This is a genomic window from Streptomyces sp. NPDC001549 (assembly GCF_042894025.1).
Lineage (GTDB): Bacteria > Actinomycetota > Actinomycetes > Streptomycetales > Streptomycetaceae > Streptomyces > Streptomyces kutzneri.
The window spans coordinates 281215-337230 of sequence record NZ_JBIAVJ010000001.1 but is presented as its reverse complement, the minus strand read 5'-3'; the positions used below and the strand labels follow the sequence as shown (position 1 = coordinate 337230).

At 72.5% G+C, this 56016-nt stretch carries 54 protein-coding genes and 1 riboswitch (2 of these 55 cut by a window edge); of the genes, 32 read left to right on the top strand and 22 right to left on the bottom strand.

Features of this window, described 5'->3' with window-relative positions; all coding sequences use genetic code 11:
- Positions 1 to 709: the 3' portion of an aminotransferase class V-fold PLP-dependent enzyme gene (locus ACFY04_RS01610; RefSeq protein WP_389113693.1), read on the top strand. It extends 701 nt beyond the left edge of the window; only the last 709 of its 1410 coding nucleotides appear in the window; the start codon falls outside the window, past its left edge; its stop codon occupies positions 707 to 709.
- Positions 710 to 1515: 806 nt separating this feature from the next.
- On the opposite strand, the gene ACFY04_RS01605 is transcribed toward ACFY04_RS01610, so the two are convergent.
- Both ACFY04_RS01605 and ACFY04_RS01600 read right to left on the bottom strand, forming a co-directional pair.
- Positions 1516 to 1797, bottom strand: a complete 282-nt coding sequence (locus ACFY04_RS01605) for an Lrp/AsnC family transcriptional regulator (protein WP_030013053.1) — start codon at positions 1795 to 1797, stop codon at positions 1516 to 1518.
- Positions 1794 to 2528 (bottom strand): rhomboid family intramembrane serine protease, encoded by a 735-nt coding sequence (locus tag ACFY04_RS01600; RefSeq protein ID WP_389113692.1) that lies wholly within the window; start codon positions 2526 to 2528, stop codon positions 1794 to 1796. The genes ACFY04_RS01605 and ACFY04_RS01600 overlap by 4 nt, the downstream gene beginning before the upstream one ends.
- A 124-nt stretch (positions 2529 to 2652) precedes the next feature.
- Here ACFY04_RS01600 and ACFY04_RS01595 point away from each other — a divergent pair, with 124 nt between their 5' ends.
- From ACFY04_RS01595 to ACFY04_RS01565, 7 genes are all read left to right on the top strand, one after another.
- Complete coding sequence (locus ACFY04_RS01595) at positions 2653 to 2892, top strand: hypothetical protein (RefSeq protein ID WP_008738811.1); 240 nt, start codon at positions 2653 to 2655, stop codon at positions 2890 to 2892.
- A 40-nt stretch (positions 2893 to 2932) separates the two neighbouring features.
- On the top strand, positions 2933 to 4297 hold the full coding sequence (locus ACFY04_RS01590) for an NYN domain-containing protein (RefSeq protein ID WP_301374747.1): 1365 nt from the start codon (positions 2933 to 2935) through the stop codon (positions 4295 to 4297).
- Positions 4298 to 4550: 253 nt separating this feature from the next.
- Positions 4551 to 5579, top strand: a complete 1029-nt coding sequence (locus ACFY04_RS01585) for an NlpC/P60 family protein (protein ID WP_389113911.1) — start codon at positions 4551 to 4553, stop codon at positions 5577 to 5579.
- 245 nt (positions 5580 to 5824) lie between these two features.
- A complete protein-coding gene (locus ACFY04_RS01580) occupies positions 5825 to 6880 on the top strand; it encodes an NlpC/P60 family protein (protein ID WP_389113691.1) in 1056 nt (351 codons plus the stop codon).
- A 25-nt stretch (positions 6881 to 6905) separates the two neighbouring features.
- Positions 6906 to 8021: a hypothetical protein gene (locus tag ACFY04_RS01575; protein WP_389113690.1), complete on the top strand. Its 1116-nt coding sequence runs from the start codon at positions 6906 to 6908 to the stop codon at positions 8019 to 8021.
- 23 nt (positions 8022 to 8044) lie between these two features.
- The gene (locus ACFY04_RS01570; RefSeq protein WP_389113689.1) at positions 8045 to 9187 is read left to right on the top strand and encodes a glycosyltransferase family 4 protein; all 1143 of its coding nucleotides are present in this window, start codon (positions 8045 to 8047) and stop codon (positions 9185 to 9187) included.
- 145 nt (positions 9188 to 9332) lie between these two features.
- Complete coding sequence (locus ACFY04_RS01565; RefSeq protein ID WP_389113688.1) at positions 9333 to 10946, top strand: GMC oxidoreductase; 1614 nt, start codon at positions 9333 to 9335, stop codon at positions 10944 to 10946.
- A 38-nt stretch (positions 10947 to 10984) separates the two neighbouring features.
- Here ACFY04_RS01565 and ACFY04_RS01560 read toward each other — a convergent pair whose 3' ends face one another.
- Positions 10985 to 12781 (bottom strand): AMP-dependent synthetase/ligase, encoded by a 1797-nt coding sequence (locus ACFY04_RS01560; protein ID WP_389113687.1) that lies wholly within the window; start codon positions 12779 to 12781, stop codon positions 10985 to 10987.
- A gap of 256 nt (positions 12782 to 13037) precedes the next feature.
- Here ACFY04_RS01560 and ACFY04_RS01555 point away from each other — a divergent pair, with 256 nt between their 5' ends.
- The 6 genes from ACFY04_RS01555 to ACFY04_RS01530 all read left to right on the top strand — a co-directional run bounded on the left by ACFY04_RS01555 (position 13038) and on the right by ACFY04_RS01530 (position 18055).
- On the top strand, positions 13038 to 13877 hold the full coding sequence (locus ACFY04_RS01555) for a metallophosphoesterase (protein ID WP_389113910.1): 840 nt from the start codon (positions 13038 to 13040) through the stop codon (positions 13875 to 13877).
- 164 nt (positions 13878 to 14041) lie between these two features.
- Positions 14042 to 14482: an SRPBCC family protein gene (locus tag ACFY04_RS01550; RefSeq protein ID WP_189963587.1), complete on the top strand. Its 441-nt coding sequence runs from the start codon at positions 14042 to 14044 to the stop codon at positions 14480 to 14482.
- Positions 14483 to 14520: 38 nt separating this feature from the next.
- Positions 14521 to 15678, top strand: a complete 1158-nt coding sequence (locus ACFY04_RS01545; RefSeq protein ID WP_389113686.1) for an ArsA family ATPase — start codon at positions 14521 to 14523, stop codon at positions 15676 to 15678.
- 78 nt (positions 15679 to 15756) lie between these two features.
- Positions 15757 to 16221: a DUF5304 domain-containing protein gene (locus tag ACFY04_RS01540; RefSeq protein ID WP_389113685.1), complete on the top strand. Its 465-nt coding sequence runs from the start codon at positions 15757 to 15759 to the stop codon at positions 16219 to 16221.
- A gap of 61 nt (positions 16222 to 16282) precedes the next feature.
- Positions 16283 to 17224 carry an ROK family glucokinase gene (locus tag ACFY04_RS01535; protein ID WP_030773585.1) on the top strand — a complete coding sequence of 314 codons (942 nt, stop codon included), beginning with the start codon at positions 16283 to 16285 and terminating at the stop codon, positions 17222 to 17224.
- An 81-nt stretch (positions 17225 to 17305) separates the two neighbouring features.
- Positions 17306 to 18055 (top strand): endonuclease/exonuclease/phosphatase family protein, encoded by a 750-nt coding sequence (locus ACFY04_RS01530; RefSeq protein ID WP_389113684.1) that lies wholly within the window; start codon positions 17306 to 17308, stop codon positions 18053 to 18055.
- A gap of 153 nt (positions 18056 to 18208) precedes the next feature.
- On the opposite strand, the gene ACFY04_RS01525 is transcribed toward ACFY04_RS01530, so the two are convergent.
- Positions 18209 to 18802 (bottom strand): hypothetical protein, encoded by a 594-nt coding sequence (locus tag ACFY04_RS01525; protein WP_389113683.1) that lies wholly within the window; start codon positions 18800 to 18802, stop codon positions 18209 to 18211.
- Positions 18795 to 19574, bottom strand: coding sequence for an alpha/beta hydrolase (locus ACFY04_RS01520; RefSeq protein ID WP_389113682.1), 780 nt, complete (start codon positions 19572 to 19574; stop codon positions 18795 to 18797). Before ACFY04_RS01520 ends, ACFY04_RS01525 begins: the two co-directional genes overlap by 8 nt.
- Before the next feature lie 170 nt (positions 19575 to 19744).
- On the opposite strand from ACFY04_RS01520, the gene ACFY04_RS01515 reads away from it, so the two are divergent.
- The 6 genes from ACFY04_RS01515 to ACFY04_RS01490 all read left to right on the top strand — a co-directional run bounded on the left by ACFY04_RS01515 (position 19745) and on the right by ACFY04_RS01490 (position 25088).
- Entirely contained in the window at positions 19745 to 20485 is a 741-nt protein-coding gene (locus tag ACFY04_RS01515) for a lysophospholipid acyltransferase family protein (RefSeq protein WP_389113909.1), read from the top strand.
- Between the two features lie 38 nt (positions 20486 to 20523).
- Positions 20524 to 21741 carry a MacS family sensor histidine kinase gene (gene macS / locus ACFY04_RS01510; RefSeq protein WP_389113681.1) on the top strand — a complete coding sequence of 406 codons (1218 nt, stop codon included), beginning with the start codon at positions 20524 to 20526 and terminating at the stop codon, positions 21739 to 21741.
- Positions 21738 to 22445, top strand: a complete 708-nt coding sequence (locus ACFY04_RS01505) for a response regulator transcription factor (RefSeq protein ID WP_030010354.1) — start codon at positions 21738 to 21740, stop codon at positions 22443 to 22445. The genes macS and ACFY04_RS01505 overlap by 4 nt, the downstream gene beginning before the upstream one ends.
- A gap of 166 nt (positions 22446 to 22611) precedes the next feature.
- Entirely contained in the window at positions 22612 to 23640 is a 1029-nt protein-coding gene (locus tag ACFY04_RS01500) for a 6-phosphofructokinase (protein ID WP_314254758.1), read from the top strand.
- Positions 23641 to 23706: 66 nt separating this feature from the next.
- Positions 23707 to 24702, top strand: a complete 996-nt coding sequence (locus ACFY04_RS01495; RefSeq protein ID WP_389113680.1) for a 2-hydroxyacid dehydrogenase — start codon at positions 23707 to 23709, stop codon at positions 24700 to 24702.
- Positions 24703 to 24794: 92 nt separating this feature from the next.
- The gene (locus ACFY04_RS01490) at positions 24795 to 25088 is read left to right on the top strand and encodes a hypothetical protein (RefSeq protein WP_389113679.1); all 294 of its coding nucleotides are present in this window, start codon (positions 24795 to 24797) and stop codon (positions 25086 to 25088) included.
- 39 nt (positions 25089 to 25127) lie between these two features.
- Here ACFY04_RS01490 and ACFY04_RS01485 read toward each other — a convergent pair whose 3' ends face one another.
- Complete coding sequence (locus tag ACFY04_RS01485) at positions 25128 to 27044, bottom strand: anthranilate synthase family protein (protein WP_389113678.1); 1917 nt, start codon at positions 27042 to 27044, stop codon at positions 25128 to 25130.
- Between the two features lie 340 nt (positions 27045 to 27384).
- On the opposite strand from ACFY04_RS01485, the gene ACFY04_RS01480 reads away from it, so the two are divergent.
- Together ACFY04_RS01480 and ACFY04_RS01475 are read left to right on the top strand one after the other, a co-directional pair.
- The gene (locus ACFY04_RS01480) at positions 27385 to 28740 is read left to right on the top strand and encodes a class II 3-deoxy-7-phosphoheptulonate synthase (RefSeq protein ID WP_373038796.1); all 1356 of its coding nucleotides are present in this window, start codon (positions 27385 to 27387) and stop codon (positions 28738 to 28740) included.
- Positions 28741 to 28913: 173 nt separating this feature from the next.
- On the top strand, positions 28914 to 29180 hold the full coding sequence (locus tag ACFY04_RS01475; RefSeq protein WP_389113677.1) for a bacterioferritin-associated ferredoxin: 267 nt from the start codon (positions 28914 to 28916) through the stop codon (positions 29178 to 29180).
- A 6-nt stretch (positions 29181 to 29186) separates the two neighbouring features.
- Here ACFY04_RS01475 and bfr read toward each other — a convergent pair whose 3' ends face one another.
- On the bottom strand, positions 29187 to 29663 hold the full coding sequence (gene bfr, locus ACFY04_RS01470; protein ID WP_314248774.1) for a bacterioferritin: 477 nt from the start codon (positions 29661 to 29663) through the stop codon (positions 29187 to 29189).
- A gap of 173 nt (positions 29664 to 29836) precedes the next feature.
- Here bfr and ACFY04_RS01465 point away from each other — a divergent pair, with 173 nt between their 5' ends.
- The gene (locus tag ACFY04_RS01465; RefSeq protein WP_030010526.1) at positions 29837 to 30469 is read left to right on the top strand and encodes a sulfite oxidase-like oxidoreductase; all 633 of its coding nucleotides are present in this window, start codon (positions 29837 to 29839) and stop codon (positions 30467 to 30469) included.
- A gap of 30 nt (positions 30470 to 30499) precedes the next feature.
- Here ACFY04_RS01465 and ACFY04_RS01460 read toward each other — a convergent pair whose 3' ends face one another.
- From ACFY04_RS01460 to thiO, 6 genes are all read right to left on the bottom strand, one after another.
- The gene (locus tag ACFY04_RS01460) at positions 30500 to 31057 is read right to left on the bottom strand and encodes a DUF4396 domain-containing protein (protein ID WP_389113676.1); all 558 of its coding nucleotides are present in this window, start codon (positions 31055 to 31057) and stop codon (positions 30500 to 30502) included.
- A 91-nt stretch (positions 31058 to 31148) separates the two neighbouring features.
- Positions 31149 to 32006, bottom strand: a complete 858-nt coding sequence (locus tag ACFY04_RS01455) for a deoxyribonuclease IV (protein ID WP_351156243.1) — start codon at positions 32004 to 32006, stop codon at positions 31149 to 31151.
- 9 nt (positions 32007 to 32015) lie between these two features.
- Entirely contained in the window at positions 32016 to 33932 is a 1917-nt protein-coding gene (gene pknB, locus ACFY04_RS01450; RefSeq protein WP_389113675.1) for a Stk1 family PASTA domain-containing Ser/Thr kinase, read from the bottom strand.
- Between the two features lie 318 nt (positions 33933 to 34250).
- On the bottom strand, positions 34251 to 35045 hold the full coding sequence (locus ACFY04_RS01445) for a thiazole synthase (RefSeq protein WP_389113674.1): 795 nt from the start codon (positions 35043 to 35045) through the stop codon (positions 34251 to 34253).
- 5 nt (positions 35046 to 35050) lie between these two features.
- Complete coding sequence (thiS, locus tag ACFY04_RS01440) at positions 35051 to 35251, bottom strand: sulfur carrier protein ThiS (RefSeq protein WP_189963556.1); 201 nt, start codon at positions 35249 to 35251, stop codon at positions 35051 to 35053.
- Positions 35248 to 36426, bottom strand: coding sequence for a glycine oxidase ThiO (gene thiO / locus ACFY04_RS01435; protein WP_389113673.1), 1179 nt, complete (start codon positions 36424 to 36426; stop codon positions 35248 to 35250). The genes thiS and thiO overlap by 4 nt, the downstream gene beginning before the upstream one ends.
- A riboswitch (TPP riboswitch) is annotated at positions 36424 to 36535 on the bottom strand. Its footprint overlaps the gene before it by 3 nt.
- 81 nt (positions 36536 to 36616) lie before the next feature.
- Between thiO and ACFY04_RS01430 the strand changes: the two genes are divergently transcribed.
- The 5 genes from ACFY04_RS01430 to ACFY04_RS01410 all read left to right on the top strand — a co-directional run bounded on the left by ACFY04_RS01430 (position 36617) and on the right by ACFY04_RS01410 (position 41096).
- Complete coding sequence (locus ACFY04_RS01430) at positions 36617 to 37837, top strand: NAD(P)/FAD-dependent oxidoreductase (RefSeq protein WP_389113672.1); 1221 nt, start codon at positions 36617 to 36619, stop codon at positions 37835 to 37837.
- Positions 37838 to 38032: 195 nt separating this feature from the next.
- Positions 38033 to 38398, top strand: coding sequence for an Rv2175c family DNA-binding protein (locus ACFY04_RS01425; RefSeq protein WP_030724382.1), 366 nt, complete (start codon positions 38033 to 38035; stop codon positions 38396 to 38398).
- A gap of 85 nt (positions 38399 to 38483) precedes the next feature.
- On the top strand, positions 38484 to 39119 hold the full coding sequence (thiE, locus tag ACFY04_RS01420; RefSeq protein WP_389113671.1) for a thiamine phosphate synthase: 636 nt from the start codon (positions 38484 to 38486) through the stop codon (positions 39117 to 39119).
- A gap of 142 nt (positions 39120 to 39261) precedes the next feature.
- Entirely contained in the window at positions 39262 to 40176 is a 915-nt protein-coding gene (metF, locus tag ACFY04_RS01415; protein WP_389113670.1) for a methylenetetrahydrofolate reductase [NAD(P)H], read from the top strand.
- Between the two features lie 50 nt (positions 40177 to 40226).
- A complete protein-coding gene (locus ACFY04_RS01410) occupies positions 40227 to 41096 on the top strand; it encodes a hypothetical protein (RefSeq protein ID WP_389113669.1) in 870 nt (289 codons plus the stop codon).
- A gap of 4 nt (positions 41097 to 41100) precedes the next feature.
- Here ACFY04_RS01410 and ACFY04_RS01405 read toward each other — a convergent pair whose 3' ends face one another.
- The 5 genes from ACFY04_RS01405 to ACFY04_RS01385 all read right to left on the bottom strand — a co-directional run bounded on the left by ACFY04_RS01405 (position 41101) and on the right by ACFY04_RS01385 (position 45298).
- Positions 41101 to 42519 (bottom strand): phytoene desaturase family protein, encoded by a 1419-nt coding sequence (locus tag ACFY04_RS01405; protein WP_389113668.1) that lies wholly within the window; start codon positions 42517 to 42519, stop codon positions 41101 to 41103.
- Between the two features lie 49 nt (positions 42520 to 42568).
- On the bottom strand, positions 42569 to 43195 hold the full coding sequence (locus ACFY04_RS01400; protein ID WP_389113667.1) for a DUF4126 domain-containing protein: 627 nt from the start codon (positions 43193 to 43195) through the stop codon (positions 42569 to 42571).
- An 82-nt stretch (positions 43196 to 43277) separates the two neighbouring features.
- A complete protein-coding gene (locus ACFY04_RS01395) occupies positions 43278 to 43679 on the bottom strand; it encodes a DUF3040 domain-containing protein (RefSeq protein ID WP_301371672.1) in 402 nt (133 codons plus the stop codon).
- Positions 43680 to 43971: 292 nt separating this feature from the next.
- Positions 43972 to 44730 (bottom strand): methyltransferase, encoded by a 759-nt coding sequence (locus tag ACFY04_RS01390; RefSeq protein WP_189736241.1) that lies wholly within the window; start codon positions 44728 to 44730, stop codon positions 43972 to 43974.
- A 73-nt stretch (positions 44731 to 44803) separates the two neighbouring features.
- Positions 44804 to 45298 carry an SAV_6107 family HEPN domain-containing protein gene (locus ACFY04_RS01385; protein ID WP_389113666.1) on the bottom strand — a complete coding sequence of 165 codons (495 nt, stop codon included), beginning with the start codon at positions 45296 to 45298 and terminating at the stop codon, positions 44804 to 44806.
- Positions 45299 to 45472: 174 nt separating this feature from the next.
- On the opposite strand from ACFY04_RS01385, the gene ACFY04_RS01380 reads away from it, so the two are divergent.
- Genes ACFY04_RS01380 through ACFY04_RS01370 form a run of 3 tightly spaced genes read left to right on the top strand, consistent with a single transcriptional unit; the run spans position 45473 to position 49081 of the window.
- A complete protein-coding gene (locus ACFY04_RS01380; RefSeq protein ID WP_389113665.1) occupies positions 45473 to 46351 on the top strand; it encodes an ATP-binding cassette domain-containing protein in 879 nt (292 codons plus the stop codon).
- A complete protein-coding gene (locus tag ACFY04_RS01375) occupies positions 46323 to 48419 on the top strand; it encodes a YhgE/Pip family protein (protein WP_389113664.1) in 2097 nt (698 codons plus the stop codon). Before ACFY04_RS01380 ends, ACFY04_RS01375 begins: the two co-directional genes overlap by 29 nt.
- Before the next feature lie 29 nt (positions 48420 to 48448).
- Positions 48449 to 49081, top strand: a complete 633-nt coding sequence (locus ACFY04_RS01370) for a TetR/AcrR family transcriptional regulator (protein WP_237404093.1) — start codon at positions 48449 to 48451, stop codon at positions 49079 to 49081.
- A gap of 446 nt (positions 49082 to 49527) precedes the next feature.
- On the opposite strand, the gene ACFY04_RS01365 is transcribed toward ACFY04_RS01370, so the two are convergent.
- The 4 genes from ACFY04_RS01365 to ACFY04_RS01350 all read right to left on the bottom strand — a co-directional run bounded on the left by ACFY04_RS01365 (position 49528) and on the right by ACFY04_RS01350 (position 55077).
- Positions 49528 to 51942: a transglutaminaseTgpA domain-containing protein gene (locus ACFY04_RS01365; protein ID WP_389113663.1), complete on the bottom strand. Its 2415-nt coding sequence runs from the start codon at positions 51940 to 51942 to the stop codon at positions 49528 to 49530.
- Positions 51939 to 53315, bottom strand: coding sequence for a DUF58 domain-containing protein (locus ACFY04_RS01360; RefSeq protein ID WP_389113662.1), 1377 nt, complete (start codon positions 53313 to 53315; stop codon positions 51939 to 51941). Before ACFY04_RS01360 ends, ACFY04_RS01365 begins: the two co-directional genes overlap by 4 nt.
- Positions 53315 to 54325 carry an AAA family ATPase gene (locus ACFY04_RS01355; RefSeq protein WP_389113661.1) on the bottom strand — a complete coding sequence of 337 codons (1011 nt, stop codon included), beginning with the start codon at positions 54323 to 54325 and terminating at the stop codon, positions 53315 to 53317. The genes ACFY04_RS01360 and ACFY04_RS01355 overlap by 1 nt, the downstream gene beginning before the upstream one ends.
- Before the next feature lie 137 nt (positions 54326 to 54462).
- Complete coding sequence (locus tag ACFY04_RS01350; RefSeq protein ID WP_389113660.1) at positions 54463 to 55077, bottom strand: beta-class carbonic anhydrase; 615 nt, start codon at positions 55075 to 55077, stop codon at positions 54463 to 54465.
- Between the two features lie 363 nt (positions 55078 to 55440).
- Here ACFY04_RS01350 and rsmH point away from each other — a divergent pair, with 363 nt between their 5' ends.
- Positions 55441 to 56016, top strand: the 5' portion of a protein-coding gene (gene rsmH, locus ACFY04_RS01345; RefSeq protein ID WP_053702208.1) for a 16S rRNA (cytosine(1402)-N(4))-methyltransferase RsmH. 354 nt of this gene lie beyond the right edge of the window; the window shows 576 of its 930 coding nt (coding positions 1-576); its start codon is at positions 55441 to 55443; its stop codon lies beyond the right edge, outside the window.

Below are 56016 nucleotides of genomic sequence, written 5' to 3'. Positions count from 1 at the left end.
CTCCGGGCACAAGCTGTACGCGCCCTTCGGCTCGGGCGTGCTCGCCGGACGCGCGGACTGGCTGCAGGAAGCGCAGCCGTACCTGGCCGGCGGCGGGGCCTCCCGCAAGGTGGCCCGGCGCGAGGACGGCGGCGTGGACGTCGAGTGGCACACCACCGCGGCCCGCCACGAGGCCGGCTCCCCGAACGTCATCGGCGTCTACTCCATCGCCTCGGCCTGCAAGGCCCTGACCGAGGCCGGCTTCGAGAACCTCGTCGCCCGCGAGCAGCACCTCATCGCGAAGGTCCGGAGCGGCCTGGCGGAGGTCCCGGCGGTCCGGATCCTCTCCCTCTTCGGGGACGACGCCCCGCGGGTCGGCGTCATCTCCTTCGTGGTGGACGGCTGGAACAGCTCCCACTTCGCCGCCGCGCTGTCCGCCGAGTACGGGATCGGCGTCCGCGACGGCCTGTTCTGCGCCCACCCGCTGGTCCGCACCCTGCTGGGCAGCGAGCCGCAGGCCCAGGGCGAATGCGGAGCCCCCGAGGCGGCGCCGGGGGAGCGCTCGCTGAACGCGATCCGCGTCAGCTTCGGCGCGGGCACCCCGGACGAGCACGTGGAGCGGTTCGTCCGCGCGGTGCGGGAACTCGTCGCGGACGGCGCGAAGTGGCAGTACCGCACGGAGGAGGGCCGCTGCGTGTCGGCCGTGTCCTTGCAGGGTGCTCGGCGGTAATCGGCGCGCGGGGCTTGGCAGCCGGCTCGGCGGTGTGGATTCCTCCTGCCGAGGCGGGCCGCCTCAATCGCCGGCGGGGCCGGTGCCCCTGCGGGTTGCCCTGCGGGTTGCCCTGCGGGCGGCTCGGGGGTGTACGGCGGGTCCGGATCCACGCCGGGCGCTGCCCGGACCCGCGCCTCAATCGCCGGCGGGGCTTGGTGGTGTGGCTTCCCTGCCGAGGCGGGTCGCCTCAATCGCCGGCGGGGCTTGGTGGTGTGGGTCGGTGCCCCGCACGAGGGTCTCCTCGGCTCGCGCCAGGCGGCCGTGGTTCTGCCAGACGGCCTGGGTTGCGCGCTCGTCCTGCGGGGACCCTCCTGCGTGTCCCCGCCCCACGGCAGGGCTTCGACAGACCGGCTCCCATCCCCCGTGGGCTTCGACAGCCTGAGGGGTGGGGGGCGGGGTGGGGTGTCCCCGCAGGACGAGCGCGCGACCACCGGGTACAGCCGAGACATGCCCGCACGCGCCGAGCCGAGGAGACACCCCGCCCCGGCACCCCGCCCCGCCCCCTTGCCGACAGGCCCGCCACTTCCAGCCCCGCCACCACCGAGGCGCGGGCCCGCATCTTCAGCCCCGCCGGCGTTTGAGGCGCGGGTCCGGGCAGAGCCCGGCGTGGATCCGGCCGAGCCGCACACCGCCAAGCCGCCCGCAGGGCAACGGCGCGGGTCCGGGCAGCGCCCGGGATACGGCGCGGCCGAGCCGCACACCGCCGAGCCGCCCGCAGGGCGACGGGCAGAGCCCGGGCCGTACCGCAGACCGCGCCGGAGGCGTTACGCGTCGAGACCGATCGCGAACGCCGCTTCCAGGTCGTGCTGCGAGTACGTGCGGAAGGCCACGTGGGTGTCCGTCGCCTCGACGCCCGGGATCTTGCTGATGCGGCCGGGGATGATGTCGGCCAGGTTCTCGTGACGGGCCACGCGGACCAGCGCGATCAGGTCGTACGTCCCCGTGACGGAGTAGACCTCGCTGACGTTTTCGAGGGCGGCGATGGACTCGGCGATCTCGGGGATCCGGTCCACGCTGGTCTTGATGAGCACGATCGCGGTGATCACGGCTGGCTGTCTCCCTCGGTGGCCGTCGCTGGTCGCCTCACTCTAGTCGTACCCCGATAGCGGGCCCACGCGTAGAGGAACCCGAGCGAGAAGCCCACCAGATGGGCCAGATAGGCGACCCCCGGCCCGCTGCCGGCCCGCTGCGCCGCCACCCACTGGAGGGCGAACCAGAACAGCAGCACCATCCACGCGGGGAACCGCAGCGGCAGGAAGAAGAGGAACGGGAACAGGCTCGTCACCCTCGCGCGCGGGAGCAGGAAGAGGAAGGCGCCCAGCACGGCCGAGATGGCTCCGGAGGCCCCGATCAGTGTCTGCGGGGAGCCCGCGTTGGCCGCCGCGTACGCCGCCATCGCCAGGTACCCCGTACAGAGGTAGAAGACGAGGAACGCCGGACGGCCCATCCGTTCCTCCGCCATTGCGCCGAAAACGTACAGAAAGAGCATGTTCCCGAGCAGATGCAGCCAGCTGCCGTGGACGAACAGCGCGGTCAGCGGGGTCAGCCAGGCGCGGGGGCTGCCCGTGAAGAGCTCGTCGGGGACCACGCCCCAGCGCCGGAAGTAGGCCGTCCCGGCGGACAGCAGCTCTTCCCCCGTCCCGTAGGCCGGGTTGAGTCCCGAGGCCGGGCCGAGTACGAACACCACGGCGCAGCCCGCGATCAGCGCATGGGTGACCACCGGTCCCCGGGCGGCCTCGCGAACGGTCCGCCACCTTACGATCATGTGACAGAGCATGACGCAAGGGGACCCACCTGAAGCGGTGGCAGGCCGTAGGGTTACGAGCTGCGGTCCGCAGGACGACGCATACGGCGGCGCGGACGGCTTTAATTGAATCAGCTACGAAGGAGAGAGCGGCCTGATGACGGTTCCCCTGCCGACCGACACCACCCGGTGGCGCTGCACCCTGTGCGGCAATCTCACGCGCTTCGACGTGACGCGTTCGTCGAAGGTCGTGGAGTACGTCCACCTGGACCTCGCCGGGGAGCCCAAGGTCGAGGAGCGCGAGGTGGTCAATGAGACTATCGAGTCGGTCCGCTGCCGCTGGTGCAACGCGGTGGACCAGATCGAGCTCGTGGACAGGCCGGGCGCGGACTCCTGACGGAGGCGCACCCACAGGAAGATCACGGTAGGGGTGACGGATTGTGGAGCCAGCAAGCGGCGCTGAGCCGGCCGATGCGGCCGGCGACGCCGCCGAGGCGCTCGACCACCCGCTGCCGGAAGGCGTGCGGCGCCGGGTCGTCGCGCTCGTCTCGGACGCCTTCGGCGGACTGACGGTCGCGGACCTCCCGGCGCAGCTGCGCCAGTACGCCCGGTTCACCCCGACCCGGCGCGCCAAGTTCGCCGGCAACGCCATGGCCGCGGCGGTCGAGACCGACGCCGTGTTCCGGAGCCGGGTCGCCGAGAAGCTGCGTGAGGCGCAGGCCGACCTGGCCGCCGCGCTGGAGGCCGGCGCGCCCCCGGCCGCCGCGGATCCGCTGGACGTGGCGGCCGCCGCCTTCATCCTGCGGCCGGCCGGCTGGGTCAAGCTGGTGGCCGCCGCGGGCGAGGAGGCGCAGCGCGCCGATGCCGAGCGGGTCGGCGAGGAGACCCGGCGCGAGCTGGAGCGGCTGCGCGAGGAGCTGGCCCACGCACGGGAGCTGCAGCGCGCGGGCGGGGAGCAGGTCCGGGTCGAACTGGACGCGGCCCGCAAGGAAGCGGAATCGCTTCAGCGCAAGCTGCGCAGCGCCCTCAGCGACGTCAAGCGGGGTGACGCGGCCCTGCGCAAGGTGAATGCGGAGATCGACGGGATCCGCGGTGACGCGGCCGCCCGGGTGGCCGCCGCCGAGAGCGAGACCCGGCGGCTCAAGGCCCGTCTCGCGGAGGTGGAGACGGCGCTGGAGACCTCGCGCCGCGCCACCCGCGAGGGGCGCAGCATCGAGGACATGCGGCTGCGGCTGCTGCTGGACACCGTGCTGGACGCGGCCCAGGGGCTCCGCCGGGAGCTGGCCCTGCCGCCCGTCTCGACGCGTCCGGCCGACACCGTGGACGCGGTGGAGCCGGGCCGGATGACGCCGAAGGACATCGCGGCCCGGGCCCTCTCGGAGACCGATCCGGCGTTGCTGGACCAGTTGTTGGCACTGCCTCAGGCCCATCTGGTGGTCGACGGGTACAACGTGACCAAGACGGGCTATCCGACGATGCCGCTGGAGAAGCAGCGGCTGCGGCTGCTGGGCGGGCTGTCGATGCTGGCCGCGCAGACGGGCGCGGAGATGACCTGTGTCTTCGACGGGGCGGAACTGGCGGCCCCGGTGCTGCTCGCGCCGCCGCGCGGGGTGCGGGTGCTGTTCTCCAAGGCCGGAGTGACGGCGGACGAGCTGATCCGCCAGTTGGTGCGTGCGGAACCGCCCGGCCGGCCGGTGGTCGTGGTCTCCACGGACCGGGAGGTCGCCGATGGGGTGGCCAAGGCGGGTGCCCGGCCCGTGACGTCCGCTTTGCTTCTGAAGCGGCTTTCGCGCGTTTCATAACTCCTTGCCGCAATGCCCGAATTGGTGGGACTCGCGGGGGACGCACCGTCAAGTGACTTGCACAGAGCGTGCACTGTAGGTAAAGAACGTGGTCGGAGGGCGAGTTTTTTCCCGGCAGGATTTGAACTGATCACAGATGGGTCACTAGGGTCTGCTCAAACCTTCGTGCGGTAGATCACTCATTCGGGGTGGCGGCGAAGGTGCTGCCGAGTTGCGTTCTTCGGTGGCTCCCAGGAAGAAGGAGCTCGCCTTCGTGGCGTCCCACCGTCGACCCAAGCAGCCGAACCGCGCTCGTGTGACCGTGCTCACCTCGGTCGCGGCCGCAGCCGTCGCCCTCACCGCGCAGAGCGCCTCCGCCGCGCCGGCGAAGCCGAGCAAGGACGAGGTCAAGAGCCAGGTCGACGCGCTCTACGAAGAGGCGGAGCAGGCCACCGAGAAGTTCAACGGGGCCAAGGAGCGCCAGGACAAGCTGGAGAAGGAGATAGGCCAGCTGCAGGACCAGGTCGCGCGCGGCCAGGGCGAGCTCAACGACCTTCGCAGCACGCTCGGTTCGATGGCCAGCGCCCAGTACCGCAGCGGCGGCATCGACCCGTCCCTCGCGCTCCTCCTCTCCGAGGACCCCGACAGCTACCTCGACAAGGCCTCCTCCCTGGAGCACCTGAGCGCCAAGCAGGTCGAGGGAGTCCAGCGGATCCAGGACAAGCAGCGCACCCTCGCGCAGCAACGCCAGGAGGCCGCCGGCAAGCTCGCCGACCTCGACGCCACCCGCAAGGAGCTCGGCGAGAAGAAGAAGGTCTCCACCGAGAAGCTCGCCGCGGCCCAGGCCCTCCTCAACACCCTGACCGCGCAGGAGCGCGCGGCGATCAAGGACGAGGACACGCGCGCCAGCCGCGCCGACAGCCAGCGCGTCGACCTCGGCAACGTCAAGGCCTCCGGCCGCGCCGGAGCCGCCCTCGAAGCCGCCAAGACGAAGCTGGGCTTCACCTACCAGTCCGGCGGCACCGGTCCCACGGTCTACGACTGCTCCGGGCTGACGCAGTGGGCCTACAAGCAGGCCGGCGTCACCATCAGCCGCACCACCTTCACCCAGGTGAACGACGGCACCCGCATCAGCCGCAGCCAGCTCCAGCCCGGTGACCTGGTCTTCTTCTACGACGACCTGCACCACGTCGGCCTCTACGCCGGCAACAACATGACGCTGCACGCCTCGAACCCGCGCAGCGGCATCAAGTACGAGTCCATGGACAACATGCCGTTCCAGTTCGGCGTCCGGGTCGGCTGATCCGCTCCGCCCCGCGGTCCGGGGCGCGCCGTACACCGCCCATCCGGGCGAATTCGAGGGCTTCCCTCTGACCTCACGCCCCGCCGGTGACCTGCGTCTCCTGCGGGGCGTCGGCATGTGCGCCCGCCGACGGCCGTTGGCCGGTGCGTGGCCGCGCCGCTACTGTCTGCCAGCGCGGAACCCGGCACACGGCCGTCCACGGGGGGCGGACCCGGGCCCCGCACAGCGGAAGGGAGCGGTTTCACGTGGCGTCCCATCGCCGGGCCGGGCTCGGCAGCCTCGACCGGAACACGACGGTCACCGTCCTCACCGCCGCCGCGGCCACCGCCGCGGTCGCCATGACGGGCGTACCCGCGAACGCGGCCCCCGGCCTCCCGTACGAACCCGGCGGCGGGGCGAGAACCGGCATCAGCGCCCAGGTCGACCGCCTCTTCGAAGAGGCCGAGCAGGCCACCGAGCGCTTCAACGAGGCCGGCGAGAAGGCCGACCGGCTCCGCATCGAGGTCAACCGGGCCCAGGACGCGGTGGCCCGCGGCCAGGAGCGCATCAACACCATGCGGGGCGTCCTCGGCACCTTCGCCGGGGCCCAGTACCGCGGCGGCGGCATCGCCCCCGCCGTCGGGCTGATGCTGGCGGAGAACCCCGACGCCTACCTGGAGCGGGCCGCCGCGCTCGACCGGCTGGCCGGCCGCCAGGCCCGGCAGCTCGACGAACTCCGCGAGGAGCAGCGCGAACTCGGCCAGGAGCGCCAGGAGGCCTCCCGCAAACTCGCCGAACTCGACGCCCTGCGCTCCGACGTGGCCCGGCACAAGCGCTCCGTCACCGCGAAGCTCGCGGCCGCCCGGCGCCTGCTCAACGCCATGCCCTCCGGGGAGCGGGCCGACTACGAACGCGCATCGCGCTCCGGAGGCCGCCCCGAGGGACTGCCCGAGCTGTCCTCCCTCGGCCCCTCCTCCGGACGCGCCGCGACCGCCGTGATGGCGGCCCGGGCAGCGGTCGGCCGGCCGTACGTGTGGGGCTCCACCGGCCCCTCCGGCTTCGACTGCTCCGGGCTGATGGTCTGGTCGTACCGGCAGGCCGGGGTCTCGCTGCCGCGCACCTCCCAGGCCCAGCGGCACGCCGGCCGGCAGGTGCCGCTCTCGCAGGCCCGCCCCGGCGACCTGGTGACGTACCGCTCGGACGCCAGCCACGTCGGCATGTACGTCGGCAACGGCCAGGTGGTGCACGCCCCGTACCCCGGGGCCCGGGTCCGCTACGACCCCGTCGGGATGATGCCCGTCTCCTCGGTGACCCGCCCCTGACCGCACCCGTGCGTACGATCGTCGGATGTCCCCCGTCCGCCGGTCCCTCGTACGCGTGCTGCCGCTCCTGCTGAGCGCGCTGCTCGCCGGGTGCGGCGCGCCGGCCCCGCGGGACGGCGCCGAGCGGGACATCCGGGAGGCCGTCGCCGACTGGTCGCGGACGCCGCCCGCGCAGCTCGCCGGGATCCCGCTGGAGGGATGGGCGTACGAGGTCTCCGCGGTCCGGCGGGAGGGCGCCGGGGCCACCGCCCGGGCGGAGCTGCGCTACCGGCTGAGCGGCTACGACGCGGCCGCGGCCGGGTCTGCGCGCGAGGTGCGCCTGACCCGGGACGGCGGGCGGTGGCACGTCACCGGGGACCGGGCCGCGCCGGGTGCGCTGCCGCAGCTGTGGGACCAGGGCCCGGTGGCGGTGGTCCGCGGGGCGCACGCGCTGGTGCTGGGCGTCGGACAGGACGCCGGGACGCTGTCCGCGATCGCGGCGGAGGCCGACCGGGCGGTGCCCGCGGCGAGCGCCGCCTGGCCGGGCCCCTGGGCGGGCCGGGCCGTGGTGCTGGTTCCCGGATCCCTGGAGCGGATGGCGGAGCTGCTGGGCCGCCCGGCCGCCGAGTACCGGGGCATGGGGGCCGTCACGACGGGCCGGGTGGGCGCGGCCCCCGCCCCCGGCGACCGGGTCGTCGTGAACCCGCAGGGGTGGGCGGAGCTCAGCCCGGCGGGCCGCGGGGTCATCCTGACCCACGAGGTCACCCATGTGGCCACCCGGGCGGCGACCACCGCCACCACACCGCTGTGGCTCTCCGAGGGCTTCGCGGACTGGGCCGCCTACCGCGGCACCCCGGCCACCCCGGCGCAGGCCGCCCCGGCGCTGGCCAGGGCCGTACGGCGGGGCGAGGTGCCGGGCGGGCTGCCCCGGTCGGAGGACTTCGCCTTCGGCGGCGACCCGGAGGCACTGGCCCGGGCGTACGAGGGCGCCTGGCTGGCCTGCCGGCTGATCGCGGGGAGATGGGGCGAGGCGGCGCTCGTGGACCTGTACGGGAGGGCGGGGCGCGGGCCGTGGCCGGTGGCGGTGCGCGAGGCCCTCGGAGTGGACCCTGACGCATTGACGAAGGACTGGCAGGAGGCCCTGCGGGCGGAGTTCCGCTGAGGGCGTCCGGTACGTTGGCAGCGATGCACAAGACGCTGATCGTGACCAACGACTTCCCGCCGCGACCGGGCGGCATCCAGGCCTTCCTGCACAACATGGCACTACGGCTGGATCCCGACCGGATCGTCGTCTACGCCTCCACCTGGAAGCACAGCGCGGAGGGCCGCGAGGCCACCGAGGCCTTCGACGCGGAGCAGCCGTTCCAGGTCGTCCGCGACCGTACGACGATGCTGCTGCCGACCCCGCGCGTGACGCGGCGGGCGGTGGGCCTGCTGCGCGAACACGGCTGCGAGTCCGTGTGGTTCGGGGCGGCGGCCCCGCTCGGGCTGATGGGCCCCGCGCTGCGGCGGGCGGGGGCGCGGCGGATCGTGGCGACCACCCACGGGCACGAGGCGGGCTGGGCCCAGCTGCCGGCGGCGCGGCAGTTGCTGCGCCGGATCGGCGAGGGCACCGACACGCTGACCTACCTGGGGGAGTACACGCGCTCGCGGATCGCCTCGGCGGTGACGGACCGGGCGGCGGCCCGGATGGTGCAGCTCCCGCCGGGGGTGGACGAGAAGACCTTCCACCCGGGCTCGGGCGGGGCGGAGGTCCGGGCCCGGCTCGGGCTGACGGACCGGCCGGTGGTCGTCTGCGTCTCGCGGCTGGTGCCGCGCAAGGGGCAGGACACGCTGATCGAGGCGATGCCGCGGATCCTGGCGGTGGTCCCGGACGCGGTACTGCTGATCGTGGGCGGGGGGCCCTACGAGGCGGACCTGCGGGAGCTGGCCGTCTCCACCGGGGTCTCGGACTCCGTCGTCTTCACCGGAGCCGTCCCGTGGTCGGAGCTCGCGGCCCACTACGGCGCGGGTGACGTCTTCGCCATGCCGTGCCGGACCCGCCGGGGCGGGCTGGACGTGGAGGGGCTCGGCATCGTCTACCTGGAGGCCTCGGCCACGGGCCTGCCGGTGATCGCGGGCGACTCGGGCGGGGCGCCGGACGCGGTGCTGGACGGTGAGACGGGCTGGGTCGTGCGGGGCGGATCCCCGGAGGAGGCGGCGGACCGGATCGTCACCCTGCTGAAGGATCCGGAACTGCGGGTGCGGATGGGCGCCGCCGGCCGAGCGTGGGTCGAGGACCGCTGGCGCTGGGACCTCCTGGCGGAACGCCTGCGCGAGCTGCTGTAGCTCTGCGGCCGCGCCACCGCTGCCGGGGCGGAGTCCCGACAGCGGAGCCGCCGGCGACGGACTGCCCAGCCACATCTGACTGTTCCTCAGATGTCTGTCAATACCGCGTCTGGGCGGACGGCCGGATTCCGCCCATGATGCGGCCATGACATCCAACCTGACGCGCCGTCAACTACTGGGACTCGGCGCCCTCTCGACCGCCGCCGCGCTCGGCTTCACCCGGATCGGGGCGGCCTCCGCCGCGGCCGTGGAGCCCGCCGCCGCCCGGTACGCCCCCGCCATCGTCGTCGGCTCCGGCTACGGATCCGCCGTCGCCGCCCTGCGGCTCGGCCAGGCGGGCGTGCGTACCGTCGTGCTGGAGATGGGTCGGCTCTGGGACACCCCCGGGGCCGACGGCAAGGTCTTCCCCTCCACCTCCGCGCCCGACCAGCGCTCCATGTGGTTCCGCAACCGCACCGAGGCCCCGCTCGCCCAGTTCCTCTGGCTCGACGTGGTCAACCGCGACATCAGCCCCTACCCTGGCGTTCTCGACCGCGTGAACTACGGCGACATGTCCGTGTACGTCGGCCGCGGGGTCGGCGGCGGATCGCTCGTCAACGGCGGCATGGCCCCGACACCCCGGCGCTCGTACTTCTCCGAGGTGCTGCCCCAGGTCGACGCCGACGAGATGTACGGCACCTACTACGCCCGCGCCCGCGCCATGCTCGGGGTGAACGACATCGACCCGGCCTGGTTTGAATCCACTGAGTGGTACCGCTTCGCCCGGATCTCCCGCAAGCACGCCCAGAACACCGGCCTGAAGACCGTCTTCGTCCCCAACGTCTACGACTTCGCGTACATGAAGCGCGAGGCCGCCGGCACCGCCCCCCGCTCGGCCCTGGCCGGCGAGGTCATCTACGGCAACAACCACGGCAAGAAGAGCGTCGACAAGACCTACCTCGCCGCCGCCATCGGCACCGGCAACGTCACCATCGAGACCATGCAGCGCGTGGTCGGCGTACGGCCCGACCCGGCCGGGGGATACGTCCTGACCGTACGGACCAGCGACGTCACCGGACGGGTCACCCAGGTCCGCGAACTCGGCTGCAAACAGCTCTTCCTCGGCGCCGGGAGCCTGGGGACCACCGAGATCCTGCTGCGGGCCCGCGAGACCGGGACGCTGCCCGCGCTCAGCGACAAGGTCGGACTCGGCTGGGGCCCCAACGGCAACGTCATGACCGCCCGCGCCAACCACCTGTGGGACACGGTCGGCTGCAACCAGGCCACCATGCCCGCGATGGGCATCGACGACTGGGACAACGCCTCGAACCCGGTCTTCGCCGAGATCGCCCCGCTCCCCATGGGCATCGAGCACTGGATCTCGATGTACCTGGCCATCACCAAGAACCGGGAGCGCGGGCACTTCACCTACGACGCCGCCACCGACTCGGCCCGGCTCAACTGGCGGCGGGACCAGAACACGCCCTCGGTCAACGCGGCGAAGAACCTCTTCGACCGCATCAACTGGCGGAACTTCACGATGTACCGGTACGACCTCTTCGGCGACAACAGGGCCTTCGCCGACAACTTCACCTACCACCCGCTCGGCGGCTGCGTCCTCGGGGACGCGACCGACGTGTACGGGCGGGCCAAGGGCTACCAGGGGCTGTACGTGGTCGACAGCTCCCTGATCCCCGGATCGCTCGGCGTGAACCCGTTCGTGACCATCACCGCCCTCGCGGAACGGAACATGGCCCGGATCCTCGCCGACCCCCGCTAACAGCGGCCTCCGGCCGCGGGCCCCGCTAGAGCGGCGGACTAGCCGCGGTAGAGCGCCTCGATCTCGTCCGCGAAGTCCTTGGCCACCACATTGCGCTTCAGCTTCAGCGACGGCGTGATGTGACCCGACTCCTCCGTGAACTGGGAGGGAAGAATGCGGAATTTCCGCACCGATTCCGCCTTGGAAACCGCCGCGTTGCCGTCATCCACGGCCTTCTGGACGGCGGCGATCAGCTCCGCGTCCTCGCGCAGCTCCGCCGCCGTCACACCGGCCGGCTTGCCGTTCTCCGCGGCCCACCGGACGAGGAACTCCTCGTCGATGGTGACCAGCGCCGCCACGAAGGGCCGCGCGTCGCCCACCACCATGCACTCCGCGACCAGCGCGTGCGCACGGATCCGGTCCTCGATGACGGCCGGCGCGACGTTCTTGCCGCCCGCCGTGACGATGAGTTCCTTCTTGCGGCCGGTGATCGCGAGGTAGCCGTCCTCGTCGAGGGTGCCGACGTCGCCGGTGTGGAACCAGCCGTCGGTCAGCGCCTCGGCGGTCGCCGTCTCGTTCTTCCAGTACTCCTTGAAGATGTGCTCGCCGTGCAGCAGCACCTCGCCGTCGTCCGCGATGCGCACCACGGAACCGGGCAGCGGCTGGCCGACCGTACCGATCTTCGTCTTGTCCCACGGGTTGAAGGCCGTGGCCGCACAGGACTCGGTGAGGCCGTAGCCCTCCAGCACCGTGAAGCCGATGCCGCGGAAGAAGTGGCCGAGCCGCTCGCCCAGCGGGGCACCGCCGGAGATCGCGTACTCGCCGCGCCCGCCGAGGACCGTGTGCAGCTTGCTGTAGACCAGCTTGGAGAACAGCTTGTGCTTCAGGCGCAGCCCGAAGGACGGGCCGCCCGGAAGGTCCAGCGCGCGGCTGTAGGCGATCGCCGTGTCCGCCGCGGCGTCGAAGATCTTGCCCTTGCCGTCGGCCTGGGCCTTGGCGCGGGCCGAGTTGTAGACCTTCTCGAAGACGCGCGGGACACCGAGGATCAGCGTGGGCCGGAAGGACTGGAGCTCGTCCGTCAGGTTCTTGATGTCCGGTACGCAGCCCAGGCGGATCGGCGCCAGCACGGCCGCCACCTCCACCAGGCGCCCGAAGACGTGCGCGGCCGGGAGGAAGAGCAGGACCGAGCAGTCGCCGGTGCGGAAGAGCGGGCTGAGGCGCTCCACCACGTTGCCGCACTCGGCGAAGAAGTTGCGGTGGGTCAGCACACAGCCCTTGGGGCGGCCGGTGGTACCCGAGGTGTAGACGATCGTGGCCGCGTCGTCGGCGTTGGCGAGGCTGCTGCGCTCCTCGACCTCGGCGTCGGAGATCTCCGCGCCGGCGGTCTTCAGCGCCTCCAGCGCGCCCTGCTCGATCTCCCAGACCTCGCGCAGCTCCGGCAGCCGGTCGCGCAGCGAGGCCACGGCCGCGCTGTGCGCCGGGCTCTCCGTGATGACCGCGACGGCGCCGGAGTCACCGAGGATCCACTGGACCTGCTCGGGAGAGCTGGTCTCGTACACGGGGACGGTGACGCCGCCCGCGCTCCAGATCGCGAAGTCGAACAGCACCCACTCGTAGCGGGTGCGGGAAATGAGGGCGACCCGGTCGCCGGGCCGGATGCCGGTCGCGATGAGGCCCTTGGCCGCGGCCCGGACCTCGGCGAGGAACTCGGTCGCGGTCACGTCCTGCCACCGGCCGTCGACCTTGCGGCTCATGACGGCGGTGTCTGGATGCTGAGCGGCGTTGCGGCGGATGAGATCCGTCAGGTTCCCGTCCGACGGGACCTCGTACAGGGCCGGAAGGCTGAACTCGCGCAAGACTGCTGCTCCTCTGGGCGCCATCGCCACCATGTGGACCGACCGGACGTTACCCACCGGTAGTGGGTTCCCGATAGGGGGAACCGGCCAGATGTTCCGTGCGTCACATTCTGCACTTACCCTGCCCCGCCGCTCACGTGCCGACAGTAGTCGACCCCACCCAGGACTCGGAAGTAACCGCAGGTCCGGCCGCCTCTCTCACCCCCTCTACCCGCCGCCACCAGGCAGCTCTAGGGTTGGCCGCATGGCTGGCAGCATGCGGGGACAGCAGTTCGGTACGAGCGGATCAGGCCGTGGATCAGGCCGTGGATCAGGCCGTGGGGCGGGGCGCACCCGGGTCCACGTCGTGAGCGACGTGCACGGCAACACCGAGGCCCTCGCCCGTGCGGGCGAGGGCGCAGACGCCCTCATCTGCCTCGGTGACCTCGTGCTCTTCCTCGACTACGCCGACCACTCGCGCGGGATCTTCCCCGACCTGTTCGGCGTCGAGAACGCCGACCGGATCGTCGAGCTGCGCACCGCGCGCCGCTTCGAGGAGGCCCACGCCTTCGGGCGGCAGCTCTGGGCCGGCCTGGACCGCGACACGCTCATCGAGGGCGCCGTACGCCGCCAGTACGCACAGATGTTCGCCGCCTTCCCCACCCCCACGTACGCCACCTACGGAAACGTCGACGTCCCGGGCCTGTGGCCCGAGTACGCCGACCGGCACGGCCTCACCGTGCTCGACGGCCAGCGCGTGGAGATCGGCGGCCGCGTCTTCGGCTTCGTCGGCGGCGGACTGCCCTCCCCGATGCGCACCCCCTACGAGGTGGACCCGGAGGAGTACGCCGCCAAGGTCGAGGCCCTCGGCGAGGTGGACGTCCTCTGCTCGCACATCCCGCCGGAAGTGCCCGAGCTCTGCTACGACACCGTTGCCCGCCGCTTCGAACGGGGCAGTGAGGCCCTGCTCGCCGCGATCCGCCGCACCCGCCCCCGCTACGCCCTCTTCGGACACGTCCACCAGCCCCTGGCCCGGCGGATGCGCATCGGGAACACCGAGTGCGTGAACGTGGGCCACTTCGCGGCCACCGGCCGGCCCTGGGTTCTGGAATGGTAGAGATCGAGCCGCTTCACGGCGGGCTCCCGCAGGGTGCGGGAGGCGCTGGAGTGGCGACGTCCACACGCGCGGTAGCCTTCACGCGGCGGCCCCCGGGCCGCACACATCCTCGAACTCCCCCAGCTGCCGCTGGGAGGTACCCCCAGCCCGGAGGAGCGACCGCGATGGCGGAACACACCAGCTCAAGCATCACGATCGAGGCTGCGCCCACCGACGTGATGGCCGTGATCGCCGACTTCGCCCGTTACCCCGAGTGGACCGGCGAGGTGAAGGAGGCCGAGGTGCTGGCCACCGACGCCGAAGGGCGCGCCGAGAAGGTCCGCCTGCTGCTCGACGCGGGCGCGATCAAGGACGACCACACCCTCGCCTACACCTGGAAGGGCACCGACGAGGTCAGCTGGACCCTGGACAAGTCCCAGATGCTGCGCCAGCTGGACGGCTCCTACCGGCTGACGCCGGTCGACGGCGGCAAGCGCACCGAGGTCACCTACCAGCTGACCGTCGACGTCAAGATCCCCATGCTCGGCATGATCAAGCGCAAGGCCGAGAAGGTCATCATCGACCGGGCGCTCGCGGGCCTGAAGAAGCGCGTCGAAACCGTCTGATCCCGCTTCCCGCTTCCCGCACACCGGAGCACCCGCACATGCACACCTTGCTGATCACCGGCCCCGGCGGGGCCGGGCGGACCACCGTGGCGGCGGCCACCGCCCTCGCCGCGGCCCGCCACGGGCGGCGGGTGCTGCTGCTCTCCGGCGACATCGGCGACCCGCTCACCGCCCTGGTCGGCGACCCGGCCGCACCCGGGCTGCGGGTGGCCCGGGTGGACTCCGGCGAGGAGTTCCGCGAAGAGCTCGTCTCCCTCCAGCAGCGCGGATCCGCCCTGCTCGGCATGGTCGGGGCCCGGCCGCTGGGCGCCGAGGAGATCACCGAACTGCCCGGCGCCGAGCAGTTCGCCCTGCTCCGCGCCCTGCGGCGGGCCGCCGCCGCGCCCGGCACCGACCTCGTCGTCGTCGACATGCCGCCGCTCCACCAGACCGTGGCCACCCTCGCCCTCCCCGCCCAGCTGCGCCGCTACCTCGCCCGGCTGCTGCCCGCCGAGCGGCAGGCCGCCCGCGCCCTGCGCCCCGTACTGGCCCAGCTGGCCGGCGTACCCATGCCCGCGCAGTGGCTCTACGAGACCGCCGCCCGCTGGGACGAGGAGCTGGCCGCCGTACAGGCCGTCGTAGAGGCCGACACCACCGAGCTGCGGCTGGTCGCAGAACCCGGCCCGGCCGCCGCCGACGCGCTGCGCCTCGGCCGGCTCGGACTCGCCCTCCAGCAGCTGCCCGTCTCCGCCGTCGTCGCCAACCGCACCGTGCCGGCGGAATCCGCCGACCCGTGGCTCGCCGGGCTCGCCGCCCAGCAGCAGAAGTACGCCGCCGAGTGGGCCGGGGAGCTCCCGGTGGTCGCCCTCGCCCACCTCGGCCGCGACCCGCGCGGCCCGCAGGACCTGGAGCGGCTCGCCGACGCCGACGGGCTCGTACCCGAGGCGCCCGCACCCCGCCGGGGCTGGGCCGTCGAGGACCGGCTCGCCGAGGACGGGGTGCTCGTCTGGGTGGTACCGCTGCCCGGCGCCCACAAGAGCGACCTCGACCTCGTCCGCCGCGGCGACGAACTGCTGCTCACCGCCGGCCCCCACCGCAGGATCGTTCCGCTCCCCGCGGCGCTGCGCCGCTGCACCGTCTCCGGCGCCGCCCTCGCCGACGGGGAGCTCCGCATCCGATTCACCCCCGACCCGGGACTGTGGCCCCGCACGCAATGAACCGCTTACCCCCGTTCGGGTACCGTCGAAGGTAGTCCGTACCGCACGTCCAGCAGCCGCCGCAGGAGAGAGTCCGCCATGAGCGAGGCCACCGACCGCCCCACCGACGACGACGCCTGGGCCAGGGCCTGTGCCGAGGACCTCGCCGCCGAGAAGGAGCGCCTGCGCGGACAGGAGGAGGCCGCGGCCGGCGGCACCGGCACCGCCGCCGAGGAGCTGTTCAAGCTCTTCGAAGCCGTCGCCGACAAGGTCTCCGGGCTGAACAACCCGCTGTTCGGCGTGGCCGCGCAGGGTGCGGTGCGCCAGATCGTCGACCAGGCCAAGACCGCCGCCAAGCCCGTCATCGAGCGCAACCCGGACGTCTTCGACCACCTCGCGGCCGCCGGCTCCGAACTGCTCGCCGCCTACCGTTCGGCCGTCGAGGGCCACGAGCGCCGCTGGACGCGGGGCGAACCCCCGGCCCCCCGGCAGGCCTCCCACGACCGCGACCCCCGGGACGGCGGCCCCGACGACGGCCCCTCCGAGCGGATCGATCTCGACTGATCCCCCGGAAGCCTCGGGTACCGTTGGCCGTGGCGGGGTTTGACCGGAAACCGAGGGACTAATGGGACTCACCATCGGCGTCGACATCGGCGGCACGAAGATCGCGGCCGGCGTGGTCGACGAAGAGGGCACGATCCTTGAGACGTACAAGGTGCCCACCCCGCCGACCGCGGACGGAGTGACGGAGGCCATCTGCGCCGCCGTCTCCGAGGTCAGCAGCAACCACACCATCGAGGCCGTCGGCATCGGCGCCGCCGGATACGTGGACGACAAGCGCGCGACCGTACTCTTCGCGCCCAACATCAACTGGCGGCACGAGCCGCTGAAGGACAAGGTCGAGCAGCGCATCGGCCTGCCCGTCGTCGTCGAGAACGACGCGAACTGCGCGGCCTGGGGCGAGTACCGCTTCGGCGCCGGCCAGGGCCACGACGACGTCATCTGCATCACGCTCGGCACCGGCCTGGGCGGCGGCATCATCATCGGCAACAAGCTGCGGCGCGGACGCTTCGGCGTCGCCGCCGAGTTCGGGCACATCCGGGTCGTCCCCGACGGCCTCCTGTGCGGCTGTGGCAGCCAGGGCTGCTGGGAGCAGTACGCCTCCGGGCGCGCCCTCGTCCGGTACGCGAAGCAGCGCGCCAACGCCACCCCCGAGAACGCGGCGATCCTGCTCGCGCTCGGCGACGGCACCGCCGAGGGCATCGAGGGCAAGCACATCAGCGAGGCCGCCCGGCAGGGCGACCTGGTGGCCATCGACGCCTTCCGCGAACTGGCCCGCTGGGCCGGCGCGGGACTGGCCGACCTGGCCTCGCTCTTCGACCCGTCCGCCTTCATCGTCGGCGGCGGCGTCTCGGACGAGGGCGACCTCGTCCTCGACCCGATCCGCAAGTCCTTCAAGCGCTGGCTGGTCGGCGGCGCCTGGCGCCCGCACGCGCAGGTCCTCGCCGCGCAGCTGGGCGGCAAGGCCGGGCTCGTCGGCGCGGCCGACCTGGCCCGCCAGGGCTGAGCCTTTTCCGCCCGTATTTCCCTGCGTACCGCCCGCCGCGCCCCTTGGGGGAGCGGCGGGCGGCTGCGTATCTTGCGGGGCATGGACCAGCTGCCGAAGTCCCGTACGGAGCCCGACGGTTCTGCCGTGATCCGGGTGCTCAGCTACAACATCCGCTCCCTGCGCGACGACGAGGAGGCGCTGGCCCGGGTCATCCGGGCGTGCGAGCCCGACCTCGTCCTCGCGCAGGAGGCCCCCCGGTTCTTCCGGTGGCGCAAACACGCGGCGCGGCTGGCCGCCAAGTGCGACCTGGTGGTGCTGGGCGGGGGCGCGACGGCGGCCGGGCCGCTGCTGCTGTGCTCGCTGCGGGTCTTCGTGGAGCGGACGGAGGACGTCCTGCTGCCGCGCACCCCCGGCCTGCACCGCAGGGGCTTCGCCACGGCGGTGATCCGGGTCGGGGGCGTGCGCGTGGGCCTGGCCTCCCTGCACCTCTCGCTGCAGGCGGCGGAGCGCCGGGCCCACGCGGAGCTGCTGCTGGACCGGCTGGCCGCCATGGACGTGCCGTACGCGATCGCCGCGGGCGACCTGAACGAGGGCCCGGACGGGCCGGCGTACGGGCGGCTGGCCACCGAGCTCCAGGACTGCCGGGCAGTGGCCCCGTGGGGCGGCGGACCGACCTTCCCGGCGTCGGCGCCGGACCGCCGGATCGACGCCGTGTTCGCCACGAAGGGGGTGGAGGTGCTGGCCTGCGGTGTCCCGGAGGGGCTGCCGGGGGTCTCGACCACGGACCTGCGGTCGGCGACGGACCACCTGCCGGTGCTGGCGGCCCTCCGTCTGGCGGCTGCGCCGTAGCTCGACGGGTCCGGTCCGGGTCCGGGTGCGGCGCCGTTGCCGGGGACGCTGCCGCCGGACCCCCGCGCCTCAAACGCCGGCGGGGCTCTGCTTCAGCCCCGCCGGCGTTTGAGGCGCGGGGTCTGGGGCGGAGCCCCGGGAAAGCCTCGGGGGTCAGACGACCGCGCCGCGGCCCGGGTCGTCGTCGTCATCCTCGTCGTGCTGCATGCGTGCGACCAGCGTGGCGAAGCCGCCCAGGAAGCCGCCGATGCCCAGCGTCGTCAGCCACCAGGTCATCTCCCACTGCAGGAGCACCGCGAGCAGCAGCAGTACCGGGCCGCCGACGACCGCCAGCCACGCGAACTTCGACGTCGTGTCCGCCGGCGGGAGCTCCGGCTCCGGGGGGACGAAGTGGCCCTCGTCCGCCGGAGTCAGGTCGTCGTCCTCCGGCTCCGCTGGCGAGTGGTCCCGGGGACCCGACATGCCCACGCCCGGGGCGAAGACCACGGAGCTGCCCAGCGCCGCCGGAGGCCCCGGTTCCGCGTCCGGCTTCGCGTCCGGCTTCGGATCGGCCTTCGGATCCGGTCCGGACTCCGCGGGCAGCGGCTTGACGTCCTCCTCCGGCAGGAGGAGGTTCTCGATCGGTCTGAACGGCCGGGCCCCCGGCGGGTCCGGCGGCTCCTGCCCGTACCCGGCGACGATCGCCGCCCACGCCGCTTCCTCGTCCAGCGGCGGAACCCCGCCCGACTGCTCCTCGTGCTCAGCCACCGGCCTCCGCCCCCTCCCTGCCCACGCTCTCCGCCAGTCGGCCGATGAACGCATAGCTGTCCGCGAAGATCCGCTCCGCGTCATGGTCCAACGTCGCGACGTGGTAGCTCTGTTCCAGCAGGGTCTCGGTGACATCCGTCGAGGAGACCCGGGCCAGCACCCGCGCGGAGTCGACGGGCGGTACGACATGGTCCTGCGGGCTGTGCAGCAGCAGCATCGGCTGCGTCACCTGCGGCAGCTCGGCGTCCACGAGCTGCAGGAACTTCTTCAGCGAGTGCGCGGCCCGGGTCGGGACCCGGTCGTAACCGACCTCTTCCGAGCCCGGCTTCGCGATGTCGCTGGCGATGCCCGGCGTCGACCGGATGAGGTGCTTGGTCACCGGCAGGGTCACGGCCAGCGGGTCGTGCACCTTGTTGGCCGGGTTGACGAGCACGATGCCGCTGATGGCGTCCCCGTGCTTGGCCGCCAGCCGCAGGGTCAGCGCCCCGCCCATCGACAGCCCGCAGACGAACACCTGCTCGCACCGGTCCAGCAGTTCCCGCAGGGCGCGGTCGACCTCGGCGTACCAGTCCTGCCAGCCCGTGAGCTGCATGTCCTGCCAGCGCGTCCCGTGTCCGGGCAGCAGCGGAAGCGACACCGTGAGGCCCCGCCCGGCGAGATACTCGGCCCAGGGGCGCAGGGACTGCGGGGAACCGGTGAAGCCGTGGCAGAGGAGGACGCCGACCTCTCCGCCCTCGTGGCGGAACGGCTCGGCTCCAGGGAGGACGGGCACCAGGGTCTCCTTGATCATGATGTACGTCGGGTGGGTGCGTTGCTCTGTGTGACTTCACCGTACGCGACCGGGGTGGCACCGGCCAGGGTCGTCGGGTCCCTGCCGGTGTAGGCACGGGATATGGTCTGTTCGACAGACACAGGAAGGCTTTCGAGTTGATCTACGGCGCAATGAAGTTCTCCATCGGCGGTTCACTGAAACTCGCTTTCAGGCCGTGGGTGGAGGGCCTCGAGAACATTCCCGCGGAGGGGCCGGCGATCCTCGCGAGCAACCACCTGTCCTTCTCCGACTCCTTCTTCCTGCCGGCGGTGCTGGACCGGAAGGTCACCTTCATCGCGAAGGCGGAGTACTTCACCTCCCCGGGGGTCAAGGGCAAGCTGACGGCCGCCTTCTTCAAGGGCGTCGGCCAGCTCCCGGTGGACCGCTCGGGCGCCCGCGGGGCCGGTGAGGCCGCGATCCAGAGCGGCATCCAGGTCATCGAGCGCGGAGAGCTGTTCGGTATCTACCCCGAGGGCACGCGTTCACCCGACGGACGCCTCTACCGCGGCAAGCCCGGCGGCCTGGCCCGCGTGGCCCTGGCCACCGGTGCGCCCGTGATCCCCGTGGCGATGATCGACACGGAGAAGATCCAGCCGCCCGGCAAGGTGGTCCCCAAGCTGATGCGTCCGGGGATCCGGATCGGCAAGCCGCTGGACTTCAGCCGCTACCACGGCATGGACAACGACCGCTTCATCCTCCGCTCGGTGACCGACGAGGTCATGTACGAGATCATGAAGCTCTCCGGTCAGGAGTACGTCGACATCTACGCGACGGCGGCCAAGCGCCAGATCGCCGACGCCGAGAAGGCGGAGAAGGCCGAGAAGGCTGCCAAGACGGACAAGGCCGAGAAGGCCGACGGCACGTCGCAGTAGCTGCGCGCGGGCGATACCGCCCGCGAGGGGTGGGGGAGATGGCGAAACGCGAACGCGTCGTACGCATGTCGGTCGAGCAGCCGCTCTGGCGTGCCCTGACCGGGTACCGACTGCTGACCATGGTCTACGCGGCGCTGCTGTTCGCGGCCGCGTACAAGGAGTTCCCGCGCCCGGGGGTCGCGGTCGGCTACCTCGCGTTCCTCGCCGTCTGGACCCTCGCCACCTCCCGCAAGGTGGCGAACGCCGCGAGCTGCACCAAGGGCTTCCTCGTCGCCGACCTCACCGTCGCGATCGTGGGCATCGTGCTGACCCCGGTCGCCGACACCCAGGCGCGGATCCACGCGGGCGGCTCCACCCTCCCCACCATCTGGACGGCGGGCGCGGTCCTCGGCTTCGCCATCAAGGGCGGCTGGCGCTGGGCCTGTTTCGCCTCCACCTTCGTGGCCGCCGCCAACCTCGCCATCCACACCGGCCAGCCCACCCGGGACACCCTGCACAACGTCCTGCTCGTCTGGGTCGCCTCCGTGGCCATCGGCTACGTGGTCGAGGTCGCCCGGGCCAGTGAGAACACCCTCGCCCGCGCCCTGGAGATCGAGGCCGCCACCCGCGAGCGCGAGCGCCTGGCCCGCGACATCCACGACGGGGTCCTCCAGGTCCTCGCCATGGTCCAGCGGCGCGGCAGCGAGCTCGGCGGCGAGGCCGAGGAGCTCGGTCGGATGGCGGGGGAGCAGGAGGTGGCGCTGCGCACGCTGGTCTCCAGCGGGCTGGTGCGGCCCTCCCGGGTCTCCAGCGACGAGTCGCGCGGCGCGCTGGTGGACACCTACGAGGTGGACGAGCCGGGCGCCGACGACGGCGAGCTGGACCTGCGCACGCTCCTCGCCCCGCACGCCGGATCCCGCGTGAGCTTCGCCGAGCCGGGCACCCCGGTGCCGCTGCCGGTGCCCGCCGCGAAGGAGCTGGCCGCGGCGGTCGGCGCCGCCCTGGACAACGTGCGCAAGCACGCCGGGGACGGCGCGCGGGCCTGGATCCTCGTCGAGGACTGGGGCGACGAGGTGATCGTGACCGTTCGCGACGACGGCCCCGGTATCCCGGCGGGCCGGCTCGACCAGGCGGCGGGCGAGGGCCGGATGGGAGTGGCCCTGTCCATCCGCGGCCGGCTGCGTGATCTCGGCGGCAGCGCCGATCTGGTGTCCGTCCCCGGGCAGGGCACCGAAGTGGAACTGAAGGTACCCAGGGGGAGGACGGACAAGAGATGAGCGAGCGCACCGACGTGAACGACCCGAACAGGCCGAACGAGCTGCACGAGATCCGGGTGATGGTCGTCGACGACCACCCGATGTGGCGCGACGCGGTCGCCCGCGACCTGGCCGCGGCCGGCTTCGACGTCGTCGCCACCGCCGGCGACGGCCCCGAGGCGGTCCGCCGGGCCCACGCCGTCACGCCCGACGTGCTGGTCCTCGACCTCAACCTGCCCGGCATGCCGGGCGTGCAGGTCTGCAAGGAACTGGTCGGCGCCAACCCGGCCCTGCGGGTCCTGGTCCTGTCGGCCAGCGGCGAGCACGCGGACGTCCTGGAGGCGGTGAAGTCCGGTGCGACCGGCTACCTGCTGAAGTCCGCCGGCGCCCAGGAGCTGATCGACGCCGTCCGCCGCACCGCGGCCGGCGACCCGGTCTTCACCCCGGGCCTGGCCGGGCTGGTGCTCGGCGAGTACCGGCGCCTGGCCACCGATCCGCTGCCGGCCACCTCCGACGAGCCGAAGGCCCCGCAACTGACCGACCGCGAGACCGAGGTACTGCGGCTCGTGGCCAAGGGGCTGTCGTACAAGCAGATCGCCGAGCGTCTGGTCATTTCCCACCGCACCGTGCAGAACCACGTCCAGAACACCCTGGGCAAGCTGCAGTTGCACAACCGGGTGGAGCTCGTCCGGTACGCCATAGAACGCGGCCTCGACGACGCGTAGTACCCGCCCGGGGGACGTCCGCACCGCCCGTCGATCGTACTTACGTCCTCGTACGAGTGAACGGGCGTACGCAACGCCTCACGATTCCACCGGAATTGACCTCTCCAGGCCCCTTGCTGTGACCTGAGTCACCACTAGCGTGACCGTCATGGCGATTGGAGATTCCATGAAGGTCGGAGTGCTGACCGGCGGCGGCGACTGCCCCGGGCTCAACGCGGTGATCAGGGCGGTCGTCCGCAAGGGCGAGCAGGAGTACGGCTGCGGGTTCGTCGGGTTCAAGGACGGCTGGCGGGGCGCAATCGAGGGACGGACGGTCCCCCTCGACATCCCCGCCGTCCGCGGCATCCTGCCCCGCGGCGGCACCATCCTCGGCTCCTCGCGCACCAATCCGTTCAAGACGGAGAACGGCGTGCGCGACATCAAGGACAACCTCGCGAAGTACGAGGTGGACGCGCTCATCGCGATCGGCGGCGAGGACACCCTCGGGGTCGCGGCCCGGCTGTACGAGGAGTACGGCATCCCCTGCGTCGGCGTGCCCAAGACCATCGACAACGACCTGTCCGCCACCGACTACACCTTCGGCTTCGACACCGCCGTCGGCATCGCGACCGAGGCCATCGACCGGCTGCACACCACGGCCGAGTCCCACATGCGGGTCCTGGTCGTCGAGGTCATGGGCCGGCACGCCGGCTGGATCGCCCTGCACTCGGGGCTCGCGGGCGGCGCCAACGTCATCCTCATCCCGGAGCAGCGCTTCGACATGGACGAGGTCTGCGCCTGGGTGACCTCCCGGTTCCGGGCGAGCTACGCGCCGATCGTGGTGGTCGCGGAGGGTGCGATGCCCAAGGACGGGGAGATGGTGCTGAAGGACGGCACCCTGGACTCCTTCGGCCATGTCCGGCTGTCGGGCGTGGGCGAGTGGCTGGCCAAGGAGATCGAGGCGCGGACCGGCAAGGAGGCCCGTACGACGGTGCTCGGGCACATCCAGCGGGGCGGCACGCCGAGCGCCTTCGACCGGTGGCTCGCGACCCGGTTCGGGCTGCACGCGATCGAGGCGGTGCGCGACAGGGACTTCGGGAAGATGGTCGCGCTCAAGGGGACGGACATCGTCCGGGTACCGATCGCGGAGGCGACGTCGAAGCTGAAGACGGTGGATCCCGCGCTGTACAAGGAGGCCGGGGTCTTCTTCGGCTGAGCGGCGACCCGCCACCATGGGCCGTATGGTGACAAACGGCCCATGGTTCGAGGTGCGGGAGCAAGCGTGGAGATCCTGGCATTCGGTGTGACCGCCGACGAGAAGCCGCTCCTGGAGCAGGCCTTCGCGGGGCAGCACGAGATCCGCTGCCTGGACGTCTTCCTCGACGAGGACACCGCGCCGATCGCCGCCGGGTACGAGATCGTCTCCTCCAGCGTGAACGCCGACCTGAACGGCCGGGTGCTGCGGGTCCTGGCGGCCGGCGGGACGAAGCTGATCGCCCAGCGGTCCACCGGCTTCAACAACATCGACCTGGACGAGGCCCGGCGTCTCGGCATGACGATCAGCCGGGTCTCGTACTACTCGCCCTACTCGGTCGCCGAGTTCGCCTGGGCCCTCGCACTGGCCGTCAACCGGCGGATCGTCCGGGCCTCGATCCGGACCCGGGACTTCGACTTCCGGCTGAACGGGCTGATGGGCCGGGACTTCCACGGCCGCACGGCCGGCGTGCTCGGCACCGGCAAGATCGGCGAGGCGTTCACCCGGATCGCGCACGGCTTCGGCATGCGCCTGCTGGGCTGGGACGTGGTGCAGAACCCGGCCTGCCTGGAGCTCGGCATGACGTACGTGGACAAGGACGAGCTGCTCGCCTCCTCGGACCTGATCAGCCTGCACGTGCCGCTGCTGGAGTCCACCCGGCGCATCCTCGACGCGGCGGCGCTGCGCCGGATGCGGGACGACGCGATCCTGGTGAACTCCAGCCGCGGCGGGCTGATCGACACCGACGCACTGGTCGACGAGCTCCGGGCGGGCCGCTTCACGGGCGTCGGCCTGGACGTGTACGAGGCGGAGGCGGGCCTCTTCTTCCTGGACAAGTCCCTGGAGGCCGTCGAGGACGACACCCTGGCCCGGCTCGTCACCTTCCCGAACGTCGTGGTGACCTCCCACCAGGCGTACTACACGACGGACGCGGTGGGCCAGATCATCGACACCACCGTCGCCAACGTGGCGGACTACCTGGCGGGCCGCCGCTCCGAGAACACCCTGGTCCCGCCCGCCTAAGCGGTGTCCGCAGGGCCCCGGACCCGGGAGTTCACCCGGACTTCGGCATCCGGCCATACCGGCGGGCCGGGACGGGGCTTAGATTCGGCCACGTGGACGTCCCTACCGTGTTCCGCTGGATCATGCCGGCCCTCGCCGCCGTCCAGCTCGTTTACGCCCTCCGGGCCCTGCGGCCCGCCCTCCGCGCCGAGCCGGGCCGGCGGGTGGACCCCTGGCTCACCTTCGCCGATCACGCGGTGGGCGCCGCGGTGTCGGTGGCGCTGGCGACCGGCAACCTCACCGCCCTCCTGTGCGGGCTGGCCGTGCTGGGACCGATCCTGACCTGGCAGCTGGTGCGCCACCTCCGGGCCGGCGGGTCCCCGGGCATCGAGAGCCGGACGGGCTGACCGCCCAGGGGGCGTCCGGCCCGTCCGGCGTGCGGCCCCTCAGGCCGGGGACACCGCCCGGATCCCGGCCAGCAGCTCGCGCAGCAGGTCCGCGCCGCGCAGGGTGAGGACCGACTCCGGATGGAACTGCACCCCCGCGAACCCGGCCGCGGAGCGAAGGGCGTGAACCTCGCCCGTCGCCGGATCACGGGCCACCTCCACCCCGTCGGCGGCGAGCCGTGCGGCCAGGGCGTCGTCGCAGTGCGCGGTGTACGTGTTGTAGAAGCCGACCACCTCCTCGGCCCCGAACAGATCGATCCGGGTCTGCGCCCCCTGAGCCGGTTCCGCCTTGCGGATCAGCGGGAGGCCCAGCTCGGCCGCCAGCAGCTCGTGGCCCAGGCAGACCCCGACCAGGCCGTGGCGGTGCCCGGCCAGCAGGTCGGCCGCCAGCGCGCGCAGCATCCGCATCCTGGGGTCGGCGGCCTCGGCCGGATTGCCCGGGCCGGGGCCCAGCACGATCGGGCCCTCCCAGGCCAGGGCCGCCGCCCGCAGCCCCGGATCGTCGTAGCGGCGTACGGTCACCTCCAGCCCGGCCACCCTCAGACCCCCCACTCTCAAGATGTGCGCCAGCATCGCCGTGAAGGTGTCCTCGCCGTCCACCACCAGCACGTGTCCGGCCGGGGCCGGGGGCCGCTCCTGCATCCGGAGCCAGAACGGCGCCAGGTCCTCGCGGCGCGCCGCGAGGGCCGCACACACCCGCGGGTCGTCCGCCAGCCGGGGCCCCTCGAAGGCCGGGCGCGGCGCGGCCGGCCGCACCCCGAGCGCCGCCAGCACCCCCGCCGCCTTCGCATGGGTCTCCGCCACCTCGCCCGCCGGATCCGAGTGCCGCACCAGCGTGGCGCCCACCGGCACCCGCAGCGTGCCGTCCGCCGCGATGTCGGCGGTGCGGATCAGGATGGGGGAGTCGAGGGTCTGCGCCCCCGCGGGGTCCTGGCCCAGCAGGGCGAGCGCGCCCGCGTAGTAGCCGCGCCCGCCCGCCTCGTACCGCTCGATGACGCGGCAGGCGTTCTGCACGGGGGATCCGGTGACCGTCGCCGCGAACATGGTTTCGCGCAGCACCTCCCGCACGTCCAGCGAGGACCGGCCGCGCAGCTCGTACTCGGTGTGCGCGAGGTGGGACATCTCCTTCAGCCGCGGTCCGACGACGACCCCGCCCATGTCGCCGACCGTGCACATCATCTTCAGCTCCTCGTCGACCACCATCGACAGTTCCTCGGTCTCCTTGCGGTCGCCGAGGAAGGCGAGGAGGGAGGCGGCCGTCGGCCCCCCGGCCGGATAGCGGTACGTGCCGCTGATCGGGTTCATCACGACCGTCCCTCCGGACATCCGCACGTGCACCTCCGGGCTGGCCCCGACGAGGGTCCGCTCCCCGGTGTGGACGACGTACGTCCAGTACGCGCCCCGCTCGCCCTCCAGCAGCCGCCGGAACAGCGCGAGCGCGTCGGCCCGGCCGAATCCGCCGATGCGGCCCTCGTAGGTGCGCCGGATGACGAAGTTCGCGCCCTCGCCGCGGCCGATCTCGTCCTCGATGACCCGCCGGACGGTGGCCGCGTACTCCTCGTCGGGGACGTCGAAGCCGCCGCCGTCGACCCGCACCCGGTGCCGCGGCAGCGCGGCCAGCGCCTCGGCGAGCGGGATCTCGTACGCCTCCTCGGCGACCAGCACGCTCAGCGGCGTGCCGTCGTCGCGTACGTCGAAGCCGCGCTCCCGGATCTGCCGGAAGGGGACGAGAGCGAGGGCGGGCAGCTCGCCGACGGGCAGGTCGGCGAGGTGTTCGACCTCGCCCACCTGCCCGATCAGCACCTCGACGGTGTCGTGGTCGCGGCCGGGGGTCCGCCGGCGCAGCAGGGCGAACGGCGGGCAGGCGGGGTCGAGCAGTCGGCTCAGCCGGTCGGGTCGGCCGGGGTTCAGGTTCATGGGGCGGAGCGTCCTTCCGGTGGGAGGAGCGGCCCCTGGGATCCGACAGCGTGGTCGAAAACGCGGAAGGCCGCCCCTCGGGGCGGCCTTCGAGTCGTGCGTGTCTTCAGGTACGCGCGAGAAGTGGGCCGCCGGGAGCGGGCCACCACCAGTTCTGGTTCGTGTGCGCGTACATGGTGGGCACCTTAGCCCAGACCGCCCCCGCGGGGCAGGATCTGTCTCATGGCGCGAGCTGAACCATGGATTCCGTTCTGCCGGGCGTCCGCGACCTTTGAGCTGGTTCGTCTCACGTTGTGGGCGGGGGGCTGAACGCGGCCTGTGACGCCGTAATGTGTACGAGGTGACCGTGAACGCTGAAACCCAAGCCCCCGCCGCCAAGGCGACCTGGCGAGACCTTCCCGCGGCGCAGCAGCCTTCGTACCCCGATGCCGAGGCTCTGCGCGCTGTCGTCGCGGACCTCGAGTCGTATCCTCCCCTCGTTTTTGCGGGTGAGTGCGACCAGCTGCGTGCCCGTCTGGGAGCCGTCGCCAAGGGCGAGGCGTTCCTGCTCCAGGGCGGCGACTGTGCCGAGGCCTTCGACGGCGTCTCCGCCGACCATATCCGCGCCAAGCTGAAGACGCTGCTCCAGATGAGCGCCGTCCTGACGTACGCGGCCTCCGTGCCCGTCGTCAAGGTCGGCCGCATCGCGGGCCAGTACTCCAAGCCGCGCTCCAAGGACACCGAGACCCGCGACGGCGTCACCCTGCCGACCTACCGCGGCGACTCCGTCAACGGCTTCGCCTTCACCGAAGAGGCCCGGATCCCGGACCCCGAGCGGCTGAAGCGCATGTACAACGCGTCCGCCTCGACGCTCAACCTGGTGCGCGCCTTCACCACCGGTGGCTACGCCGACCTGCGCCAGGTGCACGCCTGGAACCAGGACTTCGTGAAGTCCAGCCCGTCCGGACAGCGGTACGAGCAGCTGGCGCGGGAGATCGACAACGCGCTGAACTTCATGAAGGCGTGCGGCACCGACCCGGCCGAGTTCAAGGCCGTCGAGTTCTACGCCTCCCACGAGGCGCTGCTGCTCGACTACGAGGGCGCGCTGACCCGCACCGACTCGCGTACCGGCAAGCTGTACGACACCTCCGGCCACATGGTCTGGATCGGTGAGCGCACCCGCCAGCTGGACCACGCGCACATCGAGTTCTGCTCGCAGATCGCCAACCCGATCGGCATCAAGCTCGGCCCCACCACCACGGTGGACGAGGCGCTGACGTACATCGACCGCCTGGACCCCGAGCGCGAGCCGGGCCGGCTGACCTTCGTCGTCCGCATGGGCGCCGACAAGGTCCGCGAGAAGCTCCCCGAGCTGGTCGAGAAGGTCACCGCCTCCGGCGCGACCGTCGCCTGGGTCACCGACCCGATGCACGGCAACACCTTCGAGGCGGCCTCCGGCCACAAGACGCGCCGTTTCGACGACGTGCTCGACGAGGTCAAGGGCTTCTTCGAGGTCCACAAGGCCCTCGGCACCCACCCGGGCGGCATCCACGTCGAGCTCACCGGTGACGATGTCACCGAGTGCGTGGGCGGCGGCGACGAGATCTTCGTCGACGACCTGCACCAGCGCTACGAGACGGCCTGCGACCCGCGGCTCAACCGCAGCCAGTCCCTGGACCTGGCGTTCCTCGTCGCCGAGATGTACCGCGACCAGTAGGGATCAGTCAGTACCTTCGTACGACAGTGGGGCGCGGATCGATGTGATCCGCGCCCCACTGTCGTATCCAGGGCTTTTAGGCGACCCTAACTTTGGGTACGGTTAGGTAAGCCTCACCGAAATGGGGATGGCTCGTCGAACCGCTGAACCGTTGAACCATTCCGCCCTGGGAGGTGAACCGCGTGTACGTCTGCTCTTGCTTCGGTGTCACCGACAGTCAGGTCAAGGAGCACGCGGCTGCCGGGGCCTGCACCCCGCGCCAGATCGCCTCGGCCACCAAGGCCGGCACCGACTGCGGATCGTGCGTGCGCACCATCCAGGGCATCCTCGGCCGTGGGGCGTGCCCCCGCCGGGAGCTGCTGGAGAAGGGCCAGACGGCGGCCGTGCTCGCTGCGGAGCCGGGTGGGGCCCGTTCGGCGGAGCTGGCGGAAGCGGCCTAGAGCCGGTTAGCTCGGCTGCTCGATCAGCTGCGCGATGTAGAGCGGCTCGCCCAGGGAGTCGATGAGCTCCAGCTGGGTGTCGAGGTAGTCGATGTGGTGCTCCTCGTCCTCCAGGATCTCCTCGAAGAGCCGGGCCGAGGTGATGTCACCCTTGCCGCGCATGACCTCGATACCCCGCTTGAGCCGGTCGATGGCCTCGACCTCGACCTGGCGGTCCGCCTGGAACATCTCCGTGAGCGTCTGCCCGACGCGCACGTGGAAGAGGCGCTGGTAGTTCGGCAGGCCGTCGAGCATCAGGATGCGCTCGGTGATCTTGTCCGCGTGCTTCATCTCGTCGATGGACTCTTCACGCGTGTACTTGGCGAGCTTGGTCCAGCCCTTGTTGTCCTGGATGCGGTAGTGCAGCCAGTACTGGTTGATGGCCGTCAGCTCGCCGGTCAGCTGCTCGTTCAGAAACTCAAGGACCTCGGGGTCGCCCTGCATCGCAGAGGCTCCTTCCAGGCAATGTCAGCTATGTGACGGGGCAGTTGCGCGCATCCTTGCACCGCCGCCGGAGACCGTCCAGTAAGTGCCTCCTTAGTGGGAGTTACCGCGACTTGCCCGAATCGGCCAAGACCTGGTCATGACCACCCTGCCCAGTCTGTCACCATGGAGTCATGGGTCAGCCGGAAAGCCGGGAATCTCCGGGAGCAGAGCAGCTGGAGCTTCCACCGGGGCAGCGGCTGCAGAGGGGCTGGCCGGTCACCCACTACGGGCCCGTACCCAAGTTCAAGCCGGACCGCTGGGAGTTCCGCGTCTTCGGCGCGACGGCCGACGGGGACAAGCACTGCTGGAACCACGAGGAGTTCACGGCCCTGCCGTTCGACTCCGTCGTGGCCGATCTGCACTGCGTCACGAAGTTCAGCATGCAGGGCGCCGAATGGGGCGGTGTGCTCGCCCGTGAGGTCCTCGCCCTGGCTCCCCCCGCGCCGCAGGTCACGCACGTGATGGTGTGGGCCGAGTACGGCTTCAGCTCCAACCTGCGGCTGGCCGACTTCGCCTCCGACCGGACCGTCTTCGCCACCCACGAGGGCGGTGAACTGCTCACCGCCGAGCACGGTTTCCCGGTACGGCTGGTGGTCCCGCACCTGTACGCCTGGAAGGGCCCCAAGTGGGTCCGCGGCATCGAGTACATGACCGCCGACCGCCGCGGCTTCTGGGAGGAGCGCGGCTACCACAACATCGGCGACCCGTGGCGCGAGCAGCGCTACTCGTACCAGGAGGAGCCCGGGGAGGGCCCCGAACTGTAGGGGGTGCCCTGCCGGTCAGGCCGGGCTCGCTCAGTGGTGGTACCGGTGCACGACCGCGTGACCCTTGCCGCGGCCGATCATCCACTTGTTGACCGGGGTCGTGATCACGAAGGCGGCCGCGAGCGAGATCGCCAGGACGATCCAGAACAGCGGCTCCGACAGGTGCGCGTCCATCGCGCCGGGCCACAGGGCGATCACCCCGTTGTCGATCAGCTCCATGACCGCGATCGAAAGGGTGTCCGCGGCCAGCGCCACCCGGATGGCCGTACGCAGATCGACGCCGGCGGCGAGGAGCCCGCGCAGGGTGAGCGCGTAGCCGAAGAAGAACGCGAGGACGATCGCCAGGATCATCGTCTGGACGTTCCCCCAGCCCAGCGCGGTGCCGATGACCATGCCGAGCACCTCGCCGATGGCGCATCCGGTGAGGCAGTGGAGGGTGGCCCGGGCGGCCATGCCCCAGCTGACCGGACCGCCGGCGCCGTGCGCGTGTGCCGGTGCGTCGTGCTCGTGCGCGGGTCCGTGGCCGTGGTGCGCCTCGTGGCCTTCGCGGTCCTCGTGACCCTCGTGCCCCTCGTGTATGTGCTCCATGACAACCCCCTCGTGGGAACGCCGGGCAGCGGTCCCGTCGACAGGACGGAACCGTATACCCCCTAGGGGTATTCCTCAAGGGATTCGTGGATCACTGCGGGCCGCGCAGCTCCTTCAGCAGCGCGACGTCCGCCGCATGCCCTTCCTTGCCGCCGGGCGTCTCGGTGATCAGCGGCACGCCGTCCATCGCGGGGTGCGTGAACAGCTCCGCGAAGGCGTCCCGGCCGATGTGGCCCTGGCCGATGTTGGCGTGCCGGTCCTTGTGGGCGCCGACGCCCTCCTTGGAGTCGTTCGCGTGGACCAGCTTCAGCCGGCCCTCGCCCACCGTGTCCACCAGCAGGTCCAGCATCACCTTCGTCCCGCCCGGCTCCGCCAGATCGTGACCGGCCGCGAAGATGTGGCAGGTGTCCAGGCAGATCCCCAGCTTCGGGTGATGGTCGAGCGCCTCGAAGTACGGCCCGAAGTCCCAGGTGCGCGAGCACAGCGAGGAGCCCTGCCCGGCCGTGGACTCCAGCAGCAGGAACGGGTCGTCGTCATGCGTCAGCTCGTCCAGCAGCGGCAGCATGTGCTCCCTGACCTGCGCGTACGCTGCCTCCCGCGGGCGCCCTCCGGTCGCCGACCCGGTGTGCACGACCACCCCGAGCGCGCCGATCTCCCGGCCGCGGCGCAGCGAATGGCGCAGCGACTCCACCGACTTCTCCACGGTCGCCTCGGTGTGCGAGCCGAAGTTGATCAGATACGGGGCGTGCACGTACGCGGGGATCGACTCGGCCGCGCACTCCGCCCGGAACCGTTCGTCCTGCGCCGGATTGCCGACCGGGGTGGCCCAGCCGCGCGGATTGGCGACGAAGACCTGGACGGCCTCCGCCCCCATCTCCCGGGCGTAGGTCAGGCCGACCGAGGCGAGCCCCCCGGCAACGGGGACGTGCCCGCCCACTGGATTGCGCATCATTACGGCTTACAGCCCCTTGGTCTTGATGGCGATCGTGCTGCCCTCGGGGGCGGTCTGCCCGGCCGGCACCGACTGGGTGTCGACCGTGTTGCTGAAGGAGATCAGCGGCCGGTCCACCTTCACCTTGAAGCCGGCGGCCTCCAGCGCCTTGCGGGCCGCGTCCACGTCCTGGCCGGTCACGTTCGGGACCGGGATCTGCCGGGGGCCCTTGGACACGGTCAGCGTGACCGTGTCGCCGGCCGCGGCCTGGGTGCCGGCGCCGACCGACTGGTTGGCGACCGTACCGGCCGCGAAGGGAGCGTTGACCTGCTCGGGAGCCGTAGCGACCTTGAGGCCCAGGGCCTCCAGGGTCGCCTTCGCCTGATCGGCGGGGATCCCGGTCACGCTCGGCACCGGCACCGGGCGGCCCTTGCTGACGACGAGCGAGACCGCCGTGTCGGGCGCCCGCTTCTCGCCGCCCGCCGGATTGGTGCTGATCACCGAACCCTGGGCGATGTCCTGGCTGAAGGCCTGCGTCACCATGCCGGGCGCCAGCCCGGACTGCGTCAGCTCGGCGCTGGCCTCCTCCAGGGGGCGGCCCTTCAGGTTGGGCACGGCCACGAGCTCGGGGCCGCGCGAGATGGTGATGGTCACCGCGTCGTTGCCGCGGATCCGCCGGCCGCCCGGGGGATCGGTCTTCATCACCGTCCCGCGGTCGAAGGCGTCGCTGAACTTCCGGTCCACCCCCTTCACCCCGAGCCCGGCCGAGGACAGCTGGGAGCGGGCCTGCGCCTCGGTCTTGCCCAGCAGGTTGGGGACCTTGGTGAACTGCCCGGAGTTGATGTACCAGACGCCGGCCCCGAGCCCCAGCGCGAGCAGTACGCCCGCGATGACGAGCAGCACCCCGCGACGGGGCCGCCGCGCGAGGGCGGCCGGCCGGTGTGCGGGCGGGGCGGGCGGCGCCGGAGGCATCTCCAGGCGGGAGGTGTGCTGCACGGGCTGCTGCGCGGCCACCGGACGCGGGATCACCCCGGTACGGTCCTCGGCGGACGAGCGCTCCTCGGCGCGCGCCTGCGGGGGTACGGCGTCCAGCTCGGCGTCGCTGAGCAGCGCGCGGGCCTCACGGGTGAGGCCGAGCAGGGCGGCCGCGTCGTAGGGGCGCAGGTCGGGATTGCGGGCGGCGGCCTGCGCGACCAGCTCGTCGAGCCCGACGGCGAGCCCCGGGACCACGGCGGACGGGGGCGGAACGTCCTCGTGCAGGTGCTGGTAGAGCACCTGCGCGGCGGTGCCGCCGAGGTGGGGCTTGGAGCCGGTGAGCATCTCGTAGAGGACGACACCGCAGGCGTAGACGTCCACGCGGGTGTCGGCGATGCCGTTCTCGATCTGCTCGGGGGCCAGGTAGGAGACGGTGCCGAGGACGGAGCCCGTGGTGTTGGTCACCGAGTCGACCGAGCGCACCAGCCCGAAGTCCGCGACCTTCACCCGGCCGTCGTCCCCGATCAGCACGTTCTCGGGCTTCATGTCGCGGTGGACGAAGCCGGCCCGGTGGGCGGCGCCGAGGGCGGCGAGGACCGGTTCGAGGACGTCGAGGGCGGCCCGCGGCTGGAGCGCGCCGCGCTCGCGGAGCACGTCGCGCAGGGTGCAGCCGGAGACGTACTCCATGGCCAGGTACACGTACGGCCCGTCCGTGCCCTGGTCGAAGACGGCGACCACGTTCGGGTGCGCGAGCCGGGCGACGGACTTCGCCTCGCGGATGAACCGGTCGACGAAGGCGGCGTCGGCGGCGAGGGCCGGGTGCATCACCTTCAGGGCGAGCACGCGGTCGAGGCGGGTGTCGAGGGCCCGGTAGACCGTGGCCATGCCGCCGGCCGCGATGCGGGCGTCGATGCGGTAGCGGCCGTCGAGCACGCGCCCGACGAGGGGGTCATCCAGGGTCGTATCCACCCGCCGATTCTACGAGCCGCCGCGCGGCGGCCGTCCTGGGCGGGTCGCCTTGCAGCGCACCTGTGACGCTGGGCGGGGCGGGGGCTGCGGAAGGCGGGAGCGGACGGGGCGGGGTCGGGCGAGGTGCGGCGGGGGTTTCGGGGGGCGGGTCGGTCGGTCAAGGGTGGCCGAAGGCCATCACGCAGTGACGCGACGTAGGGGCGCCCTTGAGGGACCGGCCCGACACGGAGGGACGATGGGACTGACGGGAAACCCCCCAAGACCTCTCTGATTCCGCCCTAGGGGCTTCCGGCCACCGAAGCCGCCGCCCCGCCCGCCTCAGAACGCCGGCCGCTCCGGGTCCAGGGTGGCGCGGCCTTCCGTGGGGGAGGAGGCTTCGGCGAAGCGGCGTTGGGGGATGCGGCCCGCGCGGAAGGCCAGGCGGCCCGCCGAGACGGCGTCGCGCATGGCCGCCGCCATGAGGACCGGCTCCTGCGCGCGGGTCACCGCCGAGGCCAGCATCACCGCCGCGCAGCCCAGTTCCATCGCCAGGGCCGCGTCGGATGCCGTGCCCGCGCCCGCGTCGAGGATGACCGGGACCGACGCGCGCTCCGTGATCAGCTCGAAGTTGTGCGGGTTGCGGATGCCCATGCCGGACCCGATGGGGGACCCCAGCGGCATGATCGCCGCGCAGCCCACGTCCTCCAGCTTCCGTGCGAGCACCGGGTCGTCATTGGTGTACGGGAGGACCGTGAAGCCCTCGTCCACCAGGATCTCGGCGGCGTCCAGCAGCTCGACGCCGTCCGGCAGGAGGGTCCGTTCGTCCGCGACCACCTCCAGCTTGATCCAGTCCGTGCCGAGCGCCTCCCGGGCCAGCCGGGCCGTGAGGACGGCCTCGCCCGCCGTGAAGCAGCCCGCCGTGTTGGGGAGGACCGAGATGCCGAGCTTGGTCAGCACGGACAGGACGGAGCCCTGGACCGTGGGGTCCAGCCGCCGCATCGCGACCGTGGTGAGTTCGGTGCCGGACGCGACGAGGGCGCGTTCCAGGACGTCCAGGCTCGGGGCCCCGCCCGTGCCCATGATCAGGCGGGAGGTGAAGGTCCGCCCGCCGAGGGTGAAGAGGTCGTCCGCCATGCCGCTCAGCCCCCCTGTACCGCGGTCAGGATCTCGACCCGGTCGCCGTCGCCCACGACGGTGGCCGGCCACTGCCCGCGCGGGACCACGGTCTCGTTGAGTGCGGCGGCGACGCCGGAGGGGGCGGTGGTCAGGGTGGCGACCACCGTGTCGAGGGTGGCGCCGGCCGCGACCTCGCGCGGCTCGCCGTTGACGGAGATGGTCATGCGTACGACTCCTGACGTGCGGCGGAGAACCGGCGGGGGGTGAAGGGGCGCGCGATCTCCGGCAGTTCGCCGGTGGCCAGCAGCTCGGCGAGGACCTCGCCGGTGAGCGGGGTCAGCAGCACCCCGTTGCGGTAGTGCCCGGTGGCCAGGTGCAGGCCCGGCAGGTCGGTCGGGCCGAGCAGCGGGGCGTTGTCGGGGGATCCGGGGCGCAGTCCCGCCCGGGTCTCGGTGAGCGGGAGTTCGGTGATGCCGGGGATCAGTTCGTGGGCGTCGCGCAGGAGTTCGTAGACCCCGCCCGCGGTGACGGTGGTGTCCCAGCCGAGTTCCTCGCTGGTGGCGCCGACGACGAGTTCGCCGTTCTCGCGCGGCACCAGGTAGACGTGGCTGCCGCGTACGACGGCCCGTACGGTCCGCGACAGGAACGGCGCGTACGCCGCCGGTACCGTGAGCCGCAGGACCTGTCCCTTGACCGGCCGTACGGGGGCCACGACCTCCGGCGGTACGCCCGCCAGCCGGCCGGTGAACGAGCCCGCGGCGAGGACCACCTGGTCGGCGAGCAGCTCCGTGCCGTCGTCGAGGAGGGCGCCGGTCGCCCGGTCGGCGGTGGTGAGCAGCCGTTCCGCGCCGGCCCGGTGGAGGGTCACGCCGGCGCGTTCGCAGGCGGCCAGCAGGGCGGCCGCGAGCCGGCGGGGATCGACCTGGTGGTCGCCGTCGACGCGCAGGCCGCCGCGTACGCCCGGGGCGAGCATGGGCTCCAGGCGGCGGCACTCGCGGCCGGTGAGCCACTCGGACTCCAGGCCGCAGCGACGCTGCAGGGCGTGCAGTTCGCGCAGGTGGAGGCGGTCGTCGGAGTCGAGGGCGACGGCGAGGGTGCCGCAGGCGCGGTAGCCGATGTCCATGCCGCCGCTGGCTTCGGCGAGCTCGGCGGCGAAGTGCGGATAGCGTGCGGCGGAGGCGAGGCCGAGGCCCAGCAGGGCTTCCTCGCCGTAGTGCAGTTCGGTGACGGGGGCGAGCATGCCGGCCGCGACCTGGGCGGCGCCGCCCCCGGGTGCGGGGTCGGCGAGTACGGTGCTCAGTCCGCGCGTGGCGGCCCGCCAGGCGGTGACCAGGCCGATGATTCCGCCCCCGATGACGAGGACGTCGGATCCCTTCCGAGATGTTCGGGATGAGTGCATGGGCGTCCAGCCCCTCCCTTCGCCGGCATGACCCGGATCAGGTTCGTACGGTCGGAGGCCGGCCAGCCTCCCTCTCAGCCCGGTGCGCCGGACTCCCGCGATAGGTACGGTGGCCAGACTAACCCGGCGGTGGATGGCGGGTAAGGCGGCACCTATTCCTGACGGAGCGTCAGATGATTAGGGTGGCGGCGTGAGCGAGCAGACGGAACAGAATCAGCGCGGCATCGTGGTCGTCGGCGCCGGAATGGCCGGGGTCCAGACCGCGGTCGCCTTGCGCGAACAGGGCTACACCGGCCCCGTGACCCTGCTGGGAGCCGAACCCCACCAGCCCTACGACCGCCCCCCGCTGTCCAAGGCGGTCCTCCTCGGCAAGGCCGAGGACTCCGCCTTCGACGTGGACTTCGAAGGCCTCGACATCGACCTCAGGCTCGGCGTCGAGGTCACCGGACTGCGCGCCGCCGTCCACGAGCTGGACACCGAGGCGGGACCGGTCCCGTACGGGATCCTCGTACTGGCGACCGGCGCGCAGCCGCTGACCCTCCCCGGGACCGAGGGCGTCCCGGGCGTCCACCTGCTGCGCACCCTGGACGACGCGGCCCGGCTGCGCCCGGTGCTGGCCGCGTCGCCCCGGGCCGTGGTCGTCGGGGCGGGCTGGATCGGCGCCGAGTTCGCCACCGCGGCCCGGGAGGCGGGCTGCGAGGTCACCGTGGTCGAGGCGGCGGACCGGGTGCTGGCGGGGGCGCTGCCCGCCGAGGTCACCGAGCCGATGGCGCGCTGGTACCAGGAGGCGGGCGCGGAGCTGATCACCGGGGCGAAGGTCGCCGGGATCGAGGAGGGGCGGGTCCTGCTGGCGGACGGGCGGACGCTGCCCGCCGGCGCGGTGGTGGTGGGCATCGGCGCGCGCCCCGCCACCGGATGGCTGGACGGGACCGGCGTGGAGCGCGGCCCCGACGGCTCGGTCACCGCGGACGCGTACCTGCGGACCTCGCTGCCCGGGGTGTACGCGGTCGGCGACTGCACCTCCTTCCCGTCCGGGCGGTACGGGACGCGGCTGCTCGTGCACCACTGGGACAACGCGCTCCAGGGGCCGCGGACGGTCGCGGCGAACATCCTGGCCGGGGAGCCGGCCCAGGTCTACGACCCGGTGCCGTATTTCTGGTCGGAGCAGTTCGGGCGCTTCGTGCAGTACGCCGGACACCACGGCGGGGCCGACACCCTGCTCCTGCGCGGGGACCCGGCCGGTCCCGCCTGGTCGGTGTGCTGGCTGCGCGAGGGCGCGCTGGTCGCCGTCCTGGCCGTGGGCCGCCCCCGTGACCTGGCGCAGGGCCGCAAGCTCATCGAGACGGCGGTGCAGGTGGACCCCGCCAAGGTCTCCGACCCCGCGGTCCCCCTCAAGTCGGCCTCGGCCTGACGGCCGCCGGGCTCCGCCCGGATCCGGTCCTCAAGCTCCCCCGGCCACCGCTGGGAGGTGCCCCCCGGACGGGCTGGGAATCCAGCCCCGCCGGTGTTCGAGGACCGGGTCCGGGGCGGAGCCACGGTACGGGCCGCGACCCGGACGGGGTCGCCCAGGTACCGGCGGCCAGTCCGAGATGGCAGGCTTGTGCCTGTGACCGAGATTGACGCAAAGATCGATGCCCTTGTCCCCTCGTGGCTGTACCTCCCCGACATCGCGGAGATGCTGAACATCGAGGTGACCCGGGTCCGCCAGATGGTCAAGGAAGGGCAGCTCATCGCCGTCCGCCGGGGCGAGAACCGCTCCCTGCAGGTTCCGGCCCCCTTCATCGACGGCGACAAGGTCGTCAAGGGCCTCGTCGGTCTGCTGACCGTGCTGCGCGACGACCGTTTCACCGAGGAGGAGATCCTGGAATGGCTCTTCACCGAGGATCCGACCCTGCCCGGCACCCCCGTGCAGGCGCTGAGCGAGAATCGCGGCACGGAGGTGAAGCGCCGCGCTCAGGCGCTCGCCCTCTGACCTGATCGCCTTCGCTCCACAGCGGTGTACGGGCCCACGGCCGCGGCCCGGTCCGTACACCGCCTCCATCACGGGGGGTACACCCATGCAGCTGTCCGACGCCCGGCTCTACCTCTGCACGGACGCCCGCAAGCGCCAGGGTGACCTCCCCGCATTCCTCGACGCCGTGCTCTCCTCGGGTGTGGACATCGTCCAGCTCCGCGACAAGGGCATGGAGGCGGGGGAGGAGCTCGAACACCTCCACGTCTTCGCCGAGGCCGCCCGCCGCCACGGCAAGCTCCTCGCCGTGAACGACCGCGCCGACGTCGCCCACGCCATCGGCTCCGACGTCCTGCACCTCGGCCAGGGCGACATCCCCGTCCCCGCGGCCCGCGCCATCCTCGGCGAGCAGGTGCTGATCGGCCGGTCCTGCCACGCCGAGGACGAGGTCGACGCGGCCGTCGCCGAAGCCGGCGTGGACTACTTCTGCACCGGCCCCTGCTGGCCCACCCCCACCAAGCCCGGCCGCCACGCCCCCGGCCTGGACCTGGTCCGGTACGCGGCCTCCCTGGAGCAGGACCGCCCCTGGTTCGCCATCGGCGGCATCGACGGCTCGAACCTGGACGAGGTGCTGGACGCCGGTGCCACCCGCATCGTGGTCGTCCGCGCCCTCACCGAGGCCACCGACCCCGGCGCGGCCGCCGCGGAGCTCGCCAAGCGGGTCCGGGCCCGCCTCGGCTGAGTCCGGTCCGCCCGGACACCGGGCGGTCGCGTTACCCCGTATGGACGCCTTCCGGCCAGAGCCATCCCTCCAAGTGTCCAAAAACGTGTCCAAAACGTGGACAAGGCTTCGGTGTCCGCCAGGCCGCGTCTAACCTGCCCACATGGCCTCTGGTACCGCTTCCACCTGGTCGGATCGTGCACACACGGTCCGCGACCTCCTCGCGTCCGGGCGCTCGTACTCCTTCGAGTTCTGGGCCCCGAAGACGGAGAAGGGCGAACGCAACCTCTGGAACGCCCTGCGCCGGGTCGAGGCGGTATCCCCCAGTTTCGTCTCCGTGACCTACGGAGCCGGCGGCTCCACCCGCGGCGGCACCGTCAAGGCCACCCAGGAAATCGCCGCGGACACCACCCTCACGCCCGTCGCGCATCTCACCGCCGTGGACCACTCGGTCGCCGAGCTGCGCAATGTCATCGGACAGTTCGCGGACGCCGGGATCCGGAACATGCTCGTCGTGCGCGGAGACCCGCCGGGTGACCCGATGGGCGAGTGGGTGGCGCACCCCGAGGGCGTGCACTACGCCGCCGACCTGGTCCGGCTGGTCAAGGAGTCCGGCGACTTCTGCGTCGGCGTCGCTGCCTTCCCCGAGATGCACCCGCGTTCGGCGGACTGGGACACGGACATCCGGCACTTCGTGGACAAATGCCACGCCGGTGCCGACTACGCGATCACCCAGATGTTCTTCGATCCGGAGAATTATCTGCGGCTGCGCGACAGCGTCGAGAAGGCGGGCTGCGAGACCCCGATCATCCCCGAGGTCATGCCTGTTGTGGGTATCAAGCAGCTCGACCGACTGCCCCAGCTCAGCAATGCGGTCTTCCCCGCGGACGTGAAAGAGCGCATGCTCGCCGTCAAGGACGACCCGGCCGCTGTACGCTCCATTGGCATCGAGTTCGCCACGGAGTTCTGCGCGCGACTGCTGTCCGAGGGTGTCCCGGGGCTGCACTTCATCACGCTGAACAATTCCACGGCGACTCTCGAAATCTACGAGAACCTGGGCCTGCACCAGCGGGCCTGAGCGGCCGCCCCCCGTTCCCGCGCCGGCGGCCGTACCGAGAGGGGCCATGCATGGGAATGACGGTCCTCTACATCGCGTTCGGTTTCGTCGCGCTGTGGCTGCTTGCCGAGGTCCTGATGCAGTACAAGGCCCGGCTCCGCTGGCGCCTGCTCGCCTTCGCCGGCTTCCTCGGCGTGGTCGCCGGGGTGATACTGCCGTCGGTGCCGGTCATCGGCGCCGGCGCGCTGGCGTTCGCCGTGGGCCAGACCCTGGTGACACTGTCCTTCCGCAAGGGCTTCGTCGCCGGCTGGGCGCTGCGCCGCGGCGGGGAGCCCGTACGGCAGACGCGCCGCCGCCGGGCCGCGGGCACCAAGCAGGAGCCGGCCCTCCAGGTCACCGCGCTGCAGTACGGGGACGTCGACGGGGACAGTGCCGGCGACGGGGCCGCGGAGGAGCGGCCGTTCCGGGACGCACCCCCCGCGGTCTACAGCCCGGAGCCGGTCCCCGAGGAATCCGGGTCCTACGGGATACAGAGTCTCGCGCCCGAGGCCGACCGGACGGCGGCCTTCGCCTCGCCGTTCACCACGGCCGAGCAGGACGCCCACCAGTACGCGGCGTACTACGACCAGCAGAACCAGGGCGGCTACGACTACTCGGGCGGCTATCCCACGGGCGACCAGCAGCAGGTCTACGCCGCCTACTCGGACCCGTACATCGGCACCGGCGGCGGCATGGCCCCGCCCCAGCCGTACGACTACACCCCGTACGCCGACTACGGGCAGCAGCAGTACTCCACGGACACCCCGCCCGGCGGGGTCTGGGTCCCGCAGCAGCGGTCCACAGACGGGGCCGGCCAGTCCTACCCGATGGAGGACCAGGGCGAGCCGCCGCAGCAGTACCCGTACCCCCAGCAGGGCGGGTACGAGCAGTACCGCTACTGACGGCTCACTGCGAGCCGCGGAACTCCGCGCCCTCCACGATCAGTCCGGTCACCAGGGCCCCGGTCATCCCGGCGTGCGCCAGCCCGCCGCCGGGATGGGCCCAGCCGCCCGCCAGGTACAGCCCGGGCACGGCCGTGGTGTTGGCCGGATGGAGCAGCCGGCCCCCGGCCCCCGCGAGGGCGGGCGGGGGCACCGCGCCGCCCAGCGCACCGGTCGCCGCCTCGATGTCGGCCGGGGTGCGCACCTCGTGCCACAACAGCCGCTCCCGCAGCCCCTGTACGGCCTTCTCGGCGAGGTTCAGCAGCTCGGCGGGCTCCGAGGTCCCGGGCCCGGGCACGGCGCTCACGGTGACCGCCTCGTGCTCCTCGTCGGGCCGGGTGGCCGGATCGTCCGGGCGCATGACGGTGACCTGCGCCCCGGAGGCGTGGACCAGGGTGCGGTGCACGGCGGTGGCGGGACGGGGGCCGCGCAGCGCGAGCAGGAGCGTGATCCGCCCCGGTACGCCGTCCCCGCGGGCGGGGACCGCGTCCGGCGGCCACGGCAGGGAACCGGCCGGCAGCTGCCGGGGGTCGATCCCGCACACGACGGTGTCGGCGGCCGCCTCGGTGCCGTCGGCCAGCCGCAGACCGGCCGCCCGGCCGTCCGTGACCAGGACCTCCCGGACCTCCGCCCCGAAGACGAAGGCGACCTTGCGCTCCAGACAGCGCTCGTACACGGCGGTGGCCAGGGCCCGCATCCCGCCACGTACGTACCAGCTGCCGAAGGTCTGCTCCATGTACGGGAGCACGGCCGCCGAGGCCGGTGCGGTGGCGGGGTCGATCCCGTACCCGCGCACCAGGCCGGTCAGCAGCTCGGCGAGGGCGCCGCCCAGCTCCCGGTCGGCCACCTCGGCGAGGGTCGGCGTACGGCGCCGCAGCAGGCCGCTCCGGCGCAGGGCCGGGTACGGGTCGCCGCCCAGGCTCTGCCGGGCGCCGGGCCGCAGCGGCTCCTCCAGCAGCGGGCGCCGGGTGGCGTCCCAGGCGTCGCGGGCGCGGCCCAGGACGGCGTTCCAGCGCTCGCCCGCGCCCGGGCCGAAGGCGGATTCCAGGGCGGCGGCGACACCGCCGCGGGAGGCACCGGGGAGGGTGACGTCGACGCCGTGGTGGGGGAGGACGTGCCGGACGGCCGGGTCCACCTGGACCATGTCGACGCAGGTCTCCAGCGGCCGCTTGCCCGTCTTCACGAAGAGATCGCGGTAGACGGCCGGCAGGTGCAGCAGTCCGGGCCCGGTGTCGAAGGCGAAGCCCTCGCGCTCGTACCGGCCCACGGCTCCGCCGTAGGTCGTCCCGCGTTCGTACACCGTCACCTGGTGCCCCGCCACGGCCAGCCGGGCCGCCGTAGCCATCGCGCCCATGCCGGCGCCGATCACCGCAATTCGTGCCATGCGGCCGAGCCTATCGACCGCCGTGCCGGCCCCCGTGGTGACCCTGCGGTCAGCGGGGTGGGGCCCCGGTGGTCTCGCGGGCCCCGGCCGCCAGCTTCTTCTCCTCGCGGCGCTGGGCACGGCGGCGCAGGAAGCGGCGGATCCGGCTCCAGAGGAAGAACAGTATGGCCAGCCCGATGGCCAGCAGCACGGCCGCGATGATCGCGGCGGCCTCGGGATTGAACATCGCGAAGGTGACGAGCCCGGCCACGCCGAGGTCCTCGGCGATGCTCATCCCCACATTGGTGAAGGGCTCGGGCGAGGTGTTGATCGCCATCCGGGTGCCGGCCTTGACGAAATGGCTGGCCAGCGCTGTGGAGCCGCCGACCGCGGCGGCGGTGATCTCGGGGAGCGAACCGGTCTGCCCGGCCAGCAGCGCACCGATCACCGCTCCGGACACCGGCCGGATCACCGTGTGGACGGTGTCCCATATCGAGTCCATGTACGGGACCTTGTCGGCGATCGCCTCGCACAGGAACAGCACCGCCGCGACGATCAGCACGTCCGTGCGTTGCAGGGAGGCGGGGACGTCGTCGGTGAGGCCGATGCGGCCGAAGATGCCGAGCAGGAGGACCACGGCGTAAGCGTTGATCCCACTGGCCCAGCCGCTGGTGAAGACCAGGGGGAGCACACTCATCGGATCATCATGCCGTACGGGAACGCAGAAAAGTGAGGGGACGGCCGCACGGCGGCCATCCCCTCACCCACGTTGTCCGGGGCTAGTGCCCCTGCTCGTCACGGCGGCGCTGCCACCGTTCCTCGATGCGGGTCATCATCGACCGACGCTGCCGGTTCCGGCCACGGGCCGGACCGCCAGTACTTCCGGAGACGGGCTGCTCGCCAGGCTTGGGTGCCTTGCGCCAACCGGTGACCACCAGGACCGTACATCCCAGCATGACGAGGAAACCCACCACGCTGATCCAGAGCACGTTCGGAATGATCACACCGGTCATGAGGAGCGCGATACCCACCACAATGCCTGCGACTGCCTGGTAGACCCGTCGCCGGGTGTACGTACGCAGTCCGCTTCCCTCAAGCGCTGTCGCGAACTTGGGATCTTCGGCGTACAGCGCTCGCTCCATCTGCTCGAGCATTCGCTGCTCGTGCTCCGAGAGCGGCACGGGAGTCCTCCTCATCCGTCGGTCGCGGGGGGTAGCGACCAGGGGTCCCCTTCAGGATAGGCGGGGAATCGCCCCCGTGACACCCGCCCTCTACGCCGCGTTCCAAATGGACACGGCCCAGAAATGACGCAGCCGGTGAAAGCGCTGCGTGAAAACCGTACCGCCGCGGGGGCGGTCACTGAGGCCCTTATTCCCCAATGGTCCGTCCACCATGCCGGTCTTGCACCTGATCATACGGGGCCGACCGGCGGATCGGAGGGTGTGTGGCCGACTCCGCGCGGAAGGGAGCAGTTCAGGCTTGCTTCTCACCCAGGACGTGCAGCTGGGTGGCGACCGCGTGGAAGGCGGGCAGCTCGGCCGCGGCCTCCTCCAGGCGCAGCAGCGCCTCCACGGCGCCGGGCTCGGTGTCCACCAGGACCCCGGGCACGAGGTCGGCGAAGATCCGCACGCCGTGCACCGCGCCGACCGCGAGGCCGGCGCCGCCGACCAGCTCGGAGAGCTGCTCGGCGGTGAAGCGGCGCGGTACCGGGTCGCCGGAGCCCCAGCGGCCGGCCGGGTCGGTGAGGGCGGTACGGGCCTCCGTGAAGTGCCCGGCCAGGGCGCGGGCCAGCACGGCCCCGCCGAGACCGGCGGCCAGCAGGCTGAGCGTGCCGCCGGCCCGCAGCGCGGCCACCGTGTTGGCCACGCCCTCCGCGGGGTCGTCCACGTACTCCAGCACGCCGTGGCAGAGCACCACGTCGTAGGCGTCCTGCTCGACGACGTCCAACAGGCCCTGGGCGTCGCCCTGGACGCCGCGGACGAGATCGGCGACACCGGCCTCGGCCACCCGGCGCTCCAGCCCGAACAGCGCGTTCGGGCTGGGGTCGACCACGGTGACCCGGTGGCCCAGGCGGGCCACCGGCACGGCGAACTTGCCGGTGCCGCCACCGGTGTCGAGCACGTCCAGCACATCCCGCCCGGTCGCCTTCACCCGGCGGTCGAGCGCCTCCTTGAGGACCTCCCACACCACGGCGGTGCGGAGGGAGGCACGGGGGCGGGAAGTGTCCGACACGGCTGATGGCTCCTCGGCGCGGTAAAGGGTGAGCGGTCCTGGCCCACCCTATTGCCTTCCGCCGCCGGGCAGCTCATCCCGCGTCCGGATGCTCCGGACGCGGTTGCGGCAGGGTCTTCTCCAGGGGCTGGGGCGCCGTCCGGATGGTGAGCATCCGCTCCACCAGGCGAAGGAACATCGAGGCCGCGCGCACCAGATCGTCCGCGTCCCGGCGGCTCGCCGCGTCCGGTATCCCCGCCTCGGCCCTGGCCCGGCGCGCGGCGCCGGAGGCGAAGAGGGCGCTCCACTCGGCCAGCTCCGGCGCTATCTCGGGCAGCACCTCCCACGCGCTGCGGATCCGGGGCCGTCGCCGCGGGTTCACCGGTTCGGGCCGGGCGCGTGCGGCGAGCACGGCCGCGGCGGTGCGCAGCGCGGCGAGGTGGGCGGTGGCGTAGCGCTCGTTGGGGCGGGTCAGCCGGGCGGCCTCGGCCAGGCCGCTGTGGGCCTTGGCGAGCAGGTCGAGGGCGGCCGGTGGGGCCGTCGACTTGCGCAGGACGGGGTGGACAGGGGACGGGGACGGTGTGGCCATGACGAACCTCCTGTCGATGCGTTGCCCCCATCGTGACGGGCCCCACTGACAATTGCGCTGACCTGGGCTTTTACGGTCACGAACCGGGCAACTACCCCCTCCTGCGCACCTGGTGCGAAGAAGGATGCTAGTTTTTGAACTGACCGGTCAGTTCAAAAAGAAGGGGGAAACGGCGTGGACAGCCCGCACGGCGCGGCCGTCAAGGCCGAGGACTTCGGACTCAAGGGCCCGCGAGGCTGGGCCTTCCGCGGAGTCGGTATCGACGCGGCGCCCGGCTCGCTCATCGCGGTCGAAGGCCCCTCCGGCAGCGGTCGTACCTGTCTGCTCCTCGCCCTCACCGGGCGGATGAAGCCCACCCGGGGCCACGCCGAGGTCGGCGGCCACGGGCTGCCGAAGCGGATGACGGCGGTCCGCCGGATCGCCGCACTCGGCCCGGTCTCCGGGGTCAACGAGCTCGACCAGGCCCTCACCGTCGCGGAACAGCTGCGCGAGGGCGCCCTGCTCCAGCGCCACTACGGCGCTCCGGTCCGCGCCATGCTGCGGCCCCGGGCCGAGCGCCGCGCCGTCGCCGAGGCGCGGATCGCCGCCGCCCTGGAGGCCGCCGGACTGGACCTCGCCACGCTGCCCAAGGGCGAGCGGACCTCCGTACGGGACCTGGAACGCCTGGAGTCCGTACGGCTGTCCGTCGCCATCGCGCTGCTGGGCTCCCCGGGGCTGCTGGCCCTCGACGACCTCGACCTCAAGCTGTCGGACACCGAACGCGCCGAGGCCTGGGACCTGCTCCGCTCGGTCGCCGCCCGCGGGATCACCGTCCTCGCGGTGTGCAGCGAGGCGCCCGCCGACGCGATCGTCCTGCGGACCTCCCCCAAGGAGCCGGCCGGGCCCGCCGGGCCTGACGCGCCCGCCGTCGCGCAGAGCGAGGCCGGCGCAGCCGCCGACAGCGGCTCCGAGATCGACACGAAGCACGACACGAAGCACGACACCAAGAGCGATTCCGAGAACGACGACACGAAGGGGGCGGACGATGCGCTCGCCGAAGCTGGCCGCGCTTGAGCTGAAGCGGTTCGGGCGGGGGAAGCTGCCCCGGGCCGCTCTCGTCGCGCTGCTCCTGCTGCCGCTGCTCTACGGAGCCCTGTACCTGTGGTCCTTCTGGGACCCCTACAAGAACCTCGACAAGGTGCCCGTCGCCATCGTCAACGCCGACAGGGGCACGACCGTCGACGGCAAGCGCCTCGACGCCGGCGCCGAGATCGCCGGGAAGCTGCACGCCAGCAAGAAGTCCTTCGCCTGGCACGACGCGAGCGCGAAGGAGGCGGCCAAGGGGCTGGAGGACGGTACGTACTACCTGACCCTGACCCTGCCCGAGGACTTCAGCGCGAAGATCGCCTCCAGCTCCGGCGACGACCCCACCACCGGGGCCCTCCAGGTCCGCACGAACGACGCCAACAACTACATCGTCGGCTCGATCTCGCGCTCCGTCTTCTCCGAGGTCCGCTCCGCGGCGTCCGCCAACGCCTCCCGCGGCTTCCTCGACAAGATCTTCGTCAACTTCTCCGACCTGCACGACAAGACCGCCGAGGCGGCCGACGGCGCCGACAAGCTCAAGGACGGCGCGGGCAAGGCCCAGGAAGGCGCCAAGGAGCTCGCCGACGGCCTCGACACGGCGCAGGAGAAGTCCGGCGAGCTCAACAGCGGCCTGCAGAAGCTGAACACGGCGGCCGGCAAGCTGGAGACCGGCTCCAAGGACGTCGCGGACGGTACCCAGGCGCTGGCCGACAAGGTCAACGGGGCCGCCGACAAGGCCCGCCCCTTCGTCAAGGACCCCAAGAACCTGGCCGACACCGCCGAGCTGGTCGCCGACAGCGCGAAGGTCGTCAACAACCACCTCGCCACGTTCGCCGAGAAGGCCCCGGCAGCCGCCGCTGCCGCCAGGAAGGCGGCCACCGGCGCGGACGCCTACTACACCAAGCACTGCGTCACCCCCGGTGGCGAACCGCACCTGGCCTCCTGCCCCGACCTGAAGAAGGTCAAGGACAGCGCGGCCGAGGCCGCCGAGCTCAGCGGGGACGTCAGCGCCCTGGTCAAGAACGCCAACGGCGACGTCGGCAAGCTCCGCACCCAGCTCACCGACCTGGAGAAGAAGGCCCGCGAGCTCGTCGACAAGGCACCCAAGCTGGCGGGCGACCTCGACGCGGCCGTCGCCAAGGTCAACGCCCTCAACTCCGGTGCCCACAAGGTGTCCGCCGGCATGGCCCAGCTGCACACCGGCCTCGGCTCCGCCACCACCGGCTCCGGCGCCCTCACCGACGGCGTCGGCAAGCTCGGCGACGGAGCCCACCAGCTCGACGGCGGTATGTACAAGCTCGTCGACGGCACCGGCGAGCTCGCCGGCGGCCTGCACGAGGGCGCCGGCAAGATCCCCGACTACGACCAGCAGCAGCGCGACCAGCGCACCCAGGTCATGGCCGACCCGATCCAGCTCGCCAACCAGTCCCTGCACAAGGCGCCCAACTACGGCACCGGCTTCGCCCCCTACTTCATCCCGCTCTCCCTCTGGGTCGGCTCGATGGTCGCCTACATGCTGATCGCCCCGCTGAACCGGCGGGCCCTGGCCGCCGGCGCCTCGCCCTGGCGGGTCGCCCTCGCCGGCTGGCTGCCCGTGGCGGGCCTCGGCACGGCGCAGGTGGTCCTGCTGATGTCCGTACTGCACTGGGCGCCCGGCCTCGGCCTGAAGATGGCCCACCCGGCCCTCACCATCGGCTTCCTGATGCTGGTCACCGGCTGCTTCGCGGCGATCGTCCAGTGGCTCAACGCCAAGTTCGGCGCCGCCGGCCGCATCCTGGTGCTGGCCGTCCTGATGCTCCAGCTGACCTCGGCGGGCGGCACCTACCCCGTCCAGACCAGCCCGGACTTCTTCAACTGGATCCACCCGTACCTGCCGATGTCGTACATCGTCGAGAGCCTGCGCCGCCTCATCACCGGTGGCGACCTCGCCCCGGTCTGGCAGGGTGGAGCGGTCCTGCTGGCCTTCACCGCCGGCGCCCTGGCCCTCACCGCGCTCGCCGCCCGCGGCAAGCAGGTGTGGACCATGGACCGACTGCACCCGGAACTGAGCCTGTAGGGACGTGTTGACCTGTGACAATCAGCGCCATGGAAAGCAGCAGCACCGGTACGGGTACCGGCGGGGGCCGTCGTGCGATCACCCGGCAGAAGCTCTACGAAGCGGCCGTCACCCTGATCGCAGAGCAGGGCTTCTCCGCGACAACGGTCGATGAGATCGCCGAGCGGGCGGGCGTCGCGAAGGGCACCGTCTACTACAACTTCGCGAGCAAGAACGAACTCTTCGAGGAGCTGCTGCGGCACGGCGTCGGCCTGCTGACGGCCTCCCTGCGGACCGCGGCCGAGGAGACGGAGGCCCGCGGCGGCAGCCGCGTCGAGGCGCTCGACGCCATGATCCGCGCGGGGCTCGTCTTCATCGACCGGTACCCGGCCTTCACCCAGCTGTACGTCGCCGAGCTGTGGCGCACCAACCGCGCGTGGCAGTCCACGCTGATGGTGGTGCGGCAGGAGGCGGTGGCCGTCGTGGAGAAGGTGCTGCGGGAGGGCGTCGAGCGCGGAGAGCTGAGCGCCGAGATCGATGTGCCGCTCACGGCGGCCGCGATGGTCGGGATGGTGCTGGTGGCCGCCCTGGACTGGCAGTCCTTCCAGAGCGAGCGGTCCCTGGACGACGTGCACTCGGCGCTGTCGCTGCTGCTGCGGGGCCGGGTCAGCGGCAACCGCTGAGTCCCCGGCGCGCCACACCCCCCAGTCGGCGGTGCCGCGCGGGCGCGCCGCCCCGTAGAACTGGTGGGGCCGGCCGCGACGGCTGAGTATCCGTACCTAGGCGCGGAAATGAGTACGTGCGCGGATGGGCTCCCACCTGCGCGGACGCCAGACTGGGAGCAACGGACAGGAGACCCGGTCCGCACCGCCGACACGGGGCTGCGGAGCGGACCGGGTGCCTCCTTCCGTGACCGGGACGGGGGACGACAGAGGATCGGCGAACCGGTGATGCGGTACGTGATGCGGCGGGGCTCGGGGGGATCGAGCCTCGCCGTTTCGCGTCCGCGGGTTCGGCGGTTCGTGCGTCGGGCCGCGCCGCCGTTGCCGGGGCTCCGCCCCGGACCCCGCGCCTCAAACGCCGGCGGGGCTGAAAGATCGCCTCAAACGCCGGCGGGGCTGGATTCGCCTTAGCCGCGGCCCCTCAGCGGGAGCCGGAGGCGGGCGGCGGCCAGGCGGGCCGATACCGCCGAGGTGACCGCGGACCGGCGGGCCGAGAGGGCCCAGGAGATCCGGGCCGCCGAGCGGGGCAGCAGCAGGGCGCGCAGCCGGGGAAGCCGGTCCGCGGACGCCAGCAGGCCCGTACGGGCCAGCAGTACGTCGTCCGCCAGCTCCGGGTACGAGACCTCCGCGCCCGGGGGCGCGTACAGGGCCCGTTCCACCGCACCGGCGACCCGGTGCACGGCCGCCGCGGCTTCCGGCTCCAGGCGGCCCAGGTCCGCGATCCGGCTCGCCGCCCGGCGCGGGGACAGCGCCTCGTCCGGGACCACACCCGCGTCCCAGGCGGTGTCGCCCAGTTCCCGCCAGGCCGTCAGGACCTCCCGGGTCGCCAGGCGACGGGCCCGCAGCCGGGTCCGCCACAGCAGCGGGAGCAGGGGCAGGCCCAGCACCGCCACCACGAGCGCCGCCCACCCGAGGACCGTCGTCACCGACGGCCCGCCGCCGCCGCTCGCGTTCTGCACGGGCGCCGCGGCGCCGCACTCGCCGAGCTTCTTCAGGGCCGGCGGGCACTCGGGGGTCGCCGAGGGCGCCGTCGACGGCAGCGCCGCGCTCTGCGAGGGCAGCGGCGTCGGCGCGGAGGGCTGGGCGGCCGGCGTCTGTGCCCGGGAGTAGTCCGGAATGTTGATGCCGGAGCGGGGCGTCGGCTCGAAGCGGGTCCAGCCCACCCCCTCGAAGTACAGCTCGGGCCAGGCGTGCGCGTCGCGCATCGACACGTTTACGCTGCCGTCCGACTGCTTCTCGCCGGGCGTGAAGCCCACCGCGACGCGGGCCGGGATGCCCAGCGAGCGGGACATCGCCGCCATCGAGAAGGCGAAGTGGACGCAGAAGCCCTCCTTGTCGGCGAGGAACCGGGCGACCGCCTGCGGACCCGTGCCCGAGGCCGTCTTCGTGTTGTAGCGGAAGCCGCCGTTCACAGCGAAGTAGTCCTGCAGCTTCACGGCCCGCGTGTAGTCGTCCTTCGTCCCCTGCGTCACCTGGCGGGCCGTCTCGGCGACCACCGGCGGCAGGTTGTCCGGGAGCTTCGTGTACTCCTCCCGGATCGCCGGGTCGGGCTCCGGGGCCTTCTGGAGCTGCTGGGCCGTCGGCTTCAGCAGCAGGCTGCGCACCGTGTATTCGGCGCCCTGGACGTTCTGGAACCGGTCCCGGCCCAGCTGGTCGCCGACCAGGGTCCGGCCGACCGGCTCGAACCGCCACTTGCCGCCGATGTTCACCGACGTCGCCGGATACGGCATGGGGAGGTAGCGCTGGGTGAAGTAGTCCGCGGCCGAGATGCTGGTGGTGACCTCGACCGCGCTGCCGCTGACCGGGGCGCGGAGCCCCGGCGGTGCCGGAAACTCCTCGGGCACGTCGATCAGGGACCGCCCGGAGGCCTCCCACTTGACGCCGTTGAACTCGTCCAGGGCCACGATCCGCAGGTACTGCTCGCCCTGCTGCGGGCTGTTCGTCCGGTACCGCATGATCACGCGGTTGTCCTGCGCGTTCAGGTTGCTCTGCAGGGAGACCAGCGGGTTGACCGCCGAGATCGTCCCGCCGGTTCCGCCGCCGTCCTCGTCGGCGTCCTGCGTGCCGCCCAGCAGCCCGCCGCCGAGCGAGGGCAGTACGGCCGGCACCGCCAGCGCCAGGCCCAGGGTCACCGCGCCGATCCGCCGCCCGAACTTCACGGGCGCCGTCGCCTGCCCGCCCGCCCCGTTGCCGAGGCCGGAGTCGGCGGCGCCCCGGCGTGGGGCCGCGCCGAAGACGCGGCCCCACTGGGCGAGCCGGTCACGGCCCTCGGACAGCAGCAGCATCAGGTAGCCGCAGCCCGCGAGCAGGAAGGAGAACCAGGAGGCGTCCCCGCCGCCCGCCAGGCCCGAGGCCACCGAGTACAGCGCCAGCAGCGGCAGCCCGGCCGCGGCGGCCGTGCGCAGGGTCACCGCCAGCGTGTCCACCAGCAGCCCGATCAGCAGCACGCCGGACACCAGCAGCAGCTTGATGCCGTCCGTCAGCGGAGCCGGGATCGCGAACTCGCCCACGTCCCGGACGCCCTGACCGAACAGCGCGCCGAAGTCCGTCACCAGGTAGGCCAGCGGCCCGTCCCCGTGGGACTCGCCCCTGCCGGCGTAGAGGAACGCGAGCAGCAGCAGCGACACCAGCGCCTGCGCGGCCACGGTCAGCGTCCGGGCCAGCGGTACCCGCCGGACCCCGGCGCCCACCGCGCTCTGCACGGCGAGCAGCAGCGCCGCCTGCAGCAGCCAGGCCTGCGAGTCCACCAGCGGGTTCAGCGACCACGAGGTGAGCAGCGTGGCCAGTGCCGCGAACAGCGTCAGTTTCGCCCGCCCGCTCATTCCCGACCTCCGGAGGTTTCCGTACCGACGCGTGCGGTCCCGGCCTGGCGCCACAGTTCGCCGAAGGCCACCCCGGGCGGGGCGGCCAGTGCTGTCCAGCCCGCGTCGCGCAGCCTGCGCAGCCGCTCCTCCAGCGGGGGCACGGCGTGCCCCGGAGCGGGCTGTCCGCCCCAGCTCGCGGAGTCCAGCACGAAGGCCACCGCACCCGAGGTGCGCTGGCGCATCCGGGCGGCCAGTTCTGTCTGTACATCGTCCAGGTCGCCGAAGAAGGCGATGAGGAGCCCGTCACCGCCGGCTCCGCCGAAGCCGCCGCTGCCACCGGAGCGCACCGCGTCGTAGGCGCGGGAGAGCCCGGCGCCGTCGGAGTGCCCGACGACCGCGAGGGTGTCCATCATCAGCCCGGCGGCCTCCGCGGACTCCTGCCCGCCGGAGGAGAAGCCGCCGCCGCCCTCACCGGGCACCGCGTCGCCGGTGTCGGTGAGCAGTCGTGCGGAGAAGCCCTGTTCCAGGACGTGCACCAGGCTGGAGGCGGCCGCCGAGACGGCCCACTCGAAGGCGGAGTCGGGGCCGGCGCCGTCGAAGGCCAGGCGCCGGGTGTCCAGCAGGACGGTGGCCCGGCTGCGCTGCGGCTGCTCCTCGCGGCGGACCATCAGCTCGCCGTAGCGGGCGGTGGAGCGCCAGTGCACCCGGCGCAGGTCGTCGCCGCGCCGGTAGCCGCGGGGGATCACGTCGTCGTCGCCGGCCAGGGCCAGGGAGCGGCGGCTGCCGTCGCCGTAGCCGTTGGACTCGCCGGCCAGGCGGACCGGGGGCAGGGGCTCGGTGCGCGGGATGACGGTGAGGGTGTCGTAGGTGCTGAAGGAACGGGTCAGCTCGACCAGCCCGAAGGGGTCGGAGAGGCGCAGCTGGAGCGGGCCGAGCGGATAGCGGCCGCGCAGGTCGGAGCGGACCCGGTAGGACACCTCGCGGCGGCCGCCGGGCTCGACCCGGTCCAGTACGAACCGCGGGCGCGGGCCCAGTACGTAGGGCACCCGGTCCTGGAGCATCAGCAGGCCGGTGGGCAGCCGGGAGGTGTTGTCCATGCGCAGCTGCACCCGGGCCTCGCTGCCCGCGGGGACCCGCCCCGGGCTGAGCCGGCGGCTGCCGGAGACCCGGAAGCGGGTGCGGTGGAGGGCGTAGACGCAGGTCAGCGGCAGGAGGGCGAGCAGCATGCCGACCCGCAGCAGCTCGCCCTGGCCCAGGACGTAGGCGCAGCCGGCGGCGGCTATCCCGGCGGCCAGGAACGAGCGGCCGCGGGTGGTCAGTCCGGACAGCGACGCGCGCAGTCCGCCGCCGTCCCCCGGGCCACCGGCGCCGCGCGGGGCACCGGCGCTCATCAGAAGCCCCGGATGCCCGCGCCGGGCGGCATCTCGCCGCGGGCGTGCGCGGCCGGGACGGGGGTGTGCTGCAGGATCTCGGCGACGACCTGCTCGGCGGTGCGGCGGTTCAGCTGGGCCTGCGCGGTGGGCAGCAGCCGGTGCGCGAGGACCGGGGCGGCCAGGGCCTGGACGTCGTCGGGCAGGACGTAGTCCCGGCCGGCGAGCGCGGCGGAGGCCTTCACGGCGCGCAGCAGGTGCAGGGTGGCCCGGGGCGAGGCGCCGAGCCGCAGGTCGGGGTGGGTGCGGGTGGCGGAGACCAGGTCGACGACGTAGCGCTTGACGGGCTCGGCCACGTACACCTCGCGGACCGCCTCGATCAGCTTGACGATCTCGTGGGAGTGCGCGACGGACGTCAGGTCGTCGAGCGGGGAGACCCCGCCGTGCACGTCGAGCATCTGGAGCTCGGCCTCGGGGCTGGGGTAGCCGACGGAGACGCGGGCCATGAAGCGGTCGCGCTGGGCCTCGGGCAGCGGGTACGTGCCCTCCATCTCCACCGGGTTCTGGGTGGCGACGACCATGAAGGGGCTGGGCAGCGTGTAGGTCGTGCCGTCGATGGTGACCTGGCGCTCCTCCATCGACTCCAGCAGCGCGGACTGGGTCTTCGGCGAGGCGCGGTTGATCTCGTCACCGATGACGATCTGCGCGAAGATCGCGCCCGGCTTGAACTCGAACTCGCGGCGCTGCTGGTCGTAGATGCTGACACCGGTGATGTCGGAGGGCAGCAGGTCCGGCGTGAACTGGATGCGCTGGACCGAGCAGTCGATGGACTTGGCGAGCGTCTTGGCGAGCATCGTCTTGCCGACGCCGGGTACGTCCTCGATCAGCAGGTGTCCCTCGGCGAGGAGCACGGTCAGCGCGAGGCGGACGACCTCGGGCTTGCCCTCGATCACGCTCTCGACCGACTGGCGCACCCGCTCCACCGTGCTGGTCAGATCGGCGAGGCTCGCTCGGTCGTCGTACGTCGTCACCTTGGTTCTCCTCGGCCCTTTCCCAGGGCCGACGCCCTTGGCGCATGAACCGGCCCACCCCGAAACACGGACACCGGCCCGGGGGAACCCGGGTGGTGCCATCCCGCATTCTTGACGGCGTTACGGCCTTGTGTCACTCAAGAGCTGGGATCGATCTCCCGCAGGAGCCCGGTGTGCACATCGAAGACGAAGCCTCGCACATCGTCCTTGTGGGGCAGGAACGGGTTCGTGCGGACCCGCTGCATGGACTGGCGAACGTCCTGGTCGACGTCCCGGAAGGCCTCGACGGCCCAGGCGGGACGCTGGCCGACCTCGTCCTCCAGCTCGTGCCGGAAGTCCTCGGTCAGGTTCTCGAGTCCACAGCCGGTGTGGTGGATGAGTATCACCGTGCGGGTGCCCAGGGCGCGCTGGCTGATGGTGAGGGAGCGGATCGTGTCGTCGGTGACCACGCCGCCCGCGTTGCGGATCGTGTGACAGTCGCCGAGTTCCAGGCCGAGGGCCTTGTGCAGGTCGAGGCGGGCGTCCATACAGGCCACGACGGCGACCTGGAGGACGGGCCGGGCGTCCATGCCAGGGTCCGAGAACTGCGCGGCGTAGCGCTGATTCGCCTCGACCAGCCGGTCGGTGACGGATCCGCCGTCGGATGCCTCGGGCGCGGACTCGGCAGGCAGGGATGCGGAAGTCGTCATGGGTACGACGTTAGTGGTCACGGCGGGTTGTGGCCTCGCGTGAGAGCGGACAAAGAACACCAACGAGGCTTGTTGTGAGCTAACCCACAGGGGTGGGCGTGACGCGGCTGTTCGGGTGATTCGCGGCATTTGCCGGTTCGCTCCGAGAGCGGTACACGGCGCGCGGGGCGGTTCGTTGACCGCGGCGACCGTTGCACTAAAGTGACGCGAACCGGCCGGAGCCCGGCCCTGACCGGCCGCCCGGCCCCCGATGAACACTCCGCGTGCGCGGCGCGTACGTACGGCCCGGCCCTCTCCCGCTCACCGGCCGGCCGGCGCCACCTTCCCCGGCGCCGGCCGCGGATGCGGGGAGCCGGTGGTGCGTACGCCTGCCGCGCCGTTATCTGAGAGGGCGCTTTGACTAGCGAGTCCCGACATGTCCCGGTGATGCTCCAGCGGTGCCTGGACCTGTTGGCCCCGGCGCTGGAGAGGCCCGGGGCCGTCGTCGTCGACTGCACCCTCGGCCTCGGCGGCCACAGCGAGGCCCTGCTGACCCGGTTCCCCGAGGCCCACCTGATCGGCCTCGACCGCGACAAGGAGGCCCTGCGGCTCTCCGGCGAGCGGCTCGCGCCCTTCGGCGACCGGGCCACCCTCGTCCACGCGATCTACGCCGACCTCGCCGAGGTCCTGGACGGGCTGGGCATCCCGGCGGTCCAGGGCATCCTCTTCGACCTGGGCGTCTCCTCCATGCAGCTGGACGAGGCCGACCGCGGGTTCGCGTACGCCCAGGACGCGCCGCTGGACATGCGCATGGACCAGACGACGGGCATCAGCGCCGCCGAGGTCCTCAACAGCTACGCGCCGGGCGAGCTGGTGCGGATCCTGCGCCAGTACGGCGAGGAGAAGCAGGCCAAGCGGATCGTCTCGGCGATCGTCCGGGAGCGGGAGAAGGAGCCCTTCACCAACAGCGCCCGGCTGGTCGAGCTGATCCGCGACTCCCTTCCGCAGGCCGCCAAGCGGACC

Bases quoted from the DNA above. Each gene is read 5' to 3' on its own strand.
- ACFY04_RS01600 (WP_389113692.1), bottom strand. From the start codon at position 2,528: ATGCTCTGTCACATGATCGTAAGGTGGCGGACCGTTCGCGAGGCCGCC.
- ACFY04_RS01595 (WP_008738811.1), top strand. From the start codon at position 2,653: ATGACGGTTCCCCTGCCGACCGACACCACCCGGTGGCGCTGCACCCTG.
- ACFY04_RS01575 (WP_389113690.1), top strand. From the start codon at position 6,906: ATGTCCCCCGTCCGCCGGTCCCTCGTACGCGTGCTGCCGCTCCTGCTG.
- ACFY04_RS01570 (WP_389113689.1), top strand. From the start codon at position 8,045: ATGCACAAGACGCTGATCGTGACCAACGACTTCCCGCCGCGACCGGGC.
- ACFY04_RS01565 (WP_389113688.1), top strand. From the start codon at position 9,333: ATGACATCCAACCTGACGCGCCGTCAACTACTGGGACTCGGCGCCCTC.
- ACFY04_RS01555 (WP_389113910.1), top strand. From the start codon at position 13,038: ATGCGGGGACAGCAGTTCGGTACGAGCGGATCAGGCCGTGGATCAGGC.
- ACFY04_RS01550 (WP_189963587.1), top strand. From the start codon at position 14,042: ATGGCGGAACACACCAGCTCAAGCATCACGATCGAGGCTGCGCCCACC.
- ACFY04_RS01545 (WP_389113686.1), top strand. From the start codon at position 14,521: ATGCACACCTTGCTGATCACCGGCCCCGGCGGGGCCGGGCGGACCACC.
- ACFY04_RS01540 (WP_389113685.1), top strand. From the start codon at position 15,757: ATGAGCGAGGCCACCGACCGCCCCACCGACGACGACGCCTGGGCCAGG.
- ACFY04_RS01535 (WP_030773585.1), top strand. From the start codon at position 16,283: ATGGGACTCACCATCGGCGTCGACATCGGCGGCACGAAGATCGCGGCC.
- ACFY04_RS01530 (WP_389113684.1), top strand. From the start codon at position 17,306: ATGGACCAGCTGCCGAAGTCCCGTACGGAGCCCGACGGTTCTGCCGTG.
- ACFY04_RS01515 (WP_389113909.1), top strand. From the start codon at position 19,745: ATGAAGTTCTCCATCGGCGGTTCACTGAAACTCGCTTTCAGGCCGTGG.
- macS (WP_389113681.1), top strand. From the start codon at position 20,524: ATGGCGAAACGCGAACGCGTCGTACGCATGTCGGTCGAGCAGCCGCTC.
- ACFY04_RS01505 (WP_030010354.1), top strand. From the start codon at position 21,738: ATGAGCGAGCGCACCGACGTGAACGACCCGAACAGGCCGAACGAGCTG.
- ACFY04_RS01500 (WP_314254758.1), top strand. From the start codon at position 22,612: ATGAAGGTCGGAGTGCTGACCGGCGGCGGCGACTGCCCCGGGCTCAAC.
- ACFY04_RS01485 (WP_389113678.1), bottom strand. From the start codon at position 27,044: ATGAACCTGAACCCCGGCCGACCCGACCGGCTGAGCCGACTGCTCGAC.
- bfr (WP_314248774.1), bottom strand. From the start codon at position 29,663: ATGCAGGGCGACCCCGAGGTCCTTGAGTTTCTGAACGAGCAGCTGACC.
- ACFY04_RS01465 (WP_030010526.1), top strand. From the start codon at position 29,837: ATGGGTCAGCCGGAAAGCCGGGAATCTCCGGGAGCAGAGCAGCTGGAG.
- ACFY04_RS01460 (WP_389113676.1), bottom strand. From the start codon at position 31,057: ATGGAGCACATACACGAGGGGCACGAGGGTCACGAGGACCGCGAAGGC.
- ACFY04_RS01455 (WP_351156243.1), bottom strand. From the start codon at position 32,006: ATGCGCAATCCAGTGGGCGGGCACGTCCCCGTTGCCGGGGGGCTCGCC.
- ACFY04_RS01445 (WP_389113674.1), bottom strand. From the start codon at position 35,045: ATGGCGGACGACCTCTTCACCCTCGGCGGGCGGACCTTCACCTCCCGC.
- thiS (WP_189963556.1), bottom strand. From the start codon at position 35,251: ATGACCATCTCCGTCAACGGCGAGCCGCGCGAGGTCGCGGCCGGCGCC.
- thiO (WP_389113673.1), bottom strand. From the start codon at position 36,426: ATGCACTCATCCCGAACATCTCGGAAGGGATCCGACGTCCTCGTCATC.
- thiE (WP_389113671.1), top strand. From the start codon at position 38,484: ATGCAGCTGTCCGACGCCCGGCTCTACCTCTGCACGGACGCCCGCAAG.
- metF (WP_389113670.1), top strand. From the start codon at position 39,262: ATGGCCTCTGGTACCGCTTCCACCTGGTCGGATCGTGCACACACGGTC.
- ACFY04_RS01410 (WP_389113669.1), top strand. From the start codon at position 40,227: ATGGGAATGACGGTCCTCTACATCGCGTTCGGTTTCGTCGCGCTGTGG.
- ACFY04_RS01405 (WP_389113668.1), bottom strand. From the start codon at position 42,519: ATGGCACGAATTGCGGTGATCGGCGCCGGCATGGGCGCGATGGCTACG.
- ACFY04_RS01400 (WP_389113667.1), bottom strand. From the start codon at position 43,195: ATGAGTGTGCTCCCCCTGGTCTTCACCAGCGGCTGGGCCAGTGGGATC.
- ACFY04_RS01385 (WP_389113666.1), bottom strand. From the start codon at position 45,298: ATGGCCACACCGTCCCCGTCCCCTGTCCACCCCGTCCTGCGCAAGTCG.
- ACFY04_RS01375 (WP_389113664.1), top strand. From the start codon at position 46,323: ATGCGCTCGCCGAAGCTGGCCGCGCTTGAGCTGAAGCGGTTCGGGCGG.
- ACFY04_RS01370 (WP_237404093.1), top strand. From the start codon at position 48,449: ATGGAAAGCAGCAGCACCGGTACGGGTACCGGCGGGGGCCGTCGTGCG.
- ACFY04_RS01365 (WP_389113663.1), bottom strand. From the start codon at position 51,942: ATGAGCGGGCGGGCGAAACTGACGCTGTTCGCGGCACTGGCCACGCTG.
- ACFY04_RS01360 (WP_389113662.1), bottom strand. From the start codon at position 53,315: ATGAGCGCCGGTGCCCCGCGCGGCGCCGGTGGCCCGGGGGACGGCGGC.